At 70.2% G+C, this 47060-nt stretch carries 45 protein-coding genes (1 of these 45 cut by a window edge); 11 read left to right on the top strand and 34 right to left on the bottom strand.

The window, feature by feature from the left end:
* The first annotated feature begins 128 nt into the window (after positions 1–128).
* Positions 129–695 (top strand): GNAT family N-acetyltransferase, encoded by a 567-nt coding sequence (locus ACIA73_RS27880; protein WP_399441495.1) that lies wholly within the window; start codon positions 129–131, stop codon positions 693–695.
* An 86-nt stretch (positions 696–781) separates the two neighbouring features.
* Here the strand turns inward: ACIA73_RS27880 and ACIA73_RS27875 are convergent, their stop codons facing one another.
* The 9 genes from ACIA73_RS27875 to ACIA73_RS27835 all read right to left on the bottom strand — a co-directional run bounded on the left by ACIA73_RS27875 (position 782) and on the right by ACIA73_RS27835 (position 12045).
* Positions 782–2335 (bottom strand): amidohydrolase family protein, encoded by a 1554-nt coding sequence (locus tag ACIA73_RS27875; RefSeq protein WP_399441494.1) that lies wholly within the window; start codon positions 2333–2335, stop codon positions 782–784.
* A gap of 246 nt (positions 2336–2581) precedes the next feature.
* A complete protein-coding gene (locus ACIA73_RS27870) occupies positions 2582–4489 on the bottom strand; it encodes a type VI secretion protein (RefSeq protein ID WP_399441493.1) in 1908 nt (635 codons plus the stop codon).
* A 1-nt stretch (position 4490) separates the two neighbouring features.
* Positions 4491–5924 (bottom strand): ATP-binding protein, encoded by a 1434-nt coding sequence (locus tag ACIA73_RS27865; RefSeq protein ID WP_399441492.1) that lies wholly within the window; start codon positions 5922–5924, stop codon positions 4491–4493.
* A 66-nt stretch (positions 5925–5990) separates the two neighbouring features.
* Complete coding sequence (locus ACIA73_RS27860; RefSeq protein ID WP_399441491.1) at positions 5991–7541, bottom strand: SCO6880 family protein; 1551 nt, start codon at positions 7539–7541, stop codon at positions 5991–5993.
* Positions 7538–8923 (bottom strand): hypothetical protein, encoded by a 1386-nt coding sequence (locus ACIA73_RS27855; RefSeq protein WP_399441490.1) that lies wholly within the window; start codon positions 8921–8923, stop codon positions 7538–7540. Before ACIA73_RS27855 ends, ACIA73_RS27860 begins: the two co-directional genes overlap by 4 nt.
* Complete coding sequence (locus tag ACIA73_RS27850; RefSeq protein ID WP_399441489.1) at positions 8913–9764, bottom strand: hypothetical protein; 852 nt, start codon at positions 9762–9764, stop codon at positions 8913–8915. The genes ACIA73_RS27855 and ACIA73_RS27850 overlap by 11 nt, the downstream gene beginning before the upstream one ends.
* 185 nt (positions 9765–9949) lie before the next feature.
* Entirely contained in the window at positions 9950–10258 is a 309-nt protein-coding gene (locus ACIA73_RS27845; RefSeq protein ID WP_384346002.1) for a hypothetical protein, read from the bottom strand.
* Positions 10259–10682: 424 nt separating this feature from the next.
* Complete coding sequence (locus ACIA73_RS27840; RefSeq protein WP_399441488.1) at positions 10683–11096, bottom strand: hypothetical protein; 414 nt, start codon at positions 11094–11096, stop codon at positions 10683–10685.
* A 532-nt stretch (positions 11097–11628) separates the two neighbouring features.
* On the bottom strand, positions 11629–12045 hold the full coding sequence (locus ACIA73_RS27835) for a hypothetical protein (protein WP_399441487.1): 417 nt from the start codon (positions 12043–12045) through the stop codon (positions 11629–11631).
* Between the two features lie 102 nt (positions 12046–12147).
* Here ACIA73_RS27835 and ACIA73_RS27830 point away from each other — a divergent pair, with 102 nt between their 5' ends.
* The gene (locus tag ACIA73_RS27830; protein WP_399441486.1) at positions 12148–12729 is read left to right on the top strand and encodes an SMI1/KNR4 family protein; all 582 of its coding nucleotides are present in this window, start codon (positions 12148–12150) and stop codon (positions 12727–12729) included.
* 1 nt (position 12730) lies between these two features.
* On the opposite strand, the gene ACIA73_RS27825 is transcribed toward ACIA73_RS27830, so the two are convergent.
* The 3 genes from ACIA73_RS27825 to ACIA73_RS27815 are packed head-to-tail and all read right to left on the bottom strand — an operon-like array spanning position 12731 to position 14025.
* A complete protein-coding gene (locus ACIA73_RS27825) occupies positions 12731–12982 on the bottom strand; it encodes a DUF397 domain-containing protein (protein WP_399441485.1) in 252 nt (83 codons plus the stop codon).
* Positions 12963–13163 (bottom strand): DUF397 domain-containing protein, encoded by a 201-nt coding sequence (locus ACIA73_RS27820; RefSeq protein ID WP_399441484.1) that lies wholly within the window; start codon positions 13161–13163, stop codon positions 12963–12965. The genes ACIA73_RS27825 and ACIA73_RS27820 overlap by 20 nt, the downstream gene beginning before the upstream one ends.
* Before the next feature lie 10 nt (positions 13164–13173).
* On the bottom strand, positions 13174–14025 hold the full coding sequence (locus ACIA73_RS27815; protein WP_399441483.1) for a helix-turn-helix domain-containing protein: 852 nt from the start codon (positions 14023–14025) through the stop codon (positions 13174–13176).
* 211 nt (positions 14026–14236) lie between these two features.
* Here ACIA73_RS27815 and ACIA73_RS27810 point away from each other — a divergent pair, with 211 nt between their 5' ends.
* A complete protein-coding gene (locus ACIA73_RS27810) occupies positions 14237–14668 on the top strand; it encodes an ATP-binding protein (RefSeq protein ID WP_399441482.1) in 432 nt (143 codons plus the stop codon).
* 10 nt (positions 14669–14678) lie between these two features.
* On the opposite strand, the gene ACIA73_RS27805 is transcribed toward ACIA73_RS27810, so the two are convergent.
* Positions 14679–15188, bottom strand: coding sequence for an RICIN domain-containing protein (locus tag ACIA73_RS27805; RefSeq protein WP_399441481.1), 510 nt, complete (start codon positions 15186–15188; stop codon positions 14679–14681).
* Between the two features lie 114 nt (positions 15189–15302).
* Here ACIA73_RS27805 and ACIA73_RS27800 point away from each other — a divergent pair, with 114 nt between their 5' ends.
* The 3 genes from ACIA73_RS27800 to ACIA73_RS27790 all read left to right on the top strand — a co-directional run bounded on the left by ACIA73_RS27800 (position 15303) and on the right by ACIA73_RS27790 (position 19063).
* The gene (locus tag ACIA73_RS27800; protein WP_399441480.1) at positions 15303–16970 is read left to right on the top strand and encodes a serine/threonine-protein kinase; all 1668 of its coding nucleotides are present in this window, start codon (positions 15303–15305) and stop codon (positions 16968–16970) included.
* Between the two features lie 60 nt (positions 16971–17030).
* On the top strand, positions 17031–18047 hold the full coding sequence (locus ACIA73_RS27795) for an NlpC/P60 family protein (protein ID WP_399441478.1): 1017 nt from the start codon (positions 17031–17033) through the stop codon (positions 18045–18047).
* Positions 18048–18319: 272 nt separating this feature from the next.
* Positions 18320–19063, top strand: coding sequence for a phosphatase PAP2 family protein (locus ACIA73_RS27790; protein WP_399441477.1), 744 nt, complete (start codon positions 18320–18322; stop codon positions 19061–19063).
* Between the two features lie 56 nt (positions 19064–19119).
* On the opposite strand, the gene ACIA73_RS27785 is transcribed toward ACIA73_RS27790, so the two are convergent.
* Entirely contained in the window at positions 19120–20772 is a 1653-nt protein-coding gene (locus tag ACIA73_RS27785) for an FAD-binding oxidoreductase (protein ID WP_399441476.1), read from the bottom strand.
* A 93-nt stretch (positions 20773–20865) separates the two neighbouring features.
* Positions 20866–21051 (bottom strand): hypothetical protein, encoded by a 186-nt coding sequence (locus tag ACIA73_RS27780; protein WP_399441475.1) that lies wholly within the window; start codon positions 21049–21051, stop codon positions 20866–20868.
* A gap of 216 nt (positions 21052–21267) precedes the next feature.
* Between ACIA73_RS27780 and ACIA73_RS27775 the strand changes: the two genes are divergently transcribed.
* Together ACIA73_RS27775 and ACIA73_RS27770 are read left to right on the top strand one after the other, a co-directional pair.
* On the top strand, positions 21268–22080 hold the full coding sequence (locus tag ACIA73_RS27775) for a hypothetical protein (RefSeq protein ID WP_399441474.1): 813 nt from the start codon (positions 21268–21270) through the stop codon (positions 22078–22080).
* A 136-nt stretch (positions 22081–22216) separates the two neighbouring features.
* Positions 22217–22375, top strand: coding sequence for a hypothetical protein (locus tag ACIA73_RS27770; RefSeq protein WP_399441510.1), 159 nt, complete (start codon positions 22217–22219; stop codon positions 22373–22375).
* Positions 22376–22546: 171 nt separating this feature from the next.
* Here the strand turns inward: ACIA73_RS27770 and ACIA73_RS27765 are convergent, their stop codons facing one another.
* Positions 22547–23545, bottom strand: coding sequence for an anion permease (locus ACIA73_RS27765; protein WP_399441473.1), 999 nt, complete (start codon positions 23543–23545; stop codon positions 22547–22549).
* Between the two features lie 4 nt (positions 23546–23549).
* Positions 23550–24170, bottom strand: coding sequence for a DUF47 domain-containing protein (locus ACIA73_RS27760; RefSeq protein ID WP_398423448.1), 621 nt, complete (start codon positions 24168–24170; stop codon positions 23550–23552).
* 193 nt (positions 24171–24363) lie between these two features.
* Here ACIA73_RS27760 and ACIA73_RS27755 point away from each other — a divergent pair, with 193 nt between their 5' ends.
* A complete protein-coding gene (locus ACIA73_RS27755; protein WP_399441472.1) occupies positions 24364–24708 on the top strand; it encodes a metal-sensitive transcriptional regulator in 345 nt (114 codons plus the stop codon).
* 168 nt (positions 24709–24876) lie between these two features.
* On the opposite strand, the gene pstB is transcribed toward ACIA73_RS27755, so the two are convergent.
* The 13 genes from pstB to ACIA73_RS27690 all read right to left on the bottom strand — a co-directional run bounded on the left by pstB (position 24877) and on the right by ACIA73_RS27690 (position 39136).
* Complete coding sequence (pstB, locus tag ACIA73_RS27750; protein WP_399441470.1) at positions 24877–25653, bottom strand: phosphate ABC transporter ATP-binding protein PstB; 777 nt, start codon at positions 25651–25653, stop codon at positions 24877–24879.
* Positions 25654–25685: 32 nt separating this feature from the next.
* On the bottom strand, positions 25686–26762 hold the full coding sequence (pstA, locus tag ACIA73_RS27745; RefSeq protein ID WP_399441469.1) for a phosphate ABC transporter permease PstA: 1077 nt from the start codon (positions 26760–26762) through the stop codon (positions 25686–25688).
* Positions 26759–27754, bottom strand: a complete 996-nt coding sequence (pstC, locus tag ACIA73_RS27740) for a phosphate ABC transporter permease subunit PstC (RefSeq protein WP_399441468.1) — start codon at positions 27752–27754, stop codon at positions 26759–26761. The genes pstA and pstC overlap by 4 nt, the downstream gene beginning before the upstream one ends.
* Positions 27755–27990: 236 nt before the next feature.
* Entirely contained in the window at positions 27991–29121 is a 1131-nt protein-coding gene (pstS, locus tag ACIA73_RS27735; RefSeq protein WP_399441467.1) for a phosphate ABC transporter substrate-binding protein PstS, read from the bottom strand.
* Between the two features lie 313 nt (positions 29122–29434).
* Positions 29435–29851, bottom strand: coding sequence for an NUDIX hydrolase (locus ACIA73_RS27730; RefSeq protein WP_399441466.1), 417 nt, complete (start codon positions 29849–29851; stop codon positions 29435–29437).
* Positions 29848–30885 (bottom strand): CHAD domain-containing protein, encoded by a 1038-nt coding sequence (locus ACIA73_RS27725; RefSeq protein WP_399441465.1) that lies wholly within the window; start codon positions 30883–30885, stop codon positions 29848–29850. Before ACIA73_RS27725 ends, ACIA73_RS27730 begins: the two co-directional genes overlap by 4 nt.
* Positions 30872–33337, bottom strand: coding sequence for an RNA degradosome polyphosphate kinase (locus tag ACIA73_RS27720; protein ID WP_399441464.1), 2466 nt, complete (start codon positions 33335–33337; stop codon positions 30872–30874). The genes ACIA73_RS27725 and ACIA73_RS27720 overlap by 14 nt, the downstream gene beginning before the upstream one ends.
* Positions 33338–33613: 276 nt before the next feature.
* Positions 33614–34642: an ABC transporter permease gene (locus ACIA73_RS27715; RefSeq protein ID WP_399441463.1), complete on the bottom strand. Its 1029-nt coding sequence runs from the start codon at positions 34640–34642 to the stop codon at positions 33614–33616.
* Positions 34639–35583, bottom strand: coding sequence for an ABC transporter permease (locus ACIA73_RS27710; protein ID WP_399441462.1), 945 nt, complete (start codon positions 35581–35583; stop codon positions 34639–34641). The genes ACIA73_RS27715 and ACIA73_RS27710 overlap by 4 nt, the downstream gene beginning before the upstream one ends.
* Entirely contained in the window at positions 35580–36503 is a 924-nt protein-coding gene (locus ACIA73_RS27705) for an ABC transporter ATP-binding protein (RefSeq protein WP_399441461.1), read from the bottom strand. Before ACIA73_RS27705 ends, ACIA73_RS27710 begins: the two co-directional genes overlap by 4 nt.
* On the bottom strand, positions 36500–36913 hold the full coding sequence (locus ACIA73_RS27700; RefSeq protein WP_399441509.1) for a GntR family transcriptional regulator: 414 nt from the start codon (positions 36911–36913) through the stop codon (positions 36500–36502). The genes ACIA73_RS27705 and ACIA73_RS27700 overlap by 4 nt, the downstream gene beginning before the upstream one ends.
* A 92-nt stretch (positions 36914–37005) precedes the next feature.
* The gene (gene mshD / locus ACIA73_RS27695; protein ID WP_399441460.1) at positions 37006–37947 is read right to left on the bottom strand and encodes a mycothiol synthase; all 942 of its coding nucleotides are present in this window, start codon (positions 37945–37947) and stop codon (positions 37006–37008) included.
* Complete coding sequence (locus ACIA73_RS27690) at positions 37937–39136, bottom strand: acyltransferase family protein (RefSeq protein ID WP_399441458.1); 1200 nt, start codon at positions 39134–39136, stop codon at positions 37937–37939. Before ACIA73_RS27690 ends, mshD begins: the two co-directional genes overlap by 11 nt.
* A 374-nt stretch (positions 39137–39510) precedes the next feature.
* Between ACIA73_RS27690 and ACIA73_RS27685 the strand changes: the two genes are divergently transcribed.
* Positions 39511–41346 (top strand): bifunctional metallophosphatase/5'-nucleotidase, encoded by a 1836-nt coding sequence (locus ACIA73_RS27685; protein ID WP_399441457.1) that lies wholly within the window; start codon positions 39511–39513, stop codon positions 41344–41346.
* 57 nt (positions 41347–41403) lie between these two features.
* On the opposite strand, the gene ACIA73_RS27680 is transcribed toward ACIA73_RS27685, so the two are convergent.
* Entirely contained in the window at positions 41404–43038 is a 1635-nt protein-coding gene (locus tag ACIA73_RS27680) for an ABC-F family ATP-binding cassette domain-containing protein (RefSeq protein WP_399441456.1), read from the bottom strand.
* A 204-nt stretch (positions 43039–43242) separates the two neighbouring features.
* Here ACIA73_RS27680 and ACIA73_RS27675 point away from each other — a divergent pair, with 204 nt between their 5' ends.
* Positions 43243–44079 (top strand): aldo/keto reductase, encoded by an 837-nt coding sequence (locus tag ACIA73_RS27675; RefSeq protein ID WP_399441455.1) that lies wholly within the window; start codon positions 43243–43245, stop codon positions 44077–44079.
* A gap of 72 nt (positions 44080–44151) precedes the next feature.
* On the opposite strand, the gene ACIA73_RS27670 is transcribed toward ACIA73_RS27675, so the two are convergent.
* From ACIA73_RS27670 to ACIA73_RS27660, 3 genes are all read right to left on the bottom strand, one after another.
* Positions 44152–45567, bottom strand: a complete 1416-nt coding sequence (locus ACIA73_RS27670; RefSeq protein ID WP_399441454.1) for an ATP-binding protein — start codon at positions 45565–45567, stop codon at positions 44152–44154.
* Complete coding sequence (locus ACIA73_RS27665; protein ID WP_399441453.1) at positions 45564–46334, bottom strand: response regulator transcription factor; 771 nt, start codon at positions 46332–46334, stop codon at positions 45564–45566. The genes ACIA73_RS27670 and ACIA73_RS27665 overlap by 4 nt, the downstream gene beginning before the upstream one ends.
* Before the next feature lie 137 nt (positions 46335–46471).
* Positions 46472–47060 carry the 3' portion of a S1C family serine protease gene (locus ACIA73_RS27660; RefSeq protein WP_399441452.1) on the bottom strand. 470 nt of this gene lie beyond the right edge of the window, so only the last 589 of its 1059 coding nucleotides appear in the window; the start codon falls outside the window, past its right edge; it ends in the stop codon at positions 46472–46474.

Genomic DNA, 47060 nt, shown 5'->3' with positions numbered 1-47060 from the left:
CTGCAGGGGGGACCCTGTGGGAGAGTAGGACGCCGCCGAACAATTATTGTGGGAAAGCCCCGCACCAGGAAACTGGTGCGGGGCTTTTCTGCGTTTACAGGGTGGAACGGGGTCCGTAGCATCGGCGTATGGAACACCTCATACGTCGTATACGTGCCGATGAATGGAAGAAGTCCCGGGAGCTTCGGCTGGCTGCGTTGCAGGATCCGGCGGCTTCGATTGCCTTTCTCGATACGTACGAGAATGCCGTCGGCCAGCCTGATGCGCACTGGCAGGAGCGTGCGCAGGGCGCGGCCGAGGGGACTGCCATTGCGCAGCTCGTGGCCGAGACTCCGGACGGTCGGTGGGATGGCACCGTGACGGTGATGGTCGAGCGGGCCGGGTCCGGTGGGGCCTTTGCGGACGCCGCGCTTGTCGATCAGACCCATGTGGTGGGGGTGTTCCTGCGGCCCGAGGCACGGGGGGCCGGGCTTGCGGATGCGTTGTTCCGGGCTGCGGTGGAATGGTCGTTCGCGCTGGAAGTGCCCCGGATCGAGCGGGTGCGGTTGTTTGTGCACGAGCGGAATGCGCGGGCCGAGGGGCTATACCGGAAGGTGGGCTTCGAGCGGACCGGGCACACCGTTCCGATGGAGGGCGACCGGGCGGACGAGAACGAGATCGAGATGGCGGTGCGGAGGCCGGCCGGTCTCGGCTGAGCAGTTGTGAGTAGTGGGGTGTGGGGATGAGGGCCCGGTCGCGAGTGCGGCCGGGCCCTTTGTCGTGTCGTACGGGAGAAGAAGGCTCAGTGCGGGGCGTTGCAGGGGCAGCCTGGGGTGGCTATTGGGGAGGGGCCCTCGGGTGGGGTGCTGGCGGCGGCGGCTTTTTCCACGGCGGCGAGGAGGCGGGTGCGGTCGGTGGGGTCGATGTAGTGGCCCGCGTTGACGACGGAGTGGATGCGGCGGGTGTGGGTGATGTCGGTCAGGGGGTTGGCGTTGAGGATCACGAGGTCGGCGGGGCGGCCCTTGGGGAGGTCGAGGAGGTCGGCGGCGGCGGTGGTGGCGGAGCGCAGGACGTCGCGGGTGGGCAGGCCGGCTTCGACGAGGAGGCGGAGTTCTCCGTGGAGGGAGAAGCCGGGGACGGAGTAGCCGGTGCCGGTGTCGGTGCCGGCGATGAGCTGGACGCCCGCGCGGTGCATTTCGGCGACCAGGTGCAGGCGGTGGTCGTAGAGGCGGCGGATGCGGGCGGTGTCCTCGGGGGAGCGGGAGCCGGTCAGGCCGTCCCAGGTGGCGGGCCAGGAGGCGACCTGCCAGGCGGGGAGGTACTTCCATTCGTCGGCGGAGGTGGGGAGGTCGGCGGTGCGTTCCAGGGCGTGGTGGACGGTGAGGGTGGGGACGACCCGGGTGCCGTGGGCGGCGAGGGTGTCGAAGAGACGGCGGGCGCGGCCCTTGTCGTACGACCGCATCGCCTGCCATTCGAGGGGGTGTATCTGGCGGAACCAGCTGGCGTAACGGGAAATGCTGGAGGGGTCGTTGGGGTCGATGCGGACCTGGGCGAGGCCTTCGCGGATCTCGCTCTCGCGGGAGGAGGTGGCCAGGAGTATGGCGTGCAGGTGCTCGATGGAGCGTTGTCCCGAGGCGACGGCGTGGGTCATCGGGAGGGTGTCGGGGCAGTGGCCGGCGAAGGGGATGTGGAGGGAGCGGGATTCGTCGGCGATGGCGGCGTACGCCTCGGGGGAGAGCCGGGAGTAGACCTTGACGAAGTCGGCGCCCTCGCGCTTGACGCGGCGGACGGCGGCGCGGGCCGACTTGGCGTCGGTGACCTCGATGACGGGGAGGCCGAGGTCGCGGGCCCAGATGGAGGGCGGGCCGTCGATGATCGGGCTGGCTATGACGAAGCGGGGGCCGAGGAGGGAGCCGGCCTGGATCTTCTCGCGCCAGGTGTGCTGGGTGGCGGTCCCCCACATGTCGCGGACCGCGGTGACACCGGTCAGGGGGAAGAGAGGCGGGGTGTAACCGTCCTGGCCGTCGCCGGTGTGGATGTGGGACTCGACCAGGCCGGGGATGACGTACTTGCCGGTGAGGTCGATGACGCGGGCGCCGGGTGGGGGACTCAGTTGGGCACTGGGGCCCGAGCGGACCAGGCGGCCGTTGCGGAGGATCAGGGTGCGGTCGTGCTGGGGGCGGTCGTTGATGCCGTCTATGACGGTGGCGTGGGTGAGGGCGAGGGTGGTGCTGGGGGTGGAGGGGCGTGCTGCGGTACGAGTGGTGGGAGTTGCCGCTGAGGCCGGGGTGGCGGGGAGGAGAGCGGCGCCGGTCAGGGCGGTCGCGGTGGTGAGGGCTTGGCGTCGGGTGGGCATGGTGGCCTCTTCTGCCGGTGCGGAGTGGGGGGGGGGGGGGGGGTGGGGGGGGGGGGGGGGGTGGGGGGGGGGGGGGGGGGGGGGGGGGGGGGGGGGGGGGGGGTGGGGGGGGGGTGGGGGGGGGGGGGGGGGGGGGGGGGCGGGGGGCCCCCCCCCTGACTCTTCCGGGTTCGAAGGCGTGGGGCAGTGGGGGTGGGGGGCCGGTTGCGGGTGGAGGTGGGTGCACCTTCGGGGGTGGTGCCGACCTCAACTGCCCTGTGGCCAGCAGGAATTGAACTGTTCCTGGGAACGGAGCAGGGCCAGGGTCGGGAGACCTTGACCCTGACCGGCCGTGAGGAGCTCCGGGAGCTGGGGAAGCGGAGCCACGGCCGCGACATCGTCCAGAACAAGCGTCATTGGTGGGTCGAGCCGACCGTCGGATGACCGTGCGGCCATGCGGCGGCCGTGCTCGACCACGTCTGAGGCGAGGGCGGTGAGCAGGGGCATCGCGCCCGGCCCCGAGGCCCGGGTGCGGGGATCTTCGATTGCTTCACCGACCACATAAAGCGTTCCCCCCTCGTCCACAAATGATTCCAAGGTGAGCGAATCGTTTCGGTTAGGGGTGCAAGATTCGCGGATGTGGATCGAAGAGAGGGCGGAGAAAGCGCGGATGGTCAACTGGGTTGCCATGTCGCGTCGTTCGGGGTGCGAGGTGAGGGCGGACTCCAGGAGGCCTGCGGCGCCGGGGCGGGCCTTGGGGTGGGTGCGGAGGATGCGTACCGCTTCGTGGGAGGCGTGGCCCTGGGCCCAGCGGAGGAGCTGCTTGAAGGGGCGGCCGTCTATGGCGGCGGCGTGCAGCCAGCTGGCGAGGAGGGTTTCGGCGGTGTCGGCGGTGGCGGTGTCCGCCTTGGCGCGGGGGCGGATCGGGGTGAGGATCGCGCGGGCGCGGGCGGCGGCGGTGGCGGGGTCCTCGCAGCCGGAGGTGGGGGACCAGTGGAGGCGGGCGGGGGTGTCGCAGAGGTGGGTGGGGTCGTAGAGGAGGACGGGGCCGAGTTTGGCGCGGGCGTCCTTGGTCTCGGACCAGAGAGTGGGGTCGGAGGTGAGGAGGAGGGCGGGGCCGGGGGCGTCGAGGAGGGTCTGGACGGCGGTTGAGCGGTGGGTGGTGCGGGGGTGGAGGGGGGTGATGGGGAAGGCGGGGGTACGGGGGTGGGTGTGGGACGGGAGTGGGGGTGGGGGTGCGGTGTCCGGCGGCTGGGTCGGCCGAGGGGTGGCGGTGGGGTGCGGGTCTGCCGGCTCGGCGGGCTGAGGGATGGCGGTGGAGGGTGGCTGCGCAGGCTGGGCGGTGTGCTCTGTCGGGGTGTCGGGGGTGTCGGGGGCGTGGGGAGTCCGGTCGCGGTAAGCCGCCTCGCGTCGGGCTTCGCGGGCTTGGGCGCGGACCAGGCGCCAGCGGGTGAGGGTGCCCAGGATGAAGATGGTGAGGACGATCAGGATGAGGAGTTGGCCGATGAACAGGCCCCAGAAGAGGCCGTAGCCGGAGAGCTGGGAGGGGGGTGTGGCGGGCCAGGCGGAGGCCAGGTCGGTGGGGGCGGTGAGGAGTTGCCGGATGGCGGGTGGGGTGTTGGGGAAGGTGACGTTCTTGGGCCAGGCGCCGTGGGAGAAGAGGCCGGAGAGGCCCGTGGCGGTCCAGGTGAGGAGGGCCAGGCCGAGGACGAAGGTGAGGAGGGCGAGGAGTAGGCCGTCGGGGATTCCTCGTTCGGGGCGGGGGTGGTTGGGGTGTTGGTGGTGGGTGTGGCCGTGGCGGCGGGAGGGGTCGCTGTATCGGCCGGGGTCGGGGCCGGGGCCGTAATGGGCGTAGCCGGGGTGGGCGTGGCCGGGGTGGGCATGGCCGGGGTGGGCCGGGAGCGAGAGGTGCGACTCCGTCGGGGGCCGCCCCCTTGCCCGCCCGTTCCGCCCCCGGGGGGCGGCCCCGCCGCCCAAGCGGGCTACCAGGAGCGGGAGGGGGGCGGCTCCGCCGCGCAAGCGGGCTACCAGGCGTGGGAGGGGGGCGGCTCCGCCGCGCAAGCGGGCTACCAGGAGCGGGAGGGGGGCGGCCCCGACGGCCGAGCGGGCTACCAGGAGTGGGAGGGGGGCGACGGCGGCCAGGAGGGTTGGTGGGGTGGGGTGGGGGTGGGGCATGTCAGGCCACCGTTGCGTCGGAGGACTCCACCTCGGACATTTGGGCTTCGATGAGGGCGGCGCGTTGTTCGGCTTCCCAGTCGGCGGCGCGGGCTTCGTCGTTGAGGAAGTCGTCCTCGGGGCTGGGGGCGAGGGAGGACTCGGTCATGGCGCGGTCGGTGAAGACGAGGGGGCGTTCGGCTTCGGTGATCAGGTGTTTGACGACCTGGACGTTGCCGTTGACGTCCCAGACGGCGATGCCCGGGGTGAGGGTCGGGATGATTTCCACGGCCCAGCGTGGGAGGCCCAGGACGCGGCCGGTGGCGCGGGCCTCGTCCGCCTTCTGGGCGTAGATGGTCCTGGTGGAGGCCATCTTCAGGATGGCCGCCGCCTCGCGGGCCGCCGCGCCGTCGACGACGTCCGAGAGGTGGTGGACGACGGCGACGAAGGAGAGGCCGAGGCGTCGGCCGAACTTCAGCAGCCGCTGGAAGAGCTGTGCCACGAAGGGGGAGTTGATGATGTGCCACGCCTCCTCCACCAGGAAGATGCGCTTGACGCGGTCGGGGCGGATCCAGGTGTGCTCAAGCCAGACGCCGACGATCGCCATCAGGATCGGCATCGCGATCGAGTTGCGGTCGATGTGCGAGAGGTCGAAGACGATCAGTGGGGCGTCGAGGTCGATGCCGATGGACGTCGGGCCGTCGAACATGCCGCGGAGGTCGCCGTCGACCAGCCGGTCGAGGACGAGTGCGACATCGAGGCCCCAGGCGCGTACGTCGTCTATGTCGACGTTCATCGCCTCGGCCGACTCCGGCTTCGGGTGGCGGAGCTGCTCGACGATGTCCATGAGGACGGGCTGGCGGGTGGTGATCGTCGAGTTGACGTACGCGTGCGCGACCTTGAGGGCGAAGCCGGACCGTTCGTCCAGGCCGTGGCCCATGGCGACTTCGATGATCGTACGGAGCAGGGCCAGCTGGCCGGTGGTGGTGATGGCCGGGTCGAGCGGGTTGAGCCGGATGCCGTCGTTGAGGGCGGCCATCGGGTCCAGGCGGATGGGGGTTATGCCCAGCTGCTGGGCGATCAGGTTCCACTCGCCGACACCGTCCTCGCCCTGCGCGTCGAGTACCACCACCTGGCGGTCACGGAACCTCAACTGCCGTAGTACGTACGTCTTTTCCAGCGCCGACTTTCCGTTGCCCGACTCGCCGAGCACCAGCCAGTGCGGGGCCGGGAGCTGCTGCCCGTACAGCTGAAAGGGGTCGTAGATGTAACCCTTGCCGCTGTAGACCTCACGCCCGATGATCACGCCCGAGTCGCCGAGTCCGGGCGCGGCCGTCGGGAGGTACACCGCCTGCGCCTGGCCGGTGGACGTACGGACGGGCAGGCGCGTCGTCTCGACCTTGCCGAAGAGGAAGCTGGTGAAGGCATCCGTGGCTGCGGACAGCGGGTCTCGCATGGTCTGTCCTTTCGGGGGAGCTGGGCCGATCGGCGGGTCCGGGCCGGCCGGCGACGGGCGCGTGGGTCAGCGACGGATGCCTGTGGCGAACGGGAGCGTGTTCACGAAGGCGCGGTGGTGCTCGCGGTCGCACCACTCCAGCTTCAGATAGGACTTGCCGGCCGAGGCGCGGATGGTGCGCTTGTCGCGGGCGAGTGCTTCGGGACTGCGGGAGGAGACGGTGATGTAACCGACGATGTTGACCCCGGCGGCGCCCGACGCCAGGTCCTCGCCGCGCTGGTCGAGGCGGCCGTGGGCGGCGATGTCACGGGGGTCGACGGTGCGGTTCATCTTGGCGGCGCGCGAGGCGTCGGCGTCGTCGTTGGTCTTCTCCGTCAGCATCCGCTCGATGGCGACCTCGGTGGGTTCGAGGTCCATGCAGACGGCGACGGTGCGGATCACGTCCGGGGTGTGGACGAGCAGCGGGGCGAGGAAGTTGACGCCGACCGGGGTCATCGGCCACTCCTTCACCCAGGCGGTGGCGTGGCACCACGGCTCGCGGGTCAGCGACTCGCGGGTCTTCGCCTGGAGGTACGTCGGCTCCATCGCGTCCAGCTCGGCGGGCCACGCGTTGCGCTTGGTCATCGCCTGGATGTGGTCTATGGGGTGGTCCGGGTCGTACATGGAGTGCACCAGGGAGGACAGCCGGCCCTGGCCGAGCGGCTGACGTACCCGGATGTCCGCCTCGGCGAGACGGGCGCAGATGTCGGTCAGCTCGCGCGCCATCACGATCGCCAGACCGGCGTCCTTGTCCAGCTTCCGCTGACCCTTGGGCCGGGACGCCCGCGCCATCGCGGCTCCCTCCGCGGCCAGCTCACGGGTGTAGTGCATACAGGCGACCAGGTAGGCGCGGTGCTGCTCGCTGGAGGTGGACACCATCGACTGGAGCTGGTCGTACGAGTCGCTCAGCCAGCCCGGCGCGTTGTGGTCGCCGCGCTGGGCGACGTCCTTGGCGTGCGCGTCCGGGTCGGCGGGCAGGGTGCGGGCCAGCATCTGGAGGCGGGTCACGAAGCCGTCGCCGTTAGCCACGTGCTTGAGCAGCGTGCCGAAACGGTCCACCAGGGCTTCCTGGTCCTCGCTGTCGCGCAGGCCGACGCCGGGGCCCTCGATCTCGATGGCGGCGGTGACGGTGCGCCGGTCGGCGTGCAGCAGTACCGCGATCTCGTCGGGACCGAAGGGGGCGGCCAGCCAGTTGATCCGGCCGATGCCCGGCGGCGGGCCGATCTCGACCTCGCGGCCGTCGCCCTTCACGCCCGCGTCCATCGCCTGGGAACGGTACGTGGTTCCCTTGCGCAGGTTCCGCTTGTAACTCCGGTTGATCTCGAACCACTTGTAGAAGGTGCGGTGCTTGTACGGCACGTACACCGCCATCAGCGCGATCAGCGGGAAACCGACGAGCAGCAGGATGCGCAGGGAGAGGGTGGGGACCAGGAGTCCGCACATCATGCCGACGAACCCGCCGGCGATGATCAGTGCGATCTCGCCGGTCTCGCGGTTCTTGCCGACGATCGCGTTCGGCCTGGCCCGGCCGATGAGATACGTCCGGCGGGGCGTGATCGGGTGGGACTGGGTGGTCACCGCCCTCCACCTCCTGTGTCCTTGCGGTGGCTGTGGGGCGAGCCGGAGGTTCCGGTGTTCCCGCTGCCGCGGTTGCTGTGGGTGCTGTTGCTGCGGGCGGAGGGGGCGGCGGACGGGAGGGCGCTCGTGTTACCGCCTCCGGTTCCTCCGTTTCCGCTTCCGGTTGAGGAGCCGCCGCCCCGGCTGCTGTGGGCGGCGATACCGCCGCTGGCCGTGGCGGTGGAGGCCTGGCGGGGGGCGGGGGTGCCGCCACCGCCGCCGCCCCGGCTGCTGTGGGTCTTGATGCCCTGGGAGACGAGGTTGGCGGGGGAGGAGAGGACCGCGGAGGCGCGGGCGCCGTCGGTGACCTGCTTGCGGCTGGCGCTGGCGGCGGCGATGTCGTCACCGAAGCCGGGCACGAAGCGGTAGATCATCGCGGAGGCGAAGATGGCCAGCAGGATGATCGCGAGGCCGGAGACGACGGCGGAGAAGGCGTTGGGGCCGTCCCCCGTGGAGAGGGCGCCGGCCAGGCCCAGCACGATCACGATCACCGGTTTGATCATGATCACGGCGATCATGATGCCCGCCCAGCGGCGGACGTGGCCCCAGAGGTTCTTGTCGACCAGGCCCGCGTAGACGATGGTGCCGAGCAGGGCACCGACGTACAACAGGGCGGCCCTGATGACCAGTTCGAGCCAGAGAACGCCCGCGGCGAGGATGGTGACCAGGGCGACGACGATCAGCATGATCGGGCCGCCGCCGATGGAGTCGCGCTTCTGCAGCGCCTCGGCGAACGACCCGAAGAAGACGTCGGTCTGGCCGCCGGACGCGGAGGAGATGACGCGGGTGACGCCGTCGGTGGCCGAGACGACGGTGTAGAGGATCAGGGGGGTGAACGCCGAGGCCAGGACGGTCAGCCACAGGAATCCGATGGCCTCGGAGACGGCGGTGGAGAGGGGCACGCCGCGCATGGCCCGCTTGGCGACGGCCAGCAGCCACAGGACGAGGGTGAGCACGGTCGATGCGGCGAAGACGACGGCGTACTGCTGGAGGAACTTGGGGTTGGTGAAGTCGACGTTGGCGGTGGACTTCACCGCCTCGCTGAGCTTCCCGACGATCCAGGCGGCGGCGTCGGCACAGCCTTTGGCGAGGGAGGAGAGGGGGTCTAGGGCGGAGTCGGTGGGGGGTGTGGGGGCGTTGGGGGTGGTGCCGGGGGTGGCGTTGCCGCGTTCGCAGTATTCCTTGGCGGGGCCGACGATGAGGTCGCAGTTACTGGAGGGGGCGGACGGCGACGGTGTCGGTGTGGGGGCGGCGAAGGCGCGTGCCGACATGACGACGACGGTGACCTGCACTGAAGCCAGAACTCCGGCGACCGTGAGCGCGCGGCGCGGGCTATCGGGCATACGTGAACCCTCCGTACTCCTCGACTGCCTTGGCGATCTCATCTGCGTCGGAGGCCCTACGGTCGGCGTTGACGGGGGCAGGGCCCTCCTTCTGGGAGTAGCTCTCGACCATCCAGTCGTCCTCGTGCCACTGGAGCTTGAAGACCATGGTGAACCAGTCATTGGTCACCGGGTTGCTTTCGGCTCCGCCGCCGGCCGTGCCGAATACGCCTGTGCACCAGACCTCGACTGTCGCGGTGGAATCTGAAGACGCGGTGACCTTGGTGCCGACCGGAGCGGTGCGTGAGACGTAGGTCTTGCCCTCAGCGGCGTTGCCGTTGGCGTCGAGGCCGACCTTGTCGAGGAACGTCTTGTCGTACGCCTTGTCGAACTTGGCCTGAAGCTCGTCGACCTTGGCCGGGATGAACACCTGCGGCACGATGTCGCGACGGCGGTCCGGCTTGAGGATGTCTGCGGACACCAGCGCGACGGCGAAGTTTGCGGCTGCGCTCTGGGCGCCCTGGACGTTGTGTTCGTATCCGCTCGGCACCGAGCCTGCTTGGCCCGTCACCGGCTTCTCGCCCGTCGCCGCCGTCGAGTCCGAAGAAGGTGCCCCCTTCTTCCCTTCGTCCTCGCCCGGGCTCGTGTCCGTCCCCCTGTTGGCGAACGCGATGGCCGCGATCAGGACCACCACCACCGCCACCACCGAGATCATCGACCGCGAGGCGCGCGGGCCTCCACGGCCCCGGCCCGACGGGCCCGACGCCTCGTCCGGCATGCGGGTACGCGTCTGACGGGTGCCGCCCATCGTGGTGTAGGGGTCGTCGGTTCCCCTCCGGTCGTTGTCCTCACCGAGGCTCATGCCGCGTACGCCCCCTCAGCCTTTCGCGGTCCCTTGTCGTCGTCGCCGCACTCGTATGCGTGTACGTACTGCTTAGACGGTAGCGGGACCGAATCCCGCGCGGGCGCGGTGTGGTGACTCGTCATCAGGAAACGCAACCTCAGGGGGAGGGCCGGGCACGCCCGGTGAGGACTGGGGAGAGGTGGCTAGACGGCCATTCCGTACACGATGGTGAAGAGCGTCCCGAGTGAGCCGATGATGAAGACGCCGGTCAGACCCGCGACGATCAGGCCCTTGCCCTGCTCCGCGCTGAACGTGTCGCGCAGTGCCGTCGCGCCGATCCGTTGCTTTGCCGCACCCCAGATGGCGATGCCGAGGCAGAGCAGGATGGCTACGGCCATCACGACCTCGATCATGATGCGGGCCTCGCTGCCGAGACTCCCGAACGGCCCCCAGTTCGGTGCGATTCCGCCGATGATGGTGGTGATATCGCCCTTTTCGGCTGCCAGGATCATTAAGTCACCGCCCCTGTTGGGTAGTTCGCCCGTCTGCCGGACGGCAGAGAGCATCGCCCTATCTTCGCTGATGAAACCGCCCCGGTATGTCGACTTGGCGGCTCTCTTTAGCTGGTATCCGCACGCATGGTCGACTCCACCGCTCTGACCTGCGGCGCGGAGGGGGTGACCGGTCGGTTGTATGCGAAAACCCGTATGGTCACTCTGTGTATCACGGAGGGTGACTCCGGGCAATGACTGGCGTTAGGCACCGTTGCCTTGTTATGGGGGCGAGGGGGGCCGGGTGCGGGCGTCTACGCGTGCGGAGCCGTGGGCAGAGCCGTGGGCGTGGGTGGGGAGGCGTGGTGGTTCCGTACGCGCGAAGGAGCCCGGGCCACTGCGGCTGCGGGCTCCCCTCGGTACGCCTGTGGCACTCAGGCCTCGCTCAGGCCTCGTCGAAGAGGTCGTCGCTGGAGGTGGCGGTGTAGGCGCGTTCGAACCAGAGGTCGAGGACGGCGGTGTCGGTGCAGCCGAGTACGTGGCTGCGGACGTCGTCGGAGACGGCGAGCTTGCGCATGGCGAGCAGATGCAGGAGGGCTTCGGCCTTGCCCTCGGCCTTGCCCTCGGCCTTTCCCTCGGCTTTGCCCTCGCGGCGAAGCCTCTGTGAGGTTTCCGAGACGAAGTGGGAGAGGTCTACTGCCATCAGGTCCCTCCAGATTTGGGCTGCCGGGCTGGAACCCAGGCTCTGTTCGGTGTACTCGATGGAGGTGCTTGCGGTGTCGTCGTCGACGGGGGCGTTGTGGGCCCCTTTCGAGGGGCGCGGGGAACTGCGCGACCAGCCCTCACTCACCTGCCACATCCCCACCCACCCCTGGAGGGCCCGCCACCTTGTCGGGGTCTGGGGGCTTGCCCCCAGTTTCGGGAAGGGGCGGGGTGGGGTGAAGTCCCGCGCAGCGGGCCTCCGCCGTGGGGGCGTGAACCGGGACCGGGGTAGGCCGGGGCGGGGTGGGTGGCGACTCCGTCGGGGGCCGCCCCCTTGCCCGCCCGTCCCGCCCCCGGGGGGCGGCCCCGCCGCCCAAGCGGGCTACCGGGAGTGAAGGGATGGGAGGGGGCATGCGGCCCCGCCGCCCAAGCGGGCTATCAGGGGTGGGGAGGGGGTGCACGGGGCCGGGGAGCGCGGGATTCCCGGCGTGCTGGGGACGAGCTCCGGAGCGGCCTCGAAGATGCGATGCATCGCCTCGCGTCGTGCGATGAGCTGACCATGGGCGGAACGTAGCGGGGTGCGGCCGGGGTGCGGTGGGTGTTCGGGTGGGGGTCACGCGGACGGGTGAAGGGTCTGGAGGTGGGTGAGCGCCTCCAGACCCTTCAGGTGTAGCCGAACTGCCGTCGCCTCAGTTGTCGTTGAGGAACCTGTAGTTCTTGCACTCGGACGTCTTCTCGGCCTTGTAGCGGCAGAATTGGAAGCCGATGTACTTGCCCTCGGGCAGGTTCAGCTTGCCGCCCTCGCTGGCGCGGTGGGTGATGCAGTTGCCCTCGCCGCCGACCCAGGTGTTGTAGAGCAAGGAGCCGTACGCGTCGTCGAGTGCGACCCGCATGTGGACGGCGTAACCGTCCGCGTCGATGTCGCAGATCTTGACGATGTCGCCGTACTCGGTGAACTCCCCCTTGCCGCTGTAGCCGAACGCGCCCCAGGCGTCACCGGTGTTCATGGTGTGGTCGGCCGCCATGGCCGAGCCGCTGAAGCCGAAGGTGAGGGCGAAGGCGGTGGCGAGGACGCCGACGGCCCTCGTTCTCTTGCTGATTTTCATGTGCCGCAGCGTAGCGGCACAAGATCACGCGAAGATAGCGATTTTTGGCAGGTTCAGCTCAGGAGTGTGAGGGGGTAGGTGGGGAGTGGGGGTGAGCCGGGCGTGACGGGGTCGGTGACGGAGTCCTGGGAGCGGATCGAGGCGTGGCTCGCGCGGTATGCGCCCTTGACGTACGAGGCGTTGGAGCCGGCTGCGGAGCCTGCGGAGATCGCTGCGGCGGAGGAGGTGATGGGGCACCCGTTCCCCGGGGCGCTGCGGGAGTCCTTGCTGCGGCACGACGGAACGGGGTACCGGGTGCTACTGCCGTCGATGTGGATGCTGCTCGGGACGCGGCACATCGCGGACGCGTGGCAGTTGCGGAGGGAGATTTACGGCGAGGGGGCGGCCGAGGACGAGGAGGGGGATCCGGGCGGGGAGTACGGCCCCTGGTGGCACGCGCAGTGGGTTCCGTTCGCGGCGGACGGGGGTGGGGACTACTTGGTCATCGACCAGCGGGAGCATCGCCGGCGGGGGCGGCTTGGCCGTGCCGATCACGAGACCGGGTGCTGGTTCGTGCCGCATCTCATGTGGGGTTCGCTTCCGGCGCTGCTGGAGGCGACGGCCACGGCCATGGAGGCGGGCCGGGAGGTGGACGGATACCTCCCCGTCGTGACGGACGAGGGTGAACTGGAGTGGGAGTTCTGAGTCAGTCGACGCCCTCGACGAAGTGGTCGAACTCGCCGGCCTGTACGCCGAGGACGAAGGCGTCCCACTTGCGGCGGTTGGTGGTGACGACGGTGTCGGGGGCGGTGGTCTCGCGGAGGTAGACGGGGTCCTCGGGCCCCTCGCCCGGCCCGAAGGCGATCTCGATCCAGGGGCCGGGTCCTTCTTCGCCTTCGGGGGCGGCCCGGGTCCATCGGAGGTCGTCAGTGGGGTCGTCAGTGGGCTGCTCGGGCATGTACGTCGCCCTCCTTGAGTGCGTGGGTGAGGGCCGCGAAGGCGGTGGGGGTGGTGGTGACTATGGCTCCCGATGGGTCGCCGGACTCCGTCAAGTGAACGGCGCCGGGGGTGTCCGCCACGTGAACACAGGAATTGCCCTGGGCGCAGTACGAGGACTTCTGCCAGTCGTGCCTGGTCATGGGCTTCCCCCTACGTGAGTTTGTGGATGCTGCGGATGAGGTCACGGGTCCGCTCCGGAGTCAGCGCGATGGCCTCAATTTCGTCGAACAGGGCACGGTAGGCGAGCAGTTCGGGCCTGGTGAAGACGAAGCCGACGCCGTGTGACTGGTCGAGCTGGACTGTGTCCAGTTGAGGCACGGGGCCGTGCGCGTAGTAGATGGACTGCCCGGACCCCGGGAAAGCGCCGGCGCTGAACGGGATCGCCCGAATGGTGACGTGGCCGTGCTCGCTCATTTCCAGCAAGTGGTGGAGCTGGGCGCGAGCGGTCTTGGGCCCACCCACCTGGATGCGTAGGGCCGCTTCGTGGACGAGTGCTTGGTACGGGCGCGGCGTGTCGCCGTACAGGACTGCCTGGCGCTTGATGCGGAACGAGACCCGGTGCTCGACCTCCGAGGAATCCAGCCTCGGAACTGCCGTCCGTACGATCTCCTGCGCGTGCTCGAAAGTCTGCAGCAGGCCCGGCACATGGGCCGTGGTCGCGGTACGCAGGCTCATCCCGTGGTGCTCCAGCTCGGCGAGGTCGAGGAAGGCGGGCGGCAGGATGTCCCGATACTCGGACCACCACCCGCGCGTGCGGTCCTCGGCCATCACGGTCAGGGCGTCCACGAAGGGTTGATCGGTGCAGCCGTATGTGGCGGCCAGGACGCGGAGGCGTTCCGCGCTGACGCCGAACCGGCCGGTCTCGATATTGCTGAATTGACCCTGGCCGACGCCGAGCAAGCGCCCCACCTCGGTGGTGGTCAACCCGGCCCGCTCACGCATGCTGCGCAGCTCAGAGGCGACGCGCATGCGTCGGCCGGTCGCGGTGGGCTTGGCAGGCATGTAACTCCTCCTCCGGTTGCGCGAGTTCGCGGGGTCACTCACACGAGTGAGGGTAGGCCCAGATCGAGCGCTAAGCCCAAATAATACTTGGCGACCGCCTACTCTGATGGCAGGCCACCGCCTGGAAGTACCCCGCTCGACGGAGCGATCTGGTCACCAGGCACCCAGTGAGACACCCACGCCCAACTTCCCTCCGTGATCGGAGACTTCCGTGGCAACCGTATCCCCGCTGTGGTCCTACACCCTCCAGCTTCCGCATGATCCACGTGCGCCAGGGATCGCGCGCAGTACCCTTCGCGCCGTTCTCCGCTCGCACGGGCTCAATCAACTCTTCGAAACCGCCGAACTGTTGGCGAGTGAGCTGGTGACGAACGTGTATCTGCACACCTTCGGCGACTACGCCCTGCGGCTCCGTGACTGCGGGGGCGGGCGGGTCAGGGTGGGGGTGTGGGACACGAGCCCTTTCATCCCGGCGGCGTTCGACAAGGGGGCCGATGAGCCCTGGGAGGGGGCCGAGAGCGGGCGCGGGCTCTTCCTCGTACGGCTGTGCGCCGACGACTGGGGCGCGCACCTGCTCGGCGACTCCCTCTTCGGGTGCAACGGAAAGCTGCTGTGGGCCGAGTGCGGTCCCGCCGCGCATTAGGCGCAGGGGGTTACGCGGGCCACCAGCCCCAGGCCTGGGAGTGATTGCCCGTGTACGTCCACAGAGTGACCTTGTAGCCGGACTGACCGCTGTTGGCGTACGACGTGATCGCCTGGGAGGGGCGTGAGTACGGGTACACCTTCCCCTTGTCGTAGCCCCACTGCTGCGACGCCGCGTTGCTGCACGGCCAGATGGTGAGGCGGGTGCCGTTGGCGTACGCATTGCCCTCCGGGGTGAGGCACAGACCGCTCCTGTGGACGATCTGCCGGCCGCTCCAGTGCCAGACCTTCTCGTTGGCGCCGGGGGAGGAGCAGCTCATCTGGAGGACGTACGCACCCCTCACATTCGAGTAATCCTGGGTGTTCAGGCACAGGTCGTTGTGCGGCCACCCGTCGGCGAGCTGGACGAACCGCCCGCTCTCGGCGGCCTGGGCCTGCGGTGAGTGGGCCACACCCAGCGCGCCGAACCCGGCGGCTGCGGACAGCACGGCCATGACCTTGGTCAGCTTGCGAAATATCACTGCGCCTCCGCGGTGTCGGCGCATGGTCGCACGGGGCGGATCTTCCGGGCAGCTGCTTTTCCGGCCCCAACTCCCCCTGTGGGCACGGCAGTACGGCTCGGTAAAGTCAGCGGGGTGGAATCCCTAAGGCCCCGTCAGGATCCGGCGAGCATCGGCACGTACACCCTCCTCGCGCGGCTGGGGGCGGGTGGGATGGGGCAGGTGTATCTGGGTCGGTCGCCCGGTGGGCGGCTGGTGGCGATCAAGGTGATCCGGGACGAGATCACCGATCACCCGGAGGCGTTGTCGCGTTTTCGGCGCGAGGCGAACACGGTGCGGGCGGTGCGCAGTGCGTACACCGCGAATCTGATGGATGCCTCGCTGGAGGCGGCTCCGTACTGGATCGCGACCGAGTATGTGAGCGGGCCGACGCTCGCGCAGGCGGTGCGGGAACGGGGTGCCTTTCCGGCGGCGACGGCGCGTGGGTTGTGCGCGGCGCTGGCGGAGGGCCTGGCGAGCGTCCACGCGTACGACGTCACGCACCGGGACCTGAAGCCGATGAATGTGATCCTGGCGGCGCAGGGGCCGCAGCTGATCGACTTCGGGATCGCGCGGGGCGTCGGGGACACGGCGCTGACCGTGACCGGGATGGCGCCGGGAACGCCGGGGTTCACGGCTCCCGAGGTGCTCATACGTAATCAGGTCGGGCCGGAGGCGGATGTGTTCGCGCTCGGGGCGACGGTGGCGTACGCGGTGACGGGGCGGCCGCCGTTCGGGAGCGGGCCGACGGATGCGGTGTCGTACCGGGCCGTACACGAGCCGATAGACCTGGCGGGGGTCCTCGACCCGGGCCTGGTCGAGCTGGTCCGGGCATGCGTGGCGAAGGCGCCGGAGGACAGGCCCACGCCGGAGGAGGTCATACGGCGGTGCGGGGTGCGCACGGCGCTGGTCGATGACCTGGTGTACGGGGCGGTGGTCGGCGGCCTCGGGGAGTCGGTCCCGGAGGCGCCGGACGTGCTGCATGAGTTGCCTACGGGTGGGCCGGGGTTGGGGTACATCGCAACGGAGGGGGGTCCGGTGGCGCCGCAGCCCAGGAGGCGCCGGCCCTGGGTGGTGGCTGTTGCTGTGGGTGCGGTAGTTGGGGCAGCGATGGCGGCGACGTATGTATTGCTGCCGGAAAAGGGAGGAGAGGGTGGGAGTTCGTCAGGAACCGGTGGTGCCCCCCGCCCGACTGGCCAGCAGACCAGGGCCGGGACGCCGAGGCCAGCGAAGGACGCCGGGCTCGCAGCCGAGCCACCTACCCACATCGAGAACAACAAGATTTCCCGGGACTACTGGGTCAAGGACATGAGCCGCTGCAACCTTGCTTCCGAGGAACGTGCTCCCGGGGCAGATTTCCAGATGGCGGCCAGCAAGGACAAGGTCGAGTTCCGCATCAAGTACGCGCAGGCTGGGTTCGGTCAACGGCCGGCTCCGTACTACGTGTCCGTAGCGGTCAAGCCCCCGCACGAGATCGACTCTTCGACGGGCAAGCCGTACGAGGACCTCGTGATGGAGAACAAGCAGATCGGTTACAGCAGCCGACCGGTCGACGTGTACAAGAACTGGGAGACGGGCGACTTCATCACGTTGAAGTACCCCGAGGACTTCCAGAGCCACTTCAAGGGCAAGAGCACTCCCGCGATCCCTGTGGCGAACGATCCGGGGGACTGGACGGTCGTCTTCCACCACGTGAAGAGTGGGCCCGAGGACTACGTCAGCATTGCGTGCAGCGGCTTCGCGGTGGACGGTGGCCAGAATTAGACCGCTTGGCGCGGCCGCCAAAGGGCTGTGAAGCCGTCCTGGATGGGGGAGGGTTGAGGAGTGCGAAAAGTCTGGGTGGTCAGCGGGATCGGAATCGGGCTCAGCCTGGGCTTTATCGTGCTGCTCGTGGTGGGCACCTTCTCTGCCGCTGCCGGACTGGCGGGCCAGGGCGGGGCGGGGGGGCGAGCCGTCGGCCTTGCGAAGGGGGCAGTGCCTGCGCTCTACCAGCCGCTCGTCCAGAAGTGGGGCAACCTCTGTCCCGCCATCAACCCCGCTCTCCTCGCGGCGCAGTTGTATCAAGAGAGCGGATTCGATCCCCGGGCCAAGAGCCCTGCCAACGCGCGCGGCATCGCACAGTTCATCCCGGGAACCTGGGCCACCCACGGCGTGGACGGCGACAACGACGGGGACAAGGACATCTGGGACCCCGCCGACGCCATCCCCTCCGCCGCCTCCTACGACTGTGAACTCGCCGGGTACGTGAAGAAGGTCCCGGGCGACGCGACGAACAACATGCTCGCCTCCTACAACGCGGGCGCGTACGCCGTGATCAAGTACGGCGGCGTACCCCCGTACAAGGAGACCAAGAACTACGTAAAGATCATCCGCTCCCTGGAGCAGAGCTTCGCCAAGCCCGTGGGCCGGGTCACCCCCTCCCGGCAGGCCGCCGCCGCGATCTACTACGCGCAGAAGAAGCTCGGTACGCCGTACCTCTGGGGTGGTAACGGGACCAGCGACCAGCAGGGCCGCTTCGACTGCTCCGGGCTGACCCAGGCCGCGTACCGCACCGTCGACATCGAGCTGCCCCGGGTCGCCAACGACCAGTACAACGCGGGACCGCACCCCAGCCGCGAGGAGCTCCTTCCCGGGGACCTCGTCTTCTTCTCCGACGACCTCACCAACTCCCGCAAGATCCGGCATGTCGGGATCTACGTGGGCGGCGGCTACATGATCAACGCGCCCTACACGGGCGCCGTCATCCGATTCGACAAGATCGACACCCCGGACTACTTCGGTGCGACGCGAGTGACCGCAGATGGCGCAAAAGCGCTCCCCACGGCCAGGCCGGAAGCGTGACGGGAGTCCGTCGGAAGCTGACGGGCCTTCACATCTGGCCGGAACTCTCTGTAACGAGCCGCCCCTGAGCTGGGGCGATGCATCACTCTTCGATAACGTCATGGTGATCGTTCGGTAGAGAGTGGAACCCCGGCCGGGTACAGGGCGTTCCCTGGACGGGAGTATCGATCAGCGGACTGTCACGGGGGTGACGAACCCGTCCGGCACAACGACGTGCCGACGAGGCGGGCACACGCGCGAGAAGCGACACAGCAAGGCAAGGGGCCGACGACATGGCTGCATGGACGATGGAGGCGTCGAACCCCGACGTCAGCCTGCTCTACGACATCAACGGCATCGCCGTCGACGCCCCGAACTGGGCGGACCGGATCGTGGAGTACGTCGGCGAGTACGGCATGCTGCTCGGCATCGTCCTGGTGGGCGTCTGGTGCTGGTGGCGCGGGCGCAGCCGGGGCACCGCCGACGACTCGGTGGCTTCGGCGGCGGCGATTGTCTGGGCACCGCTGGCGGCCGGCATCGCGCTGCTGGTGAACATCCCGATCCGGGGGTTCGTGGAGCGGCCGCGTCCGTTCCTGGAACACAAGGGACTTGAAGTCCTGGTCGACGGGAAGACCGACTACTCGTTCGTGAGCGACCACGCGACGCTCGCGATGGCGCTGGCCGTCGGAATCTTCATGGCCAACCGGAAGCTGGGCCTGCTGGGGATCGCGCTGGCCGTGGTCGCGGGGGTGTGCCGGGTGTACATGGGGGTGCACTACCCGTCGGATGTGGTGGGCGGGTTCGCGCTGGGTACGGCCGTGGCGCTGCTGCTCGCGCCGCTGGCGGCGATGGTGCTGACGCCGGTGATGTCGGCGATCTCCCGGTGGGGTGTGGTGAGTTCGCTGGTACGGACGCGAGAGGCGCGGGAGGCGGACGAGGAGCGACGGGCGGCCACGCTGGCGGGCCAGGCCCGGCTGGCGGCGGAGGCGCGGCGTCGGGGCGAGGGCGGGCCCGGGGTCAACGACCTCGCGGCGTAGGGCTGTTCATGGTGCGTAAGCGTGAGGCTGTTCGCGGCGGCTGGGCGTAGGGCTGTTCACAGGGCCTGGGGGAAGTCGAAGACGTGGTCCGGGTCGTGGCGGGACTTGAGTGTGGTGAGGCGGTCGGCGGCGGAGCCGAAGTAGGCGCGGCGCCAGTCGGGGAGCGTGGGGTCGGTGTAGTTCTGGTACGCCGATCCCGAGGCGTGCCGACGCATGGACGCGTGGGTGGTGGTGAGCCAGCGCTGCTGGGCGGTGCCGGGGGTGCCCGGGCGCCAGGAGGCCGTGTACTGGGCGAGCATGCGCATGCGGCGGTGGACGAACGCGGTGGCCTCGGGGGCGACGCGGTTGACGGCGCCGCCGAGTGCGGTGAGCGCGATGGTGGCGCCGCCCCCGCCCTGGGCGGTGGTGACCCGGGTGAAGTTCTCGACGCCGGAGAGCAGGGTGCGTACGCCCGCCGGGTCGAGCGCACGGGCGAAGAAGTCGGAGCGGGAGTCGTACGTCTCGCGGCCCAGCGCACCCTCCGGGGTGCGGCCCGGGGTGGTGCCGGGCAGGTGGCACTGCGCGTCGGAGAGGTCGGCGCAACCGGCGTACAGGCGCATCGCCTCGCGGTAGCTGTGCGGGCGCAGGCTCGTCGAACGGGGTGCCGCCCGCACCGCTTCGGCGAGGCGGTCGACGGCGTTGGCGAGATCACTGTGGGTGCCCAGGGAGCAGAGGGAGACCGAGACGGTGGGGTTGCCGCCGCCGGCGCCTGCGGAGAAGTGCGCGGCGGACCAGATCTCGTCGCTCTGGCCGGGGCCCCACTGCTGCCAGGCGGTGAGGACCGCCGGGGCCTGTGACCAGGGCCAGGTGAGGTTGCCGGTGACGGTGCGGGCGGCCGGGTGGGTGCGGAATTCGAGGCTGGTGACGACGCCGAACTGGCCGTTTCCGGCGCCGCGCAGGGCCCAGAAGAGGTCGGGGTTCTCCTTGGCGTCACAGCGGAGGGTGCTGCCGTCGGCGGTGACCAGGGTGGCGGCGGTGAGGCTGTCGCAGGTCAGGCCGTACGCGCGGGAGACGACGCCGTGGCCGCCGCCGAGGGTGAGGCCGGAGATGCCGACGGACGGGCAGGAGCCGCCGGGAACGGTGCGGCCGGAGGCGGCGAGGGTCTCGTAGACGTCGATGAGTCGGGCGCCGGCGGAGACGGTGGCGGTGTGGGAAGCGGTGTGGGAAGCGGCGGCTGCTGTGGTGCCGGTGGTTTTGATGTGGTCGAGCTTTGATACGTCGATGATCAGGCGGCCGGTGCCGGAGGACCAGCCGGCGTAGGAGTGGCCGCCGTTGCGGATGGCGACGGGGGTGCGGGTCGCGCGGGCGTACGCGAGGGCCGCGCGGACGTCGGCCTCGTGGGCGACGTAGGCGATGGCGGCGGGCTTCAGGTGGTCGAAGCGGGTGTTGTAGAGGCGGTGGGCGGAGGCGTAGTCGGGGGACTGCGGGAGGAGGAGGGGGCCGTCGAGGGTGCGGGCGAGGGCGGGCCAGTCCTGGGGGCGGTTGGTGGGGGTGCTGGTGGGCGGCTTCGGGTCCGGCTTCGGTGGGGTGGTGGGGGTGGGGGTGGGGCTGGGGGTGGGTGCGGGGGGCTCCGCGGATTGGCAGGCGGCTGCGGTGGTGGCGGCGGTTGCGGCCAGGGCGGTGGTGAGGAGGGTGCGGCGGGGCGGGTGCGGCTGAGGGCGCTGGGGCATGGAGCCTCCCGGAGACGAGACGGCCCGGTGGGGGGTGGGGGTCCTTGAGGCCGCGGTTTCCTTTGCCCGGGGTGGGGTGGGGTTGAAACCGGATCAGCGTTGCTGGGCGTGGGCGGTGGCGTCCTGGCGGGCCTTGTCGCGGCTGCGGCGGGAGGGGCCTCGCCAGCCGCAGGGGCAGTGGGCGTAGGCGAAGGAGCCGGCCTCGGAGGTGGTGGCGGGGTGCGGGCCGGGCGGGTTCTGGAAATCCGGGGCCGGGGCCGGGGGGTCTTTCTGGGGCACGGAGTCACGGTACTGGCGGAGCCGGGGGGTGCGGCCCCCGGGCCGGATGAACTCCCGGTGACAGGGACGGCGGGCGGCGGGCGCCCGGCCGGGGTTCGGCCCACGGCTCGCACGCGGGCTGTGAGCCCGTGCGCCGGAGGGGAGGGCGTGACGGAGGTGCGGGTGGGGTCGTTGTACGGGGCGAGCAGGGGGCTCGTATCTCCGGAAGCAGGCGGGATGGACAGGGTCAGAGGTGGGGCGGTCGGGCTGGTGGCCGTGGTCGGACTGGTGGGGGTGACCGCCGGGTGCGGTGGCGCAGGAGCCGCCGCGGACGACCGGGCGACCGGCGACCCGGCGGAGGTCGTACGAAGAGCGGCCGACGCGGTGCTGCGGGCCGGGAGCGCCGGAGCGGTGCGTACGGGGATGGAGATGGCGGCCGGGGGGACCAGGGTCACCATCCGGGGCGAGGGCAGCTACGACTTCCGGGGACGGACGGGGCAGTTGCGGCTGATGCTGCCGACCGGTCCGCCCGGACAGCAGGAGCACCGGCCGATGGTGGAGGTGTTCGCGCCGGGTGCGCTGTACATGAAGAACCGGGGGGCCGGGGTTCCGGAGGGGAAGTGGGTGCGGATCGAGACGGCCGCGCTCGCCGACGGAAATCTGGTCACGGGCGGGGCGACGGATCCGCTGGCGGCGGTGGAACTGTTGCGGGGGGCGGCGGGGGTGACGTACGTCGGGAAGGAAGCCGGCGGGCGGCTGCGGCACTATCGCGGGGTGGCGGATCTGCCGCGGGCGGCCAGGGCGGCTTCGCCGGAGTTGCGGGGCGCGTTGGGGGCGGCGGCGAAAGGGTTCTCCACGAAGAGCGTGCCGTTCGACGTGTACCTGGACGAGCGGGGGCGGGTGAGTAAGGTGCGTCACCGGTTCAGCTTCGTGAACGGGGGCAAGGACGTGGCGGTGGCGTCGACGACGTCGCTGGAGGCGTTCGGGAAGCCGGTGCGGGTGGTGCTGCCGCCGGCGAAGGACATCTATGCCGGGAAGATCCGGCAGTAGCCCGGCGTGCACCGGCGCATGGTGAGGGCGGGTGGGGGCGAAATGGCCCGTCCGTGCCATGCGCGGTGTGTGTCGTTCTCCCTACGCTAGGGAGTCGGCCCTGCGGCACAGGCAAAGTCGGGAAGAGGTGATGCAGGTGGCTTCGATGCGTGGTGCGGTCGTGCAGGACCGCGTTGCTCTCGCCGAGATTGAGTTGTGTGGTGAGTTGATGATCGCGGCGTCCTCGGCGGATGGGGAGAGGTTGAGTCCGGATCGGATCGATGAGGTTCTGCGGGCGGCGAAGGAGTTCGAGTAGGGGGTGTACGGGGTCGGAGGCGGGCCGGGACATGCGAAGAGGGAGGCAGCGGGGGCTGCCTCCCTCTTCGGGTGGTGGGGCACTTAGGTGGGCCGGGGTGGGTGCGACTCCGTCGGGGGCCGCCCGCTTGGGCGGCCCCCGACGCCCAAGCGGGCTGCGGGGGCAGAGACGTTAGCCGAAGGCCAGTTGGACGGCCCAGAAGCTGGCGGCTGCTACGGCGGCGGCGGCGGGCATGGTGATGAACCAGCCCATCACGATGTTCTTGGCCACGCCCCAGCGCACGGCGCGGGAGCCCTTGGTGGAGCCGACGCCCATGATCGCGGAGGTGATCACGTGGGTGGTGGAGATGGGGGCGTGGAACATGAAGGACGCCGTGTACATGACCGACGCGGCGGTCGTCTCGGCCGCGAAGCCCTGGGGCGGGTCCAGCTCGATGATGCGGCGGCCGAGGGTGCGCATGATGCGCCAGCCGCCCGCGTAGGTGCCCAGGGAGAGGGTCACCGCACAGGCGATCTTGACCCAGATCGGGATGGCGTCGTTCTGCCCCTCGACGTCGGCGATGACCAGGGCCATCACCACGATGCCCATGGTCTTCTGCGCGTCCTGGAGGCCGTGACCGAGCGCCATGCCCGCCGCCGAGACCGTCTGGGCGATACGGAAGCCGCGCTTCGCCTTGTGCGGGTTGGACCTCCGGAACATCCACATGATCGCGACCATGACGAGATAGCCGATGATCAGGCCGACGAACGGGGAGAGGAACATCGGGATGACGACCTTGGACAGGACGCCGCCCCAGATGACCTCGGTGCCGCCCGCCAGCGCCGCGCCCACCATGCCGCCGAACAGGGCGTGGGAGGAGGACGACGGCAGACCGAAGTACCAGGTGACGAGGTTCCACACGATGGCGCCGACGAGCGCGGCGAACAGGATCGCCATGCCCTTCTGGCCGTGCGGGGTGGCGATGAGGCCTTCACTGACGGTCTTCGCGACACCCTGGCCGAGGAACGCGCCGGCCAGGTTCATGACGGCGGCCATGGCGAGGGCGGCCCGGGGGGTGAGCGCCCGGGTCGACACCGAGGTCGCGATCGCGTTCGCGGAGTCGTGGAAGCCGTTGGTGTAGGTGAAGCCGAGCGCGACTCCGATGGTCACGATCAGCGCAAAGGTGTCCACGAAGTCAGGACTCCTTGACGGCGATGGTCTCCACCGTGTTCGCCACGTGCTCGAACGCGTCGGCGGCCTCTTCGAGGACGTCCACGATCTGCTTGAGCTTCAGCACCTCCATGGCGTCGTACTTGCCGTTGAAGAGCTGGGCCAGCAGCTTGCGGTGGATCTGGTCGGCCTGGTTCTCCAGGCGGTTGACCTCGATCCAGTACTCGGTGAGGTTGCTCATCGTGCGCAGTCCGGGCATGGCCTCGGCGGTCAGCACGGCCGCGCGGGCGAGGACCTCGATCTGCTGCTCGACGCCCTTGGGCAGTTCTTCCACCTGGTAGAGGACGACCAGGTCGACGGCCTCCTCCATGAAGTCCATGATGTCGTCGAGCGACGACGCGAGGTTGTAGATGTCCTCGCGGTCGAACGGCGTGATGAACGAGGAGTTCAGCTGGTGGAAGATCGCGTGAGTGGCGTCGTCGCCCGCGTGCTCCGCTGCCCGCATCCGCTCCGCGATCTCGGCCCGGGCGGAGGAATCCGCGCCGAGCAGTTCCATGAGGAGCTTGGAGCCCGTGACGATGTTGTCCGCGGATGCGGAGAACATGTCGTAGAAGCTCGTCTCCCGGGGGGTCAGACGAAAGCGCACGTGGGGTCCTCGGGGTGCATTGGATTCGGTCAGGCTGATGCTAGGCGCATCATCCGGCCACGGCTAACCGGCGTTCCTCAGTGTCGCCCATCGGGCAGAGTGGCGGGCAGCGGCCCCCGCAGGCTGCTTGAAAGCGCCGTAGAATATACCCACGAGGGGTATTGAACCCCGTTGATTTCCCCAGGAGGACGCGATGACGACCACCGAAGAGGCGGCCGGTGTGGCCGGTAATGACGCGCCCTCCGAGCCGGCTGTGACGCACGGCTACCACAAGCAGAAGGACGAACATCTCAAGCGGCTGCGGCGGATCGAGGGGCAGATCCGGGGTTTGCAGCGGCTGGTCGACGAGGACGTCTACTGCATCGACATACTCACGCAGGTGTCGGCGTCGACGAAGGCGTTGCAGTCGTTTGCGTTGCAGTTGCTGGAGGAGCACTTGAGGCACTGTGTCGCGGATGCGGCGTTGAAGGGTGGGGCGGAGATCGACGAGAAGGTCGAGGAAGCGACCAAGGCGATCGCGCGGATGCTGAGGACGTAGGCGGGGGTACGGGGGTGGCCCCGCCGCCCGAGCGGGCTGGGGTGTGGCGGGGGCAGGGGAAAAGGCTTCGCCCCGCCGGAACTCTGGGTTCCGGCGGGGCGAAGGGGTCTCGCGGTGGCACCGCCATGCAGCACCGCGAGGGTTGAGGGGGCCCGGGGGCCGGGGCGGCTAGCCGAAGCGGCCGGAGATGTAGTCCTCGGTGGCCTGCACGGAGGGGTTGGAGAAGATCCGCTCGGTCTCGTCGATCTCGATGAGCTTGCCGGGCTGGCCGACCGCGGACAGGTTGAAGAAGGCGGTGCGGTCGGAGACGCGGGCCGCCTGCTGCATGTTGTGGGTGACGATCACGATGGTGAAGCGCTCCTTGAGCTCCCCGATCAGGTCCTCGATGGCGAGGGTGGAGATCGGGTCGAGCGCGGAGCAGGGCTCGTCCATCAGCAGGACCTGGGGCTCGACCGCGATGGCGCGGGCGATGCACAGGCGCTGCTGCTGACCGCCGGAGAGGCCCGAACCCGGCTTGTTCAGGCGGTCCTTGACCTCGTTCCAGAGGTTGGCGCCCTTGAGGGACTTCTCGACGACGTCGGCCAGTTCGGCCTTCTTGTACGAGCCGTTGAGGCGCAGGCCCGCCGCCACGTTGTCGAAGATCGACATGGTGGGGAAGGGGTTGGGGCGCTGGAAGACCATGCCGACGGTGCGGCGGACCGACACCGGGTCGATGTTGGAGGCGTACAGGTTCTCGTCGTCCAGCATCACCTTGCCCTCGACCCGGCCGCCGGGGGTGACCTCGTGCATCCGGTTGAGGGTGCGCAGGAAGGTGGACTTGCCGCAGCCGGAGGGGCCGATGAAGGCCGTCACCGAGCGGGGCTCGACGGTCATGGAGATGTCGTCGATGGCCTTGTGGGTGCCGTAGTAGGCGGAGAGGCCCGATACGTCGATTCGCTTTGCCATGATGCGGTCACTTCGCTTTCTGGGGTGTCGCGCTAGCGACCGGTCTTGGGGGCCTTCCAGCGGGCGATGCCGCGAGCCACCAGGTTGAGGATCATGACGAAGGCGATCAGGACCAGGGCGGCTGCCCACGCACGGTCGTACGACGCCTCGCTGCCTACCCGGTACTGCTCCCAGATGTAGAAGGGGAGCGAGGACTGGGCGCCGTCGAAGGGGTTCGAGTTGATCAGCTGGGAGCCGAAGACCAGCAGCATGATCGGGGCGGTCTCCCCGGCGATGCGGGCGATGGCCAGCATGACGCCGGTGGTGATGCCGCCGACGGCGGTCGGCAGGACCACCTTCAGGATCGTGCGCCACTTCGGGACACCGAGGGCGAGGGAGGCCTCGCGCAGCTCGTTGGGGACCAGCTTGAGCATCTCCTCGGTGGAGCGGACGACCACCGGGACCATCAGGATGGCCAGCGCGAGCGCGCCCATGATGCCGGAGGGGCCGAGACCGAAGAGCAGCATGATCGAGAGCAGGAAGAGCCCCGCGACGATCGAGGGGATGCCGGTCATGACGTCCACGAAGAACGTCACGGCCTTGGCGAGCGAGCCCTTGCCGTACTCCACCAGGTAGACGGCCGCGAGCAGGCCGACCGGCGCGGCGAACAGGGTGGCCAGGCCGACCTGTTCCAGGGTGCCGATCAGTGCGTGGTAGATGCCGCCGCCGGGCTCGAAGCCGGGGACGCCGGACATCGAGTGGGTGAGGAAGTAGCCGTCCAGCACCTTGATGCCGCGCCCGATCGTCGTCCACAGCAGGGAGGCGAGGGGGACGACCGCGAGGATGAAGCAGACCCAGACGACGCTGGTGGCGACGCGATCCTTGGCCTGGCGCTTGCCTTCGACCGCGGTGCCGACCGTGTAGGTCAGGACGACGAAGAAGAGTGCGGCGAGCAGGCCCCACTGGACCTTGCTCTGCCAGCCGGCCAGGGTGCCCAGGCCGACGCCGAGGGCGAGGGAGACGACCGCGAAGCCGAGCGGGGCCCAGCGGGGGAGGCTCCTGCCCGCGAGGGAGGAGGGGCGGGGGGCGGGGGTGGGCTGTGCGTCCTTGGTCATCGTTGCCTGGCTCATGCGTTGGCCCCCGAGTACTCCTTGCGGCGGGCGATGATCAGCCGTGCCGCGCCGTTGACCAGCAGGGTGAGGACGAAGAGGACCAGGCCGGAGGCGATCAGCGCGTCCCGGCCGAACTCGTTGGCCTCGTCGAACTTCGCGGCGATGTTCTGCGCGAAGGTGCCGCCGCCCGCGTCCAGGAGGTGGAAGGAGAGGAGGAAGTTGGGGGAGAGGACGGTGGCGACGGCCATCGTCTCGCCGAGTGCGCGGCCCAGGCCGAGCATCGAGGCGCTGATCACACCGGAGCGTCCGAAGGGCAGGACCGACATCCGGATGACTTCCCAGCGGGTGGCGCCCAGGGCGAGGGCGGCTTCCTCGTTCATCTTCGGGACCTGGAGGAAGACCTCCCGGCTGACGCTGGTGATGATCGGCAGGATCATGATCGCGAGCAGGACGCCGACGGTGAAGAGGTTGCGGGCCGCGCCCATCTCGGTCTTGTCGAAGATGACCGTCCAGCCGAGGTAGCTGTCCATCCAGGAGTTGAGTCCGTCGAGGTACGGGACGAGGACGAGGGCGCCCCAGATGCCGTAGACGATCGAGGGGACCGCGGCGAGGAGATCGACGACGTACGCGAGCGGGGCGGCGAGCTTGCGCGGCGCGTAGTGCGAGATGAAGAGGGCGATGCCGACGGCGATCGGGACCGCGATGACCATCGCGATGACCGAGCTGACGACGGTGCCGTAGAGGAGTACGGCGATGCCGAAGACGGGGGGCTTGGCGGCCGGGTCCCAGTCGAAGGTGGTGAGGAAGTTCCCCTCGTTGGAGGAGAGGGCGACGCTGGCCCGGACCGTGAGGAAGACGGCGATGGAGGCCATCACGACGAGGATCAGGATGCCGGAGCCGCGGGAGAGGCCGAGGAAGATCTTGTCGCCGGGGCGGGTGGTGCTCTTCGCCTTGGCGGGGGGTGGTGGGGGCGGGGACTCTATTTCGGGTGGGGCGGTGGTGATCGACATGGCGGGTCTTTCCGGTCTGGGAGGTTCCCCCGGGGGAGGGGGTACCGGGCGGCGGTGCACCGGATGGGTTGGGAGTGGGGGTACGGGGCCGGGGTGGGCCGGGGCGGGGCGGGAGGCGACTCCGTCGGGGGCCGCCCCCTTGCCCGCCCGTTCCGCCCCCGGGGGGCGGCCCCGCCGCCCAAGGGGGCGGCGGTATAGCGAGCAGGGGGCGGCGGTGAGGCCGCCCCCTGGGAGGGTTACTTCAGGCCGGCGACGATCTCGCGGACCTTGGTGTTGATTTCGGCGGGGATCGGCGCGTAGCCGTTGTCGGAGAGGATCTTCTGGCCCTCGTCCGAGGCCGTGTAGCCGAGGAAGGACTTCACGTTGGCCAGCGAGTCCGCGTTGTTGCCGGAGTCGCAGACGATCTCGTACGTGACCAGGACCAGCGGGTACGCGCCCTCGGCCTTGGTCGTGTAGTCCAGGCTGAGCGCCAGGTCCTTGCCGGTGCCCTTGACCTTGGCGGCGGCGATCGCCTTGGACGCGTTCTCCGAGGTGGCGGCGACGGGGGCCGCGGCGCCCGTGCTGACCTTGATGGTCGGGATGGACTGCGAGGTCGCGTAGCTCAGCTCGAAGTAGCCGATGGAGCCTTCCACCTGCTTGACCTGGGCTGCGACACCTGCGGAGCCGTTCGCGCCCTGGCCGCCGGGAGCGGGCCACTTCTTCTCGGCCTCGTACTTCCAGTCGTTGGGGGCGGCCTTGCCCAGGTACTTGCCCAGGTTCTGCGTGGTGCCCGAGTCGCCGGAGCGGTGGACCGACTGGATCTCCTTGTCCGGCAGCTTGGCGTCCGGGTTCAGCTTGACGATCGCCGGGTCGTTCCACTTCTTGATCTGGTTGTTGAAGATCTTGGCGGTGGCGGAGGCGTCGAGGACCAGGCTGTCGACACCGGGCAGGTTGTAGCCGATCGCGATGGGGCCGCCGACCATCGGCAGGTTGATGCCCTGGCCGGACTTGCAGATCTTCTTCGAGTCCGCGACCTCTTCGGGCTTCAGCGCCGAGTCGGAACCGGCGAAGCCGACCGTTCCTGCGGTGAAGTTGGTGATGCCCTCACCCGAGGAGGAGGACTTGTAGTTGATCTCCACGCCCTCGCAGGCGGCCATGTAGTTCTTGACCCAGAGGTCCATGGCGTTCTTCTGCGCGGAGGAGCCGGAGGCGAGCAGCTTGCCCTTGGCGCCGTCGCACTTGACGTTCTTGGCGGAGGCCGAGTTGGCGGTGCCACCGGTGGAGCCGGTGTTGTTGTCCGAGCCGCACGCCGTGAGGAGCAGGGCGCCGGAGACGGCGAGGGCGCCGACTGCGGTGGCGCGGAGCCGGTTCTTGCGCTGGAGCTTCATCACTCTCTGGTTCCTTCCGGGGGCCCGGCCCTTGCGGCGGGCGGCATGCGGGGATGTGGCGCTATGTCGGTACTTGGTCTGGAGAGGTTTCCGGCCGGGTGGCCGTTGCCTCGCAAGTACGAAATTAGGCAGAACAGGTGAAGCGGCCTATGGGGGAGAGTGAACGCGAGGTGAACCGTGGCGGGCGTTCAGGGGGGCCGGATCAGAGGTCAGGTCCTGGACAGGACCCGGACAGCACGAAGGCCCCGGACAGCACGAAGACCCCCGCCGCACCGGGCGGCGGGGGCGAGGCGCCTCGGAGTGCTCCCGGGCCCTACGGCCCGACCGCGGCCAGCAGTGCGCGGACCAGGGGCCGGTCGCGGGGCTGGCTGAGACGGTTGCGGGCGGCGGCAGGCGGGAGCCACAGCAGGCGGTCCACCTCGTCGTTGGGTACGAAGTGGCCGGTGGTGGCCTCGGCGGCCCAGTAGTCGACCTGTTTGGGGCGGCCGTGGGCGACGTAACGCACCGTGGGTAGCCGGGCCCCCGGCGCGCACCGGAAGCCGGTCTCCTCCAGGACCTCGCGCAGCGCCCCCGTCAGCGGGTCCTCGCCGCGTTTGAGCTTGCCCTTGGGGTACGACCAGTCGTCGTAACGGGGCCTGTGCACCAGGCAGATCTCGATGCCGTCGTCGTACGGGGAGCGCCGCCACAGCACGCAGCCCGCCGCGAGCACCGTCGTCCCTACGGGGTTCATCCCGACACTGCCTCCCTCGTCGGTGTTCCTGCCGCGAGCCGCCACTGGCGCTGGAAGGCGAACCGGGCCGCCTCCACCTCGTGGCGCTGCTGGGAGTGGAGTACCCCGAGCGCGTACGCCGTGGCCGGGGCGATCCGGGCGGTACGGGCCGCGGCTGCCGCCGCCGAGGCGGCCTCGGCGGCGTCGCGGTGCCGGTCCAGGGTGCGGCTGGCCTCGGCGAGGGCAGTGGTGTCGCCGCCGGTGACCTCCTGGGCGTACCGGTGCAGGCGGAGCAGCAGACGGACCTGGTGCCAGGGGGAGTCCTGGCCCTCGTGGACGGCTTCCGCGTTGTACGGGCGGGCCGCGCGACCCAGCGGGAGTACGGCCACCGCTTCGGTCAGCCGGTGGGCGGCGTGTGCCGCGTAGGGGGCCGGGTCGTCGGGTGCGACCGGTGCCTCGGAGGCGAGCACCGCCACCGCGTCGGCCACCGCGTGGAACCGGGAGGAGCCCAGCGCCTGGAGTGCGGCGGAGTGCGCGCGGGTCCGGGCCAGGGTGAGCTGCCGCTCCAGCAGGGCGCCGGCCCTGGCGATGCCGAGGGTGGTCTCGCGGGAGGGTGCGGGGGGCGAGGGAGGCGCGGGCGACGCTCCGTTACGGGAGGTGGCGTTACGGGGGGAGCCCTGGGCCGGCACCGGGCCCGGCTCTCCCAGTTGCTGCAACCCCTCCAGCAGCCGCCCCAGCTGCTCGGCGTGCGCGTGCTCGCGGGCCAACGTCCCCGAGAGCCAGGCCAGTTCGCCCCGCAGCGGGTCCGACCAGGCCCGGTCGGTCAGTGGCCGGAAGGTGTGCAGCGCCCCGCCGATCCGCCGTGCGGCCCGCCGCATGTCCAGCGCCGAGCGCGTCGACAGCTCGGGGTCGGTGGCCTCGGAACCCTCCCGGTGCCGCCGCAGCGCCCGCAGGAACTCGGCGGCCTGCCCGTGCAGATAGGGGACCAGTTCCCCGTGCTCCGGAGCTGGTGCTGCCGGGCGTCCCGGCACCGCATCGATGTCATGGTGTGGCACGTCGGCGCCTCCGGGCGTCGATCAGCATTTCCTGTACATGGCGCAAGGGATGTCCGTCCGCGTCCGTCGAGTGGCGGGTCCAGTTGCCGTCCGGGCCGAGGTGCCAGGAGGAGGTGGTGTCCGACATGCCGGTCTCCAGGAGGCGGCTGAGCGCCGCCCGGTGCGCCGGGTCGGTCACCCGTACCAGCGCCTCTATCCGGCGGTCCAGGTTCCGGTGCATCATGTCCGCGCTGCCGAACCACACTTCGGGCTCGCCGCCGTTGCCGAAGGAGAAGACCCGGGAGTGCTCCAGGAAGCGGCCGAGGACGGACCGCACCCGGATGTTCTCCGAGAGTCCGGTGACCCCGGGGCGTACCGCGCAGATGCCCCGTACCCACACGTCGACCGGCACCCCCGCCTGCGAAGCCCGGTAGAGCGCGTCGATGATCGCCTCGTCGACCATCGAGTTGACCTTGATCCGGACGAAGGCGGGACGACCGGCCAGGTGGTGGACGGCCTCCTTGTTGATGCGTGAGATCAGGCCGTCGCGCAGGGACTTGGGGGCGACGAGCAGCCGTCGGTAGGTCTCGCGGCGCGAGTAGCCGGACAGGCGGTTGAAGAGGTCGGAGAGGTCGGCGCCGACCTGCGGATCCGTGGTGAGCAGCCCCAGGTCCTCGTACAGCCGGGCCGTCTTCGGGTGGTAGTTGCCGGTTCCCACATGGGAGTAGCGGCGCAGGGTGTCGCCCTCCTGCCGTACCACGAGCGACAGCTTGCAGTGCGTCTTCAGCCCGACCAGGCCGTAGACGACGTGGCAGCCCGCCTCCTCCAGCTTCCGCGCCCACTTGATGTTGGCCTGCTCGTCGAAACGGGCCTTGATCTCGACCAGTACCAGGACCTGCTTGCCGGACTCGGCGGCGTCGATCAGTGCGTCGACTATCGGCGAATCGCCCGAGGTCCGGTACAGCGTCTGCTTGATGGCCAGTACGTCGGGGTCGGCCGCCGCCTGCTCCAGGAAGAGCTGGACGGAGGTGGAGAAGGAGTCGTAGGGGTGGTGCAGGAGTACGTCGCGCTCGCGCAGCGCAGCGAAGATGTCGGGCGCGGAGGCGGACTCCACCTCGGCGAGGTCGCGGTGGGTGCCCGCGAGGAAGCGCGGGTACTTCAACTCGGGGCGGTCCAGCCCGGAGATGCCGAAGAGACCGGTGAGGTCGAGCGGGCCGGGAAGCGGGTAGACCTCGGCGTCCGAGACCTTCAACTCCCTTACCAGCAGGTCGAGTACGTACGGGTCGATGGACTCCTCGACCTCCAGGCGCACCGGCGGCCCGAAGCGGCGCCGCATCAGCTCCTTCTCCAGGGCCTTGAGGAGGTTCTCGGCGTCGTCCTCCTCCACTTCCAGGTCCTCGTTGCGGGTCACCCGGAACATGTGGTGGGCGAGGACCTCCATGCCCGGGAAGAGCTCTTCGAGGTGCGCCGCGATGACGTCTTCGAGCGGTACGTAGCGCTCGGGGGACGCCTCCAGGAAGCGGGAGAGCAGCGGCGGGACCTTCACGCGGGCGAAGTGGCGGTGGCCGGAGACCGGGTTGCGGACGACCACGGCCAGGTTGAGGGAGAGGCCGGAGATGTACGGGAAGGGGTGGGCCGGGTCGACCGCGAGGGGGGTCAGCACCGGGAAGATCTGCTGGCGGAAGAGGGTGAAGAGGCGGGCCTGCTCCTTCTCCGTGAGGTCCGGCCAGCGGATCAGGTGGATGCCCTCGTCGGCCAGGGCGGGCGAGATGTCCTGCTGGTAGCAGGCGGCGTGCCGGGCCATGAGTTCGCGGGAGCGGGTCCAGATCTGGTCCAGGACCTCGCGGGGCTGGAGGCCCGAGGCGGAACGGGAGGCGACACCGGTCGCGATGCGGCGCTTGAGGCCGGCCACCCGGACCATGAAGAACTCGTCCAGGTTGCTGGCGAAAATCGCCAGGAAATTAGCCCGTTCGAGGAGGGGGGTCGCCGGATCCTCGGCCAGTTCGAGGACTCGCTCGTTGAAGGCGAGCCAGCTGCGCTCGCGGTCCAGGAAGCGGCCCTGGGGGAGCGGGGCGCGGGTGCCGTCGCCGTGGGCGTCCTCGGATTCCTCGTACATGTCGACGTCCGCGTCGAGGTCGGGGTCCAGGCCGGGGGAACTGCCGGTGGAGCCGTTGCGGGCGTGCAGACGGTGGGAGGCTATGGAGCCCACGGAGGGCTGGGGGCGGCCGGGGGCGGGGGTGTCGGTGCGGTCGTGGTCCCAGTCGCGGTGGAGGGCCCTCTCGCGGTCCGCGATTCGGTCCCGGTCCCGGGCTTTGTCCCGGCCTTTGTCCCGGTCTCTGTCCTGGCCCTTGTCCCGGTCCTCGGTATGAGCCTGCGGCTGGGGCGTGGGCTGCGGCGGCTCCGCGTTCGGCGACGGCTGCGCGTGCTGAACGGGGACCTCGGCGCTGGCGCGGGGCTTCGGCTGCTGGCTCATGGCCCCATTCTTCCGCGTGGGACCCTCGGCGGGCGCGCCGAAATAGAGCGCTGCGTGGGGTGGGGACGCGTGGGGTCGCATTGAGCGAGCTTCGCAAGGGTGTCTGAATGGGGGGTTACGGGGAGGTGGCATGGGAGGGCCGGGGCGGGGGCGGATGGGGTACGGGAACGGGGACAGACGGGGTACGGGAACGGGGTGGTTGCCCCGGGCTCCCGCTGCCCGGGGCAACCACCCCGTCGTACTTCCTGCCCCTGTCGGGTCCTGCCGAGCACATGCCTAGCCGTGCAGCCTCCGCAGCGCGCGGTACGCGGCGAGTGTCAGGAGGGCCGCGAGGCCCAACAGGATTGCGGTTTCCACCAGTTGGAGCGGCAGGAAGTCGGCTTCGGAGTGGTAGTCGAAGTACTGGGTGACACCGCCCCGGTCGGCCACGCACCGGTCGAAGGCCGAGGTCCAGGCGTCCGGGTTCGACTCGCGCTTCCCGTCCCCCGCCGACACCGCATAGCAGGCTTCGGTGTCGACCCGGACCCCCGCGGCCGTCTGCCAGCCCCCGCCGTGCCCCCACAGCTCGGGCTGGTAACCCTCGGCGGTCTCCGCCGCACCGTCCCCCAGCCGGGTCCGCGTCGGCCACAGCCCTTCGCGCAGCCACTGCATCACCAGCATCACGGCCCCGACCGCGCCCACCGTCACCACGGCGGAGACCAGCGTCCGCCGTACCAGCAGCCCGATCAGGGCGCCTGCGGCCAGTCCCAGCAGGGCGTACCCCAGGGCTACCGGCCCCAGGGACTGGTAGACCGTGGTGTTGTGCCAGAAGAACTTGGCGTAGGGCCGGTCCGCACCGGTGAACGCCCCCCGCATCAGCCCGAAGGCCAGCATCAGCAGCGGCAGCGCCACCACCGTCCCCGCCAGGACGACCGCCAGCGTCGCCGTCAGCCACCGGGCCGGTGACACGGACTGCGTCCAGGCGATCTTGTACGTCCCGGACTCCAGCTCCCGCGCGATCATCGGCCCCGCGACGAACGCGCCGATGGCCAACGGGAGCAGAGTGAGGGAGGCGCCGACGAGAGTGGTGAGCTGGCCCAGCAGCGCCGGGCCCCGGAAGATCCCGTCGAGTGTGCCCCCCGAAACCTCCCGCCATCCCCGCAGCCCCCCGGCCACGGCGACTGTCAGCACCACCACCACTGCGGACGTCCACAACGCCTTTCGGTGCTGCGTCACTTGCACCCGGCCCAGTCGTCGCAGCAGGCGGCCCGCCGGGTCACCCGACCGGGCTCCCTGCTGCTCCTTCGGTGCCGTCGGCGCGCTCACGCCCCGCTCCCGTACCGCTTCCCCAGTACCCGGAACGCCACCGTCACCGTGATCGCCACGAGCACCAACAGCAGTCCGCTCTCGATGAGTTGCAGCGGCCAGAAGTGCGACTCTGGGTGTACGTCGGTGAAGTGCTGGACGCCGCCGAGCTTGGTCATGCAGCCCTCCGGCGTGTCGCCGACCCCGGTCGGGCCGTAGCAGGTGGACCAGAGGATCCGTTCGCCGGAGGCGGTCAGCATGCCGTCCTCGATGATCTGAATGCCGGGACTGGGAAGACCGGTGGCCAGCTGCTCCTTGGACAGGACGGTTTCCACCGGCCACAGCAGGTCCCGCAGTACGCCGGCGAACAGCATCTGCGTCGCCAGCACGGCGAGCCCCGCCGTCACCATCGCCGGAACCGTCCGGCGCACCAGCAGCCCCACCAGCGTGCCCACGCCGATACCCAGCGCGCACTGCACGACCGCGACCGGGCCGAGCATCTCGTACGCGGTGTCGTACCAGGTCAGGCTGAACAGAGAGGTCTCCGAAAGGCCGCTCCTGGCCACCCGGAACAGCACCACCAGCACGGCCGACCCGCTGAGCACCACCGCCGTCACCACCGCCAGCTTGGCGGCCAGCCAGCGGGCCGGGGAGACGGACTGCGTCCACAGCCAGGTGTACGTCCCCGACTCCAGCTCCCGTGCGACCAGCGGCCCCGCCACGAAGGCCCCGACCAGGACAGGGAGCAGCGTGAGGGGGGTGGTGGCCTGCTTGAGGAGCGCGGTCATGGCGCCCTCGGACTGCGACGCGAGATCGGTCTTCGGTTCGGCGATGCCCGAGACGATCAGGAAGGCGGTGACGGCGAGTGCCGCGAGGAGCACGACGATCGCGAACGCCTTGATGGCTGCGCGGTGCTGACGCATCGTCACCCAGCGAGGTCCGTGCAAAGTGAGTGCGCTCATGCGGCAGCCCCCGCCTTCCGGTCGATGTGGGCCAGCGCGCGCGGCTCCGCACTGGGCGCCAGCAGTGCGGGCGCTTCCGGCGAGCGCATGTGCGCGAGCAGCAGTTCCTCCAGGGTCGGTTCGACGGACTCCCAACTCCCCCCGATCTCACCGTCCTTCCTGACCAGGGCGGTCATCTGGCGCCCCGTCACCCGGGATTCGACGACCGTGGTGTTCGGATCCAGCTCCGCCACCGGCCCGCTCAGCAGCGCGTGCGCCCCCAGCAGCTCCTCCGTCTCGCCCCCGAGCCGTACCCGGCCGCCCTCCATCAGGAAGAGGTAGTCGCAGGCACCCTCCAGTTCGGCCAGGATGTGCGACGAGATCACCACGGTGGTCCCACTCTCCCCCGCCTCCGCCAGCAGGTTCCCCATCAGCTGGTGCCGGGCGAGCGGGTCCAGATCGGCCATCGGCTCGTCCAGGAGCAGTAGCTCGGGCTGCTTGCCGAGCGCCAGCGCCAGGGCCACCCGGGTGCGCTGGCCGCCGGACAACTCCCTCACCTTCAGCCCGAGTTCCAGCCCGCCGTCCCCCACGATCCGCTCGGCCCGCGCGTCGTCCCACCGCTGCGGATTCAGCTCGCGTCCCATCCGCAGCGTCTCCGCGATGGTGAACTGCCCGTACAGCGGCTTCTCCTGCGCCAGGAACGACACCCGGTCGCGCATCTCGCCCGGGGCCTTCCCCAGTACCCGTACGACACCCTCGCTCGGCCGCAGCAGCCCCGCCAACTGCGCCAACAGCGTTGACTTTCCTGCTCCGTTGGGGCCGACCAGTGCGCAGATGTGTCCCTGGGGCAGCCGGAACGAACAGTCCCGTACGGCCCACTTCCCCAGCCGCCCGTACCTCTTGCCGAGGCCGGCCGCCTCTATTGCGGCAGTCGCCGTCATCCCTGCTCCCCTTCAGCGTTTCCAGCGGTGTCTTCGGTGAAGATCCCGTCCAGTACGGAGGTGAAGAGCGCGGCCACGTCGTCCCGGTCCATCCCGGCCGCCGCAGCCCGCTTCCCCCACTCCTTCAATTCCTCGCGCAGCGCCGAATCGGCGGGCTGCACGGCCCCCAGGGACCGGGTCACGAACGTCCCCATCCCGCGCCTGGCCTCCACCAGGCCCTCCCGTTCCAGCTCGCGGTACGCCTTGAGCACGGTGTTCGGGTTGATCGCCGTGGCCTCCACCACCGCGCGGGCGGTGGGGAGCTGGTCTCCCGGCTCCAGCAGGCCGAGCCGCAGCGCGTGCTTGGTCTGCTGGACGATCTGGAGGTAGGTGGCGACGCCGTTGCGCCGGTCGATGCGGTACTCGACCATCGCGCTCACCCCCCTTTCACTAATCAAGTAGTGAAAGGGTGATGCAAAGAAGGGGCCAGTGTCAACCGGCCCCTCCGTGGTGCGGTGCTATGTCATGACTCGGTGCGATACATCAGGTCCGTCTCGTACGTAGTGAAACCGAGCCGCTCGTACACGGTCACCGCCGCCACGTTGTCCGCGTCCACATACAGCGACGCGGTCGGCAGCCCCTGGGCCGCGAGGTGGCGCAGGCCCGTCGCGGTGAGCGCCTTGCCCAGCCCGCCTCCCTGCGCGTCCGGCGCGATCCCGACGACGTACACCTCGCCCAGCTGCTCCTCCTGGTGCACCTTCGTCCAGTGGAAGCCGAGAATCGTCCCGTCCGCCTCCCGCTCGGCGAGGAAGAACCCCGCCGGGTCGAACCAGTCCTCACCCATCCGGTCGTCCAGGTCGCGCTGGGTCAGTGCCCCCTGCTCGGGGTGGTGCGCGAAGGCGGCGGCGTTCACGGCCAGCCACGCCGCGTCGTCCTTCCCGGGCTCGAAGGTCCGCACCCGGACGCCCGCCGGGTAGCTGGGCTCCTTGATGTCCAGCGTCTCTACCGGCCCCAAAGGCCGCCGCAGCTGCCGCAGTTCACGGAACAGACTCAGCCCGAGCACCTGCGCCAGATGCCGCGCCGCCGACTTCCCGCCGTGCGCCCACACCCGCAGCCGCCGCCCCGAAGCGGTCAGCAGCGCGTCCCCGAGCGCCCGCCCGTACCCCTTGCCCCGCCGCTCCGGATCCACCACCAGCTCGGCGGCCGGCGCCTCCACCGGATCGGTGTCCTCCAGTTGCGCGTACCCGACGAGCACCCCGCCGTCGTCGTACGCCAGCAGATGCGAGACCCCCTGCCGGTGCCCGCCCTTGATCGCGAGCCGCCCCTGCTCGGAGACGGCCTGCGCGCCGTCGGCCTGCGCGGCCGCGCTGAGGAGGGCGAGTACGTCGGCGACCTGGCGCTCGTCGAGTGCGTCGAGGGTACGGACCTGGGGTGTGCCGGGGGCGGCGGCTGCGTCATTCGTCATGGGGTCGAGCGTACGGCTGCGCGGGTGCCGGGAGCGGGGCGCGGTCGCAGGCGCGCACCTGCGACGCGGCCTTGGTCATGCCGTGCTTGAGCCGTCGTCCCACCGGCTTCTCCACCAGGAGGTGCACCAGCCAGGAGGCCGTCAGCAGGGTCAGGACGGCCAGCGTCAGAACGGCGTACGGCGTGAGGTGGGGTTCCAGGAGCCGGATGATCCGGCGGCCGATGTTCTGGTGCAGCAGATAGAGCGGATACGTCAGTGCCCCGGCGTACGGCAGCCAGCGCCACTGGATCCAGGTCAGCCGGCCCGTGGCGACCAGCGTCATCGCGCCGAAACCCCCGGCGAGGATCACCGCGACCGGCCAGAACGGGACCGCCTGACCGGTGAAGTCCGGTGTGTTCGCCCAGGCGTCGTGGAGCCCCGGCAGACAGGCGCAGAAGCACACCACGACCAGCCCCACCAGCAGCAGGTTCGGCCCGAAGCGGTGGATCAGGTAGAAGGCGATGCCCGCGATGAAGTACCAGCTGTGCTCGGGCATCACCAGCATGCGGGCGGGACCGGCATCGGCGGGGGCGAGCAGCATGCTCGCCACCACCCACACCCAGCAGAACCCCAGCACCCGCCGGTACGTCAGCCCCCACCAGGCCAGCGCCGCGAAGAGGACGTAGAAGCGCAGCTCGGCGAAGAGCGACCAGTAGACGCCGTCGATGTGCTGCGCGCCGAGAGGTTGCTGAAGCATCGTCACATTGGCGAACACGTCCGACCACGGCGGAAGCGCCCGCCGCCCCGTGGTCAGCAGGAGCACCGTGGCGGTGACGGCCATCGCGCACCAGTACGCGGGGAAGAGCCGCACCACCCTGGAGGTGAAGAAGTCGCCGAGTGACCGGCCCCAGCAGCTCAGGCAGATGACGAACCCACTGATCAGAAAGAAGAGCTGAACACCGAGCCAGCCGTACGCGGTCAACGCCGAAAGGTACGGGAACAGCTCTCCGGGCTCTGCCGCCCAGGCCCCGTCCCGATTGACGAAGTGGTACATGACCACCATGAGCGCGGCCGTCAGACGCAGCCCGTCGAGGGCGAGTACCCGCGCGGGGCGGCCGTTGCGGGGCGAGCTGACCGGAAGGGACGGTGCGGACGGTCTGCTGGGGGCGAGAGGTTCGAGCAGCGGACTCAAGGTCTCGGATTTACTCACGGCCTGCCCTTTCTGTCCGATTTCATTCCGTTCATGTATAGAACGGAAAACCCTCTCCTCCCTGGATTGAGCGCGGGGGCCGCGGTTCTGCCCTGTGCAGGTGTGTGGGCGTGTGGGTGTGCGGGGTGTGGAGGGGGCGGCGCAGGGGGCTGCCGGCGCTTCCACGCACGCACGCGCACACCCGCGAAGAGGTGGGGTGGGTGGGTAGGTTCCACCGTCCCCTTCCGCGTAAAAACGTCTCGGGCCCCGGTCTCAAGTGATCTCCCCCAACGGAAACCACCTCGTAACCCGTCACCCCCTGTTGCGCTACGCGCGTCGACCTTAGGCTGCCGAACGCAGCCCTCACCCTTCACGCTGAACTCATTAGGGGACAGATGTCAGCGAACTCTCGTCCGAACCGCGCGGCGCGGCGCGTACTCCTCGCCGCCGCCGGACTCACCACCGTTGGCGCGCTCGTCGCCGCGATGCCGGCCGCCGCGCACGGCGGCAGCGGGAACGGCCACGGGAACGGTGGTCCCGGCTCCGGCAACGGCCGGACCGTCGACGTGCAACTCCTCTCCCTCAACGACCTGCACGGCAACCTGGAGCCCCCGGCCGGTTCCTCGGGCAAGGTCGGCACGGTCGACGCGGGCGGCGTCGAGCACCTGGCGACGAGCCTGCGCAAGGCTCGCGCCGGCAAGGAGTACTCGGTCACGGCCGCCGCGGGCGACATGATCGGCGGAAGCCCCATGCTCTCCGGGCTCTTCCACGACGAGCCCACCGTCGAAGCCCTGAACAAGATGAAGCTCGACGTGACGTCCGTCGGCAACCACGAGTTCGACGAGGGCTCGGCGGAACTCCTGCGCATCCAGAACGGCGGCTGCCACCCCACCGAGGGCTGCTACGAGAAGGACTGGAAGGGCAAGCCCAAGAAGTTCCAGGGCGCCGACTTCCCGTACCTCTCGGCGAACGTCACCAAGGAGCGGTCCGGCAGGACGCTCCTGAAGCCGTACACCGTCTGGAAGAAGAACGGTGTCAAGATCGGCTTCATCGGCGTCACGCTCGAAAACACCCCGGGCATCGTCACCGCCGCAGGCGTCAAGGGACTCAAGTTCCACGACGAGATCGAGACGGTCAACAAGTACGCCAAGGAGCTCGACCGGCAGGGCGTGAAGTCCATCGTCGCGCTCATCCACGAGGGCGGCGCACCCGCCTCCTCCACGTACGACTACAACTGCGACAGCCCCGGCCCCGGCGACGGCGTCTCGGGTCCGATCAAGGACATCGCCAAGGGCATCAGCCCCAAGGTCGACGCGCTGGTCACCGGCCACACCCACCAGAGTTACGTCTGCAACATCCCCGACCCGGCGGGCAACCCCCGCCTGGTGACGTCGGCCGCCTCCTTCGGCAAGGTCTACACGGAGACGACGCTCACCTACGACCGCCGTACCAAGGACATCGTCCGCACGGCGGCCAAGTCGCCGAGCTCGCGCAACCACATCGTCACCCGTGACCAGCCCGAGGCCAAGAAGCTGGGCAAGGACATGAGGTCGCTGATCGAGCGCTGGAACGTCCTCGCCGCCCCGATCGCCAACCGCCCCCAGGGCTTCATCTCCGCCGACATCAACGGCCGTGGCTCGACGGAGCTGGAGAAGCCCCTCGGCAGTCTCATCGCCGACGCCCAGCAGCAGGGCCTGTCCGCCGCCGACAAGGGCGGCGCGCAGCTCGCGCTCATGAACCCGGGCGGCATCCGCTCGGACCTCGTCTTCAAGGCGTCGGGCGCGGAAGGGGACGGCGTGGTCACCTACGGCGAGGCCTTCACCGTGCAGCCCTTCACCAACCTGATGAACGTCGTCGACCTCACCGGCGCCGACCTCATCGCGGCCCTCAAGCAGCAGGTCAGCGGCGGCAACGAGGCCTCCCCGAAGATCCTCCAGATCTCCAAGGGCCTCACCTACACCCTCGACCTGACCAAGACCGGCGCCGACCGCATCGACGCCGCCACCATCAAGCTCAACGGTGAGGCCATCGACCCGGCCAAGACCTACCGCGTCGCGATGAACGAGTTCCTGGCAGGCGGCGGCGACAACTTCCCCGCCCTCGCTCTCGGCAAGAACAAGCTCAACGCGGCCTCCGACCTGGATGTCTTCAACGCCTACCTGGCCGCGAACTCCACCGCCGACAAGCCGATCACACCGCCGGCGGCGGGGCGGATCAACATCGTCAAGTAGGTCTATCAGCAGGTCAGTTGGGGCGGCACACCTACCGGTGTGCCGCCCCTTCGGTGTCTAGCGGGCCCCGAGCGTGAGGGTGTCACCGGTGAATCGCTCCCTCAGGCGGCGGTCGTGGGAGGCGATGACCAGGGTGCCGGGGTACGTCGCCAGGGCGGCTTCCAGCTCCTCCACCAGGGCGGGGGAGTAGTGGTTGGTCGGTTCGTCGAGGAGGAGGAGGTCGACGGGGGCGGCGATCAGGGCGCCGAGGGCGAGCTTGCGGCGTTGGCCGACGGAGAGGGCGGAGAGCGGGCGGTTGGCGTCGTGCCTGCTCAAGAGCCCGTGGTCCAGGAGGAGTTCGACGCGCTGCTCGCCGAGGGCTGTGCGGGCGGTGCGGTTGTCGCCGGGTGGGGTGTCCTGGCGCAGGTGGCCGACGCGGGCGGGGCGCACGACGGTGCCGGAGTCGGGGGCGAGGCGGCCTGCGAGTACGTCCAACAAGGTTGATTTTCCCGCCCCGTTGGGGCCGGTGAGGAGCAGTCGCGCTCCGGGCTCCAGGGCTACCGTGCCGGGCAGGTGCAGCCGTCCCGCCACCCGTACGTCCGTTAGCTCGACGGCACCGTCCGTGCCGCCTTCGATCCGACCGGTGAACCGCAAAGGCTCCGGGGGCGGGGGGACGGGGTGGGTGGTGAGGCGGTGGAGCTGTTCGTGGGCGTTGCGGATGCGGCTCATCGCGCCGTGGGTGCGGGAGCGGGCGCGGAAGGCGCCGGCGCCGCTGAAGCCGCGGGCGCCCTTGCGGGGGATGGCGGCGAGTGCGCCGCCGTTGCTCTCGGCGAGGGCGCTGTGGCGGGCCAACTCCGCTTTCCACTCCTCGTGTTCGCGTGCCCAGCGGGCCCGCGCCGCGGCCTTCGCGGCGAGGAAGCCGGGGTAGCCGTCGCCGTAGCGGTGGACGGTGTGGGTGTCGCCGTCCACTTCGAGGATGGTCGAGGTGACCCGTTCCAGGAAGGCGCGGTCGTGGGTGACGGTGACGACGGTGCCGCGGTGAGCGCGCAGCCGGTTCTCCAGCCAGCGGACGGCGGTGTCGTCGAGGTCGTTGGTGGGCTCGTCCAGGAGGAGGAGTTCGGCGCCTGAGGAGAGTGCGGCGGCGAGGGCGAGGCGTGAGCGCTGCCCGCCGGAGAGGGTACCCAGGGGACGGGTGCGGTCCAGGGCTGCCGCTTCGCCCAGGTCGCGGAGGGTGACGTCGACGAGGCGGTCTGCGTCGGCGCCGCCGCGCGCGTCGTACGCGGTGAGCAGGGCGTCGTACGCACCGAGGGTCGACTCGGTGAGGGTCGCCTCGGCGGCGGCGATACGTCGCTCCAGCTCGCGGAGATCGGCGAGGGCGAGGTCGATCGCGTCGCCGACGGTGGCGGTGGGCGGCAGGTCGAGGGTCTGCGCGAGGTGGGCGGTGCCGCCGGGAGCGGTGACGGTGAGGGCGCCGTTGTCGGGGTGCTCCTGGCCGGCCAGCAGGCGCAGGAGCGTGGACTTGCCGGAGCCGTTGTCGCCGACGACGCCGACCTTCTCGCCGGGGCGGACGGTGAAGGAGGCGCGGTCCAGGACGAGTTGGTCGACGTAGCGCTTGGTGAGGTCGACGGCGGCGAGTTGGGAGGCGGGGGTGGCGGGGGTGGCGGTGGTGGTGGGCGCTGCTGGGAACAAGTGGGGGCCTTTCGTAGGGGACATTGACTGGCGAGACGTAACGTCTCGCTTTGAGGAAGGTAGCGCGCGGGGCGCGGTTTCGCAAGACGATGCGTCTCGTTGGTTTTGCCCTGGGCCCCGGGTGAGCTCCGGGTGAGCTCCGGGTGAGCTCCGAATGAGTTCCGGTGGAGTCCCAACAGCGCTGTTAGCGTGGCGAGTTCATCGACGGGGCAGGGGAGTGGGGTTCGGATGGCGGCGGGCAGCTTTCGTATAGGTGGGGATCTGGAAGTGGGGCGGATCGGGTTCGGGGCGATGCGGTTGCCCACGGAACCGGAGGGGGACCGGAAGGGGGCGGTGGGGGTCCTGCGGCGGGCCGTCGAGCTGGGCGTCACGCTGATCGACACCGCGCACCTGTACGGGGCGGGGGCGAACGAGGAGCTGGTCGCCGAGGCGCTGCATCCGTATCCGGAGGGTGTGGTCGTGACGACCAAGGTGGGGGTGGTGCGGTCGTCGCCGGGCGCGGAGTGGCGGTACGAGGCGACGCCGGCGTCGCTGCGGAAGCAGGTGGAGGAGGGGCTGCGGCGGCTGCGCGTCGAGCGGATCGAGCTGCTTCAGCTGCACCGGATCGACCCGGACACGCCGCTCGCGGATCAGCTCGGGGCGCTGGGGGAGCTGCGGGACGAGGGGAAGATCGGGCGGATCGGACTCTCGGAGGTGACGGCCGCAGAGCTGGCGGAGGCGCGCGGGATCGTCGACATCGCGAGTGTGCAGAACCAGTACAACGTGCTGGACCGGGGGCACGAGCCGGTGCTTGAGGCGTGCGAGGCGGCGGGCATCGCGTTCCTGCCGTGGCGGCCTGTGGCCTGGGGGAAGGCGGGGGAGCGGGAGGAGATCGCGGCGGTGGCCGGGGAGTTGGGGGTGACTGCCACGCAGGTGGCGCTGGCTTGGCTGCTGGCGCGGTCGCCGGTGGTGGTGCCGATTCCGGGGACGGCGAGTCTGGGGCATCTGGAGGAGAACGTGGGGACGGGGGGTGTGCGGTTGAGTGCGGGGCAGCGGAGGAGGCTGGATGGGCTGGCGGGGGCGTAGGGGGCCGTTGTGCGGGTGAGGCCGGGGGGGGTGGGGGGCAGGCGGGCTGACGGGGTTGGGCGTGGTGAGGGGTTAGGGCACCTCGGCCGGGGGTGGGGTGGGGGCGCCCGGGAGGCGGACCACTGCCTCTGTGCCGGGGCCGCCGTCGGCCGGGGCGCGCAGTGCGATCTCGCCGCCTGCCTCGCGGATGGTGCGGGCGACGATGGAGAGGCCGAGGCCGGAGCCGGGGAGGGCGCGGGCGGATTCGGAGCGCCAGAAGCGTTCGAAGACGTGCGGGAGGTCGGCGGGCGGGATGCCGGGGCCGTGGTCGCGGATGGTCAGCTCGCCCAGGTGGAGGCGGACTTGGACGGTGGAGCGCGGGGGGCTGAACTTGACGGCGTTGTCGAGGATGTTGACCAGGGCGCGTTCGAGGGCGGCGGGCTCGACGCGGACGTACCAGGGGGCCAGGGACGTCTCGAAGGTGAGCTCGGGGCCGCGCAGGCGGGCGCGGTCCAGGGCGATGCGGGTGAGGTCGTGCCAGGAGGTGACCTGGGGGAGGGCGTGGCCGGCGGCGGGCTCCGGGCGGGCGAGTTCCTGCAAGTCACCGATGAGGGAGGCCAGTTCGGACATCTGGGCCTTGACGGAGGTGAGGAGTGCCTTGCGGTCGGCAGGGGGGATCGGGCGGCCGGTCTCGTCGCTGCGGGCGAGGAGTTCGATGTTGGTGCGCAGCGAGGTGAGGGGGGTGCGGAGTTCGTGGCCCGCGTCGGCGATGAGCTGGGACTGGAGGTCGCGGGAGGAGGCGAGGGCGGCGGTCATCGCGTTGAAGGAGGCGGAGAGGCGGGCGATCTCGTCCTCGCCCTCGACCGGGATGCGTACCGTCAAGTCCTCGGTGAGCGCGATGTGTTCGACGGCGTCGGTGAGCCGGTCGACCGGTTTGAGGCCGGTACGGGCGATCCACAGCCCGGCCGCGCCCGCGCCGAGAACACCCAGTCCGGCGACGGCGAGCAGCACCAGGGCGAGGCGGTTCAGGGAGTTGTCGGTCTCGCTCAGGGGGCGGGAGAGGGAGTACGTCAGTCCGGTGGCCCGGTCGCGCTGGGTGTACACGCGGACCGGCTGGCCCTGGCTGTCGGTGCCGTCGTGCAGGGCTTCCGAGGAGAGGTGCAGGGCCACCTGTACGTCGGAGCGCACCACGTTCACCGGAGTGGAGCCCCGGGCCACGCAGCGACTGCCGTCCACCTGGACGATCTGGAGGTACGCGGTGCCCGGCAGCGCGTTGCGGTCCGGCGGTGGGCCGGTGGGCAGGCACTCCTCGTAGGTGCTCTGCAGGAGGTAGGCGGGGGCGCTGATGTTGCGCAACGAGTTGTCCAGCTCGCCCCGCAACTGCTCCCGCGTCAGCAGCCAGCACGCCGCCGCCACCGCAGCCACCGCCACCGCGACGGCCGTCGCCACCAGCAGGGCGAGTCGCGAGCGGATCGGCAGGGCACGCAAACGCCGTCCGAACGAGGTCACCCGGCGCTCCCCGTGCCACCGTCCCCGCGCAGGACGTACCCCACACCCCGCACCGTGTGCACCAGCCTGGGCTCGCCGCCCGCCTCCGTCTTGCGGCGCAGGTACATCACATACACATCGAGGGAGTTGGACGACGGCTCGAAGTCGAAGCCCCAGACCGACTTCAGGATCTGCTCGCGGGTGAGGACCTGACGGGGGTGCGCGAGGAACATCTCCAGGAGGGTGAACTCGGTGCGGGTCAGCTCGACCTGGCGCCCGCCCCGGGTGACCTCGCGGGTGACCATGTCCATCCGGAGGTCGTCGAAGGTGAGTACGTCGCCGGGCGCGGCGGGCAGTCCGGCCTGGGCGGCGTACGAGCTGCGGCGGAGCAACGCCCGTACCCGCGCGAAGAGTTCGTCCAGTTCGAAGGGCTTGACGAGGTAGTCGTCCGCGCCCGCGTCGAGGCCGGAGACGCGGTCGCCGACCGTGTCGCGGGCGGTCAGCATCAGGATCGGGGTGGTGTCCCCCGAGTGGCGCAGCCGCCGGGCGGCGGTCAGCCCGTCCATGCGCGGCATCTGGATGTCCAGGACGATCAGGTCCGGGGCGTACGTCGCCGCTTTGGTCAGCGCCTCGATGCCGTCGGCGGCGCTCTCCGTGCCGTACCCCTCGAAGGCCAGGCTGCGCTGGAGCGCCTCCCGTACCGCCGGTTCGTCGTCGACGATGAGGATGCGCTCGGTGGCGTGGGCCCTGTCCTCGGGGGGAGGAGTGGCGGAGGTCGCGGGGGTCATCGGGCTTCCTGGTGTTCTCCGGCGGGGGCGTTGCGGTCCCGCCCAGCTTTGCACGGGGGGTGGGCGGGAGCCCGCGGGGCGGGCGGGCCGGCGCCGGAAGGCGGCCGGGCACGCGGGCCGGCCTCGGACGCGGGCACTCAGGTGCCGAAGCCGCCGAAGGGGTTGCCGTCGCCGGAGGACGACGGGGACTCGTCGGCGGAGGAGCCGGTGTCGCCGCTGCCGCCCTTGCGGAGGCTGTCCAGGTCGCTCTTGACGGTGTCGACGGGGATGGCGAAGCCGAGGCCGACGCTGCCCGCACTGCTGCCGGAGCCCGAACTCGGGGCGTACATGGCTGAGTTGATGCCGATGATCTCGCCGCGCATATTGATCAGGGCGCCGCCGGAGTTGCCGGGGTTGAGGGAGGCGTCGGTCTGGAGCGCCTTGTACGTGGTCTTGGAGGAGCCGGTGTCGCCATTGAAGCGCTCGCCTCCGAACTCGAACGGCCAGCCGCTGTCGCCCTGACCGCCCTGGCCCTGCTGCTGCCCCTTGTCCTGGTCCTTGGAGACCGTGACGTCGCGGTCGAGTGCGGAGACGATGCCGCTGGTCACCGTGCCGGACAGGCCCTCGGGGGAGCCGATCGCCACGACCTGTTCGCCGACCTTGACGTCCTTGCTGCTGCCGAGCTTGGCGGTGGGGAGCTTGCTCGCGCCCTGCACCTTGAGCAGGGCGAGGTCCTTGTCGGGGTCG

The sequence above is a fragment of the Streptomyces sp. NPDC051561 genome, from assembly GCF_044454195.1.
GTDB lineage: Bacteria > Actinomycetota > Actinomycetes > Streptomycetales > Streptomycetaceae > Streptomyces.
Note: the sequence above shows the minus strand (reverse complement) of the source record. Positions and strands in the feature narration are given on the sequence as shown.

What these genes read in the sequence shown, in the direction of transcription:
- ACIA73_RS27855 (WP_399441490.1), bottom strand. Translation starts at nt 8,923, where the DNA reads ATGCCCGATAGCCCGCGCCGCGCGCTCACGGTCGCCGGAGTTCTGGCT.
- ACIA73_RS27790 (WP_399441477.1), top strand. Translation starts at nt 18,320, where the DNA reads ATGGCTGCATGGACGATGGAGGCGTCGAACCCCGACGTCAGCCTGCTC.
- ACIA73_RS27815 (WP_399441483.1), bottom strand. Translation starts at nt 14,025, where the DNA reads ATGCCTGCCAAGCCCACCGCGACCGGCCGACGCATGCGCGTCGCCTCT.
- pstS (WP_399441467.1), bottom strand. Translation starts at nt 29,121, where the DNA reads ATGAAGCTCCAGCGCAAGAACCGGCTCCGCGCCACCGCAGTCGGCGCC.
- ACIA73_RS27865 (WP_399441492.1), bottom strand. Translation starts at nt 5,924, where the DNA reads ATGCGAGACCCGCTGTCCGCAGCCACGGATGCCTTCACCAGCTTCCTC.
- ACIA73_RS27665 (WP_399441453.1), bottom strand. Translation starts at nt 46,334, where the DNA reads ATGACCCCCGCGACCTCCGCCACTCCTCCCCCCGAGGACAGGGCCCAC.
- pstC (WP_399441468.1), bottom strand. Translation starts at nt 27,754, where the DNA reads ATGTCGATCACCACCGCCCCACCCGAAATAGAGTCCCCGCCCCCACCA.
- ACIA73_RS27755 (WP_399441472.1), top strand. Translation starts at nt 24,364, where the DNA reads ATGACGACCACCGAAGAGGCGGCCGGTGTGGCCGGTAATGACGCGCCC.
- ACIA73_RS27675 (WP_399441455.1), top strand. Translation starts at nt 43,243, where the DNA reads ATGGCGGCGGGCAGCTTTCGTATAGGTGGGGATCTGGAAGTGGGGCGG.
- ACIA73_RS27705 (WP_399441461.1), bottom strand. Translation starts at nt 36,503, where the DNA reads ATGACGGCGACTGCCGCAATAGAGGCGGCCGGCCTCGGCAAGAGGTAC.
- ACIA73_RS27680 (WP_399441456.1), bottom strand. Translation starts at nt 43,038, where the DNA reads ATGTCCCCTACGAAAGGCCCCCACTTGTTCCCAGCAGCGCCCACCACC.
- mshD (WP_399441460.1), bottom strand. Translation starts at nt 37,947, where the DNA reads ATGACGAATGACGCAGCCGCCGCCCCCGGCACACCCCAGGTCCGTACC.
- ACIA73_RS27685 (WP_399441457.1), top strand. Translation starts at nt 39,511, where the DNA reads ATGTCAGCGAACTCTCGTCCGAACCGCGCGGCGCGGCGCGTACTCCTC.
- ACIA73_RS27775 (WP_399441474.1), top strand. Translation starts at nt 21,268, where the DNA reads ATGGACAGGGTCAGAGGTGGGGCGGTCGGGCTGGTGGCCGTGGTCGGA.
- ACIA73_RS27700 (WP_399441509.1), bottom strand. Translation starts at nt 36,913, where the DNA reads ATGGTCGAGTACCGCATCGACCGGCGCAACGGCGTCGCCACCTACCTC.
- ACIA73_RS27840 (WP_399441488.1), bottom strand. Translation starts at nt 11,096, where the DNA reads ATGTGGCAGGTGAGTGAGGGCTGGTCGCGCAGTTCCCCGCGCCCCTCG.
- ACIA73_RS27820 (WP_399441484.1), bottom strand. Translation starts at nt 13,163, where the DNA reads ATGACCAGGCACGACTGGCAGAAGTCCTCGTACTGCGCCCAGGGCAAT.
- ACIA73_RS27845 (WP_384346002.1), bottom strand. Translation starts at nt 10,258, where the DNA reads ATGATCCTGGCAGCCGAAAAGGGCGATATCACCACCATCATCGGCGGA.
- ACIA73_RS27870 (WP_399441493.1), bottom strand. Translation starts at nt 4,489, where the DNA reads ATGCCCCACCCCCACCCCACCCCACCAACCCTCCTGGCCGCCGTCGCC.
- ACIA73_RS27785 (WP_399441476.1), bottom strand. Translation starts at nt 20,772, where the DNA reads ATGCCCCAGCGCCCTCAGCCGCACCCGCCCCGCCGCACCCTCCTCACC.
- ACIA73_RS27835 (WP_399441487.1), bottom strand. Translation starts at nt 12,045, where the DNA reads ATGAAAATCAGCAAGAGAACGAGGGCCGTCGGCGTCCTCGCCACCGCC.
- ACIA73_RS27710 (WP_399441462.1), bottom strand. Translation starts at nt 35,583, where the DNA reads ATGAGCGCACTCACTTTGCACGGACCTCGCTGGGTGACGATGCGTCAG.
- ACIA73_RS27880 (WP_399441495.1), top strand. Translation starts at nt 129, where the DNA reads ATGGAACACCTCATACGTCGTATACGTGCCGATGAATGGAAGAAGTCC.
- pstB (WP_399441470.1), bottom strand. Translation starts at nt 25,653, where the DNA reads ATGGCAAAGCGAATCGACGTATCGGGCCTCTCCGCCTACTACGGCACC.
- ACIA73_RS27730 (WP_399441466.1), bottom strand. Translation starts at nt 29,851, where the DNA reads ATGAACCCCGTAGGGACGACGGTGCTCGCGGCGGGCTGCGTGCTGTGG.
- ACIA73_RS27720 (WP_399441464.1), bottom strand. Translation starts at nt 33,337, where the DNA reads ATGAGCCAGCAGCCGAAGCCCCGCGCCAGCGCCGAGGTCCCCGTTCAG.
- ACIA73_RS27850 (WP_399441489.1), bottom strand. Translation starts at nt 9,764, where the DNA reads ATGAGCCTCGGTGAGGACAACGACCGGAGGGGAACCGACGACCCCTAC.
- ACIA73_RS27825 (WP_399441485.1), bottom strand. Translation starts at nt 12,982, where the DNA reads ATGCCCGAGCAGCCCACTGACGACCCCACTGACGACCTCCGATGGACC.
- ACIA73_RS27875 (WP_399441494.1), bottom strand. Translation starts at nt 2,335, where the DNA reads ATGCCCACCCGACGCCAAGCCCTCACCACCGCGACCGCCCTGACCGGC.
- pstA (WP_399441469.1), bottom strand. Translation starts at nt 26,762, where the DNA reads ATGAGCCAGGCAACGATGACCAAGGACGCACAGCCCACCCCCGCCCCC.